Annotated in this window: 55 protein-coding genes, 5 tRNA genes and 1 pseudogene (2 of these 61 running past the window's edge); 28 read left to right on the top strand and 33 right to left on the bottom strand. The window is 52.7% G+C overall.

From position 1 onward, the window contains the following. The 3 genes from QNN86_RS11705 to ascF form a co-directional block, all read right to left on the bottom strand. Nucleotides 1-233, bottom strand: partial view of a SymE family type I addiction module toxin gene (locus QNN86_RS11705; protein ID WP_115257628.1) — the 5' portion only. 7 nt of this gene lie to the left of the window's left edge; 233 of the gene's 240 nt are visible here — the first part of the coding sequence; it begins with the start codon at nucleotides 231-233; its stop codon lies off the left edge, out of view. A gap of 193 nt (nucleotides 234-426) precedes the next feature. After that, nucleotides 427-1,851, bottom strand: a complete 1,425-nt coding sequence (locus tag QNN86_RS11700; RefSeq protein ID WP_414211141.1) for a 6-phospho-beta-glucosidase — start codon at nucleotides 1,849-1,851, stop codon at nucleotides 427-429. A 22-nt stretch (nucleotides 1,852-1,873) separates the two neighbouring features. Next, a complete protein-coding gene (ascF, locus tag QNN86_RS11695; RefSeq protein WP_414211140.1) occupies nucleotides 1,874-3,328 on the bottom strand; it encodes a PTS cellobiose/arbutin/salicin transporter subunit IIBC in 1,455 nt (484 codons plus the stop codon). 263 nt (nucleotides 3,329-3,591) lie between these two features. Between ascF and QNN86_RS11690 the strand changes: the two genes are divergently transcribed. The 3 genes from QNN86_RS11690 to hypF all read left to right on the top strand — a co-directional run bounded on the left by QNN86_RS11690 (nucleotide 3,592) and on the right by hypF (nucleotide 7,671). After that, complete coding sequence (locus QNN86_RS11690; RefSeq protein ID WP_115257631.1) at nucleotides 3,592-4,605, top strand: LacI family DNA-binding transcriptional regulator; 1,014 nt, start codon at nucleotides 3,592-3,594, stop codon at nucleotides 4,603-4,605. A gap of 144 nt (nucleotides 4,606-4,749) precedes the next feature. After that, a complete protein-coding gene (gene hydN, locus QNN86_RS11685) occupies nucleotides 4,750-5,295 on the top strand; it encodes an electron transport protein HydN (protein ID WP_096759340.1) in 546 nt (181 codons plus the stop codon). A gap of 141 nt (nucleotides 5,296-5,436) precedes the next feature. After that, entirely contained in the window at nucleotides 5,437-7,671 is a 2,235-nt protein-coding gene (hypF, locus tag QNN86_RS11680; RefSeq protein ID WP_414211138.1) for a carbamoyltransferase HypF, read from the top strand. A 117-nt stretch (nucleotides 7,672-7,788) separates the two neighbouring features. Here hypF and norW read toward each other — a convergent pair whose 3' ends face one another. Together norW and norV are read right to left on the bottom strand one after the other, a co-directional pair. Beyond that, complete coding sequence (norW, locus tag QNN86_RS11675; RefSeq protein ID WP_096755975.1) at nucleotides 7,789-8,922, bottom strand: NADH:flavorubredoxin reductase NorW; 1,134 nt, start codon at nucleotides 8,920-8,922, stop codon at nucleotides 7,789-7,791. Beyond that, complete coding sequence (gene norV / locus QNN86_RS11670; protein WP_096755976.1) at nucleotides 8,919-10,367, bottom strand: anaerobic nitric oxide reductase flavorubredoxin; 1,449 nt, start codon at nucleotides 10,365-10,367, stop codon at nucleotides 8,919-8,921. The genes norW and norV overlap by 4 nt, the downstream gene beginning before the upstream one ends. A gap of 191 nt (nucleotides 10,368-10,558) precedes the next feature. On the opposite strand from norV, the gene norR reads away from it, so the two are divergent. Continuing rightward, entirely contained in the window at nucleotides 10,559-12,082 is a 1,524-nt protein-coding gene (gene norR / locus QNN86_RS11665; protein ID WP_117343185.1) for a nitric oxide reductase transcriptional regulator NorR, read from the top strand. Here the strand turns inward: norR and gutQ are convergent. The 7 genes from gutQ to srlA all read right to left on the bottom strand — a co-directional run bounded on the left by gutQ (nucleotide 12,079) and on the right by srlA (nucleotide 17,112). After that, a complete protein-coding gene (gene gutQ / locus QNN86_RS11660; RefSeq protein ID WP_096755978.1) occupies nucleotides 12,079-13,044 on the bottom strand; it encodes an arabinose-5-phosphate isomerase GutQ in 966 nt (321 codons plus the stop codon). The genes norR and gutQ overlap by 4 nt on opposite strands. After that, on the bottom strand, nucleotides 13,037-13,810 hold the full coding sequence (gene srlR, locus QNN86_RS11655; RefSeq protein ID WP_414211137.1) for a glucitol operon DNA-binding transcriptional repressor SrlR: 774 nt from the start codon (nucleotides 13,808-13,810) through the stop codon (nucleotides 13,037-13,039). Before srlR ends, gutQ begins: the two co-directional genes overlap by 8 nt. 136 nt (nucleotides 13,811-13,946) lie before the next feature. Next, nucleotides 13,947-14,306, bottom strand: coding sequence for a transcriptional regulator GutM (gene gutM / locus QNN86_RS11650; protein ID WP_115257635.1), 360 nt, complete (start codon nucleotides 14,304-14,306; stop codon nucleotides 13,947-13,949). A 101-nt stretch (nucleotides 14,307-14,407) separates the two neighbouring features. Continuing rightward, nucleotides 14,408-15,187 (bottom strand): sorbitol-6-phosphate dehydrogenase, encoded by a 780-nt coding sequence (gene srlD / locus QNN86_RS11645; protein ID WP_096755981.1) that lies wholly within the window; start codon nucleotides 15,185-15,187, stop codon nucleotides 14,408-14,410. Nucleotides 15,188-15,204: 17 nt separating this feature from the next. Continuing rightward, entirely contained in the window at nucleotides 15,205-15,567 is a 363-nt protein-coding gene (gene srlB / locus QNN86_RS11640) for a PTS glucitol/sorbitol transporter subunit IIA (protein ID WP_096755982.1), read from the bottom strand. Nucleotides 15,568-15,580: 13 nt separating this feature from the next. After that, nucleotides 15,581-16,552 (bottom strand): glucitol/sorbitol-specific PTS transporter subunit IIBC, encoded by a 972-nt coding sequence (locus QNN86_RS11635; protein ID WP_182269287.1) that lies wholly within the window; start codon nucleotides 16,550-16,552, stop codon nucleotides 15,581-15,583. Further along, nucleotides 16,549-17,112 (bottom strand): PTS glucitol/sorbitol transporter subunit IIC, encoded by a 564-nt coding sequence (gene srlA, locus QNN86_RS11630; protein WP_096755984.1) that lies wholly within the window; start codon nucleotides 17,110-17,112, stop codon nucleotides 16,549-16,551. Before srlA ends, QNN86_RS11635 begins: the two co-directional genes overlap by 4 nt. 262 nt (nucleotides 17,113-17,374) lie before the next feature. Between srlA and mltB the strand changes: the two genes are divergently transcribed. The 20 genes and pseudogenes from mltB (at nucleotide 17,375) to QNN86_RS11530 (ending at nucleotide 34,923) form a co-directional block, all read left to right on the top strand. Beyond that, nucleotides 17,375-18,454: a lytic murein transglycosylase B gene (mltB, locus tag QNN86_RS11625; protein ID WP_096755985.1), complete on the top strand. Its 1,080-nt coding sequence runs from the start codon at nucleotides 17,375-17,377 to the stop codon at nucleotides 18,452-18,454. 193 nt (nucleotides 18,455-18,647) lie between these two features. Continuing rightward, nucleotides 18,648-19,145: a nicotinamide-nucleotide amidase gene (gene pncC / locus QNN86_RS11620; RefSeq protein ID WP_414211136.1), complete on the top strand. Its 498-nt coding sequence runs from the start codon at nucleotides 18,648-18,650 to the stop codon at nucleotides 19,143-19,145. A 92-nt stretch (nucleotides 19,146-19,237) separates the two neighbouring features. Beyond that, the gene (recA, locus tag QNN86_RS11615; protein WP_414211135.1) at nucleotides 19,238-20,302 is read left to right on the top strand and encodes a recombinase RecA; all 1,065 of its coding nucleotides are present in this window, start codon (nucleotides 19,238-19,240) and stop codon (nucleotides 20,300-20,302) included. Between the two features lie 69 nt (nucleotides 20,303-20,371). Then, nucleotides 20,372-20,872: a recombination regulator RecX gene (recX, locus tag QNN86_RS11610; protein WP_181617693.1), complete on the top strand. Its 501-nt coding sequence runs from the start codon at nucleotides 20,372-20,374 to the stop codon at nucleotides 20,870-20,872. Nucleotides 20,873-21,000: 128 nt separating this feature from the next. Further along, the gene (gene alaS, locus QNN86_RS11605) at nucleotides 21,001-23,628 is read left to right on the top strand and encodes an alanine--tRNA ligase (RefSeq protein WP_414211134.1); all 2,628 of its coding nucleotides are present in this window, start codon (nucleotides 21,001-21,003) and stop codon (nucleotides 23,626-23,628) included. A 238-nt stretch (nucleotides 23,629-23,866) separates the two neighbouring features. Next, the gene (gene csrA / locus QNN86_RS11600; RefSeq protein WP_000906486.1) at nucleotides 23,867-24,052 is read left to right on the top strand and encodes a carbon storage regulator CsrA; all 186 of its coding nucleotides are present in this window, start codon (nucleotides 23,867-23,869) and stop codon (nucleotides 24,050-24,052) included. A 379-nt stretch (nucleotides 24,053-24,431) separates the two neighbouring features. Then, nucleotides 24,432-24,524, top strand: a tRNA-Ser gene (locus tag QNN86_RS11595). Nucleotides 24,525-24,527: 3 nt separating this feature from the next. Further along, a tRNA-Arg gene (locus QNN86_RS11590) sits at nucleotides 24,528-24,604 on the top strand. 91 nt (nucleotides 24,605-24,695) lie between these two features. Continuing rightward, nucleotides 24,696-24,772, top strand: a tRNA-Arg gene (locus QNN86_RS11585). Nucleotides 24,773-24,813: 41 nt separating this feature from the next. Beyond that, nucleotides 24,814-24,890 (top strand) — tRNA-Arg (locus QNN86_RS11580). 41 nt (nucleotides 24,891-24,931) lie between these two features. Beyond that, nucleotides 24,932-25,008: transfer RNA gene (locus QNN86_RS11575), tRNA-Arg, on the top strand. A gap of 137 nt (nucleotides 25,009-25,145) precedes the next feature. Continuing rightward, nucleotides 25,146-25,712, top strand: a complete 567-nt coding sequence (gene yqaB, locus QNN86_RS11570) for a fructose-1-phosphate/6-phosphogluconate phosphatase (RefSeq protein ID WP_096755991.1) — start codon at nucleotides 25,146-25,148, stop codon at nucleotides 25,710-25,712. Beyond that, nucleotides 25,709-26,137, top strand: coding sequence for a YqaA family protein (locus tag QNN86_RS11565; RefSeq protein ID WP_115257642.1), 429 nt, complete (start codon nucleotides 25,709-25,711; stop codon nucleotides 26,135-26,137). The genes yqaB and QNN86_RS11565 overlap by 4 nt, the downstream gene beginning before the upstream one ends. A 77-nt stretch (nucleotides 26,138-26,214) precedes the next feature. Beyond that, the gene (gene gshA / locus QNN86_RS11560; protein WP_115257643.1) at nucleotides 26,215-27,771 is read left to right on the top strand and encodes a glutamate--cysteine ligase; all 1,557 of its coding nucleotides are present in this window, start codon (nucleotides 26,215-26,217) and stop codon (nucleotides 27,769-27,771) included. 149 nt (nucleotides 27,772-27,920) lie between these two features. Next, on the top strand, nucleotides 27,921-28,436 hold the full coding sequence (gene luxS, locus QNN86_RS11555) for an S-ribosylhomocysteine lyase (RefSeq protein ID WP_135911530.1): 516 nt from the start codon (nucleotides 27,921-27,923) through the stop codon (nucleotides 28,434-28,436). 328 nt (nucleotides 28,437-28,764) lie between these two features. Beyond that, nucleotides 28,765-30,123, top strand: a complete 1,359-nt coding sequence (locus tag QNN86_RS11550; RefSeq protein WP_137399110.1) for a glycoside-pentoside-hexuronide (GPH):cation symporter — start codon at nucleotides 28,765-28,767, stop codon at nucleotides 30,121-30,123. 83 nt (nucleotides 30,124-30,206) lie between these two features. Next, on the top strand, nucleotides 30,207-31,577 hold the full coding sequence (locus tag QNN86_RS11545) for a carbohydrate porin (protein ID WP_181617688.1): 1,371 nt from the start codon (nucleotides 30,207-30,209) through the stop codon (nucleotides 31,575-31,577). Between the two features lie 21 nt (nucleotides 31,578-31,598). Further along, nucleotides 31,599-32,483: pseudogene (locus tag QNN86_RS11540) on the top strand (glycoside hydrolase family 3 protein). A 191-nt stretch (nucleotides 32,484-32,674) separates the two neighbouring features. Beyond that, nucleotides 32,675-33,025, top strand: a complete 351-nt coding sequence (locus tag QNN86_RS11535) for a hypothetical protein (protein ID WP_181617686.1) — start codon at nucleotides 32,675-32,677, stop codon at nucleotides 33,023-33,025. Then, nucleotides 33,022-34,923: a hypothetical protein gene (locus QNN86_RS11530; protein ID WP_414211133.1), complete on the top strand. Its 1,902-nt coding sequence runs from the start codon at nucleotides 33,022-33,024 to the stop codon at nucleotides 34,921-34,923. Before QNN86_RS11535 ends, QNN86_RS11530 begins: the two co-directional genes overlap by 4 nt. A 532-nt stretch (nucleotides 34,924-35,455) precedes the next feature. Here the strand turns inward: QNN86_RS11530 and emrB are convergent. The 14 genes from emrB to QNN86_RS11460 all read right to left on the bottom strand — a co-directional run bounded on the left by emrB (nucleotide 35,456) and on the right by QNN86_RS11460 (nucleotide 49,559). Beyond that, complete coding sequence (gene emrB / locus QNN86_RS11525; protein WP_414211132.1) at nucleotides 35,456-37,000, bottom strand: multidrug efflux MFS transporter permease subunit EmrB; 1,545 nt, start codon at nucleotides 36,998-37,000, stop codon at nucleotides 35,456-35,458. 16 nt (nucleotides 37,001-37,016) lie between these two features. After that, entirely contained in the window at nucleotides 37,017-38,189 is a 1,173-nt protein-coding gene (emrA, locus tag QNN86_RS11520) for a multidrug efflux MFS transporter periplasmic adaptor subunit EmrA (RefSeq protein ID WP_096755997.1), read from the bottom strand. Nucleotides 38,190-38,319: 130 nt separating this feature from the next. After that, on the bottom strand, nucleotides 38,320-38,850 hold the full coding sequence (gene mprA, locus QNN86_RS11515; protein WP_181617684.1) for a transcriptional repressor MprA: 531 nt from the start codon (nucleotides 38,848-38,850) through the stop codon (nucleotides 38,320-38,322). 90 nt (nucleotides 38,851-38,940) lie between these two features. Further along, entirely contained in the window at nucleotides 38,941-39,276 is a 336-nt protein-coding gene (gene ygaH, locus QNN86_RS11510) for an L-valine transporter subunit YgaH (protein WP_096755999.1), read from the bottom strand. After that, entirely contained in the window at nucleotides 39,266-40,003 is a 738-nt protein-coding gene (locus QNN86_RS11505; RefSeq protein ID WP_115257649.1) for an AzlC family ABC transporter permease, read from the bottom strand. The genes ygaH and QNN86_RS11505 overlap by 11 nt, the downstream gene beginning before the upstream one ends. Before the next feature lie 122 nt (nucleotides 40,004-40,125). Then, entirely contained in the window at nucleotides 40,126-41,310 is a 1,185-nt protein-coding gene (locus tag QNN86_RS11500) for an MFS transporter (RefSeq protein WP_181617683.1), read from the bottom strand. Between the two features lie 149 nt (nucleotides 41,311-41,459). After that, nucleotides 41,460-42,455: a glycine betaine/L-proline ABC transporter substrate-binding protein ProX gene (gene proX / locus QNN86_RS11495; RefSeq protein WP_181617682.1), complete on the bottom strand. Its 996-nt coding sequence runs from the start codon at nucleotides 42,453-42,455 to the stop codon at nucleotides 41,460-41,462. Nucleotides 42,456-42,548: 93 nt separating this feature from the next. After that, nucleotides 42,549-43,613, bottom strand: coding sequence for a glycine betaine/L-proline ABC transporter permease ProW (gene proW, locus QNN86_RS11490; RefSeq protein WP_414211131.1), 1,065 nt, complete (start codon nucleotides 43,611-43,613; stop codon nucleotides 42,549-42,551). Next, nucleotides 43,606-44,808 (bottom strand): glycine betaine/L-proline ABC transporter ATP-binding protein ProV, encoded by a 1,203-nt coding sequence (proV, locus tag QNN86_RS11485; protein ID WP_181617680.1) that lies wholly within the window; start codon nucleotides 44,806-44,808, stop codon nucleotides 43,606-43,608. The genes proW and proV overlap by 8 nt, the downstream gene beginning before the upstream one ends. A 354-nt stretch (nucleotides 44,809-45,162) precedes the next feature. After that, nucleotides 45,163-46,122, bottom strand: a complete 960-nt coding sequence (gene nrdF / locus QNN86_RS11480; protein ID WP_181617679.1) for a class 1b ribonucleoside-diphosphate reductase subunit beta — start codon at nucleotides 46,120-46,122, stop codon at nucleotides 45,163-45,165. A 10-nt stretch (nucleotides 46,123-46,132) separates the two neighbouring features. Then, nucleotides 46,133-48,277, bottom strand: coding sequence for a class 1b ribonucleoside-diphosphate reductase subunit alpha (nrdE, locus tag QNN86_RS11475; RefSeq protein WP_414211130.1), 2,145 nt, complete (start codon nucleotides 48,275-48,277; stop codon nucleotides 46,133-46,135). Next, nucleotides 48,250-48,660, bottom strand: coding sequence for a class Ib ribonucleoside-diphosphate reductase assembly flavoprotein NrdI (gene nrdI / locus QNN86_RS11470; RefSeq protein WP_153880098.1), 411 nt, complete (start codon nucleotides 48,658-48,660; stop codon nucleotides 48,250-48,252). The genes nrdE and nrdI overlap by 28 nt, the downstream gene beginning before the upstream one ends. Next, on the bottom strand, nucleotides 48,657-48,902 hold the full coding sequence (gene nrdH / locus QNN86_RS11465) for a glutaredoxin-like protein NrdH (RefSeq protein WP_181517907.1): 246 nt from the start codon (nucleotides 48,900-48,902) through the stop codon (nucleotides 48,657-48,659). Before nrdH ends, nrdI begins: the two co-directional genes overlap by 4 nt. A 225-nt stretch (nucleotides 48,903-49,127) precedes the next feature. Continuing rightward, nucleotides 49,128-49,559, bottom strand: coding sequence for a carboxymuconolactone decarboxylase family protein (locus QNN86_RS11460; RefSeq protein ID WP_117343197.1), 432 nt, complete (start codon nucleotides 49,557-49,559; stop codon nucleotides 49,128-49,130). Nucleotides 49,560-49,649: 90 nt separating this feature from the next. Here QNN86_RS11460 and QNN86_RS11455 point away from each other — a divergent pair, with 90 nt between their 5' ends. Both QNN86_RS11455 and QNN86_RS11450 read left to right on the top strand, forming a co-directional pair. Beyond that, nucleotides 49,650-50,984: a PLP-dependent aminotransferase family protein gene (locus QNN86_RS11455; RefSeq protein WP_414211129.1), complete on the top strand. Its 1,335-nt coding sequence runs from the start codon at nucleotides 49,650-49,652 to the stop codon at nucleotides 50,982-50,984. A gap of 123 nt (nucleotides 50,985-51,107) precedes the next feature. Then, on the top strand, nucleotides 51,108-51,458 hold the full coding sequence (locus tag QNN86_RS11450; protein WP_181617674.1) for a DUF2002 family protein: 351 nt from the start codon (nucleotides 51,108-51,110) through the stop codon (nucleotides 51,456-51,458). A gap of 35 nt (nucleotides 51,459-51,493) precedes the next feature. Here the strand turns inward: QNN86_RS11450 and alaE are convergent, their stop codons facing one another. After that, a complete protein-coding gene (gene alaE / locus QNN86_RS11445) occupies nucleotides 51,494-51,943 on the bottom strand; it encodes an L-alanine exporter AlaE (RefSeq protein ID WP_096756011.1) in 450 nt (149 codons plus the stop codon). 489 nt (nucleotides 51,944-52,432) lie between these two features. On the opposite strand from alaE, the gene stpA reads away from it, so the two are divergent. Then, entirely contained in the window at nucleotides 52,433-52,834 is a 402-nt protein-coding gene (gene stpA / locus QNN86_RS11440; RefSeq protein WP_115257656.1) for a DNA-binding protein StpA, read from the top strand. A gap of 35 nt (nucleotides 52,835-52,869) precedes the next feature. On the opposite strand, the gene QNN86_RS11435 is transcribed toward stpA, so the two are convergent. The 3 genes from QNN86_RS11435 to QNN86_RS11425 all read right to left on the bottom strand — a co-directional run bounded on the left by QNN86_RS11435 (nucleotide 52,870) and on the right by QNN86_RS11425 (nucleotide 53,966). Continuing rightward, nucleotides 52,870-53,049 carry a hypothetical protein gene (locus QNN86_RS11435; protein ID WP_115257657.1) on the bottom strand — a complete coding sequence of 60 codons (180 nt, stop codon included), beginning with the start codon at nucleotides 53,047-53,049 and terminating at the stop codon, nucleotides 52,870-52,872. 80 nt (nucleotides 53,050-53,129) lie between these two features. Continuing rightward, a complete protein-coding gene (locus QNN86_RS11430) occupies nucleotides 53,130-53,657 on the bottom strand; it encodes a rhodanese family protein (RefSeq protein WP_414211128.1) in 528 nt (175 codons plus the stop codon). A 9-nt stretch (nucleotides 53,658-53,666) separates the two neighbouring features. Further along, nucleotides 53,667-53,966 carry an ArsR/SmtB family transcription factor gene (locus QNN86_RS11425; RefSeq protein WP_414211127.1) on the bottom strand — a complete coding sequence of 100 codons (300 nt, stop codon included), beginning with the start codon at nucleotides 53,964-53,966 and terminating at the stop codon, nucleotides 53,667-53,669. Between the two features lie 166 nt (nucleotides 53,967-54,132). On the opposite strand from QNN86_RS11425, the gene QNN86_RS11420 reads away from it, so the two are divergent. Next, entirely contained in the window at nucleotides 54,133-54,291 is a 159-nt protein-coding gene (locus tag QNN86_RS11420) for a YqaE/Pmp3 family membrane protein (RefSeq protein WP_015585265.1), read from the top strand. Here the strand turns inward: QNN86_RS11420 and csiR are convergent. The 3 genes from csiR to gabT form a co-directional block, all read right to left on the bottom strand. Further along, nucleotides 54,288-54,980 carry a DNA-binding transcriptional regulator CsiR gene (gene csiR / locus QNN86_RS11415; RefSeq protein ID WP_414211126.1) on the bottom strand — a complete coding sequence of 231 codons (693 nt, stop codon included), beginning with the start codon at nucleotides 54,978-54,980 and terminating at the stop codon, nucleotides 54,288-54,290. The two genes, QNN86_RS11420 and csiR, sit on opposite strands and share 4 nt — an antisense overlap. A gap of 45 nt (nucleotides 54,981-55,025) precedes the next feature. Then, nucleotides 55,026-56,426, bottom strand: a complete 1,401-nt coding sequence (gabP, locus tag QNN86_RS11410; RefSeq protein ID WP_414211125.1) for a GABA permease — start codon at nucleotides 56,424-56,426, stop codon at nucleotides 55,026-55,028. Nucleotides 56,427-56,570: 144 nt separating this feature from the next. After that, a protein-coding gene (gabT, locus tag QNN86_RS11405) for a 4-aminobutyrate--2-oxoglutarate transaminase (protein WP_414211124.1) crosses the window boundary here: on the bottom strand, nucleotides 56,571-56,922 show its final stretch. 932 nt of this gene lie beyond the right edge of the window; only the last 352 of its 1,284 coding nucleotides appear in the window; its start codon lies beyond the right edge, outside the window; it ends in the stop codon at nucleotides 56,571-56,573.

The raw sequence follows: 56,922 nt of genomic DNA, 5'->3' as shown, positions 1-56,922 counted from the left end.
GTTGCCTGCTCAATAATTAATTTCCCCTGCATCACCGAAACATTCACCTCTGTGCCGGTCGGAAAACCCGCCTGTTCCAGCCAGTCGCCATTCAGCGTTAATGAGGCGTGTCGACTGATACGCAGGGTGAATCCGGTACGGCGATCTTCGTAGCGTCTTCTGACGTAACCCACTTTTAAACGACGCACGGGTTTGGCGATAATCATTGGTGTTTGAACATTATCAGTAGACATGAACGTTTCCTTGTTACGAACGGTGAAAAGTAAAAACTACTGAATAAAATGCCAGTAATAATGCGCGGCAGCAAACCGCAGAATGGAATGACGATCCAGAAAAATGAATGTAAAAAATGAAACGGAAAGGAAGGGGGATGTTTGTGGCGGGTGATCATGCGGGCCGGATAGCAAGCGCCATCCGGCCCGACGATCAGTCCAGATCAGCCCCGTTGCTGGCGATCACTTTTTTGTACCACCAGAATGATTTCTTGCGAGTCCGCGTCAGCGTGCCATTGCCTGCGTCATCGCGGTCGACATAGACAAAACCGTAGCGTTTGCTCATCTCGCCGGTGTAAGCGGAAACCAGATCGATACAGCCCCAGGTGGTGTAACCCATCAGCGGCACGCCGTCTTCAATGGCGTCTGCCATGGCGCGAATATGGTCGCGTAAATAGCGGATGCGATAGTCATCGTTGATCTCACCGTTGGCATCGATTTCATCTTTTGCCCCCAGTCCGTTCTCCACCAGAAACAGCGGTTTCTGGTAGCGGTCATACATCATGTTTATGGTGATGCGCAGACCCAGTGGGTCAATGCCCCAGCCCCATTCGCTGGCTGCAATGTACGGATTGCGCAGCGACTTCACCACGTTGGCGGCGCTGGTGTTGCCGGTGTTCATTTCTGCCGAGGCGCAGCGCGAGGCGTAATAGCTGAAGGAGACAAAATCGACGGTATTTTTCAGGATGTCGTCATCTTCCGGGGCTTTCTCAATCACTACGCCCTTGTCACGAAACACGCGGGCTGAGTAGGCGGGATAAGCACCACGCGCCTGTACATCAATAAAGAACAGGTTTTCACGGTCCTTTTCCAGCGCGGTCCACACATCTTCAGGTTTGCACGAGTAGGGGTAAAAGTTTCCGCCCGCCAGCATGCACCCGACCTGGTTGTGCGGATTGATTTCATGGGCGATTTGGGTTGCCAGTGCGCTGGCAATCAGTTCGTGGTGCGCGGCCTGGTATTTCACCTGATCCTGATTTTCACCCGCTTCAAACACCAGTCCCGCGCCGGAAAAAGGGCTGTGCAGCAGGATGTTGATTTCATTGAACGTCAGCCAGTATTTCACCAGACCATCAAAGGCCTCGAAGCAGGTACGGGCGTAGCGGGTGAAAAACTCCACCATTTTGCGGTTACGCCAGGAGCCATACTCAGTGACCAGGTGCATCGGTACATCAAAGTGGCACAACGTCACCAACGGCTCAATACCGTACTTTTTGCACTCGGCAAACACCGAGCGATAAAAATCAATGCCTTCCTGATTCGGCGTCAGTTCATCCCCGTTCGGATAGAGCCGACTCCAGGCAATGGAGGTACGAAATACCGTGAACCCCATTTCTGCCATCAGGGCAATATCGTCTTTATAGCGATGATAAAAATCGATAGCGTCATGGCTGGGATAAAACTCGTCATCCCGCAGTTGAACGCGCTTTTCCTGACCCAGTTTAACCGGCATTCGATGTGCGCCGTGGGGGATCATATCCACGGTAGTCAGCCCTTTGCCGCCTTCCCGATACGCCCCTTCAGACTGGTTGGCGGCCAGCGCGCCGCCCCATAAAAATCCTTGCGGAAAAACAGACATAATAAACCTCAGTTAGTACCCGTCAGATGCTGGCGCCATTGATATTGCCCGGCTGCGCAGCCTGGTTTTTTCTGGCCTGCGCGGCCGCATCTTCGACGGGAATATCCTCAAAGCCGAGCAGCAGCGTTAAGACAAACGACAGCACTACCGCCAGCGCCATGACGCCAAATACCCAGACAATGGTCATCGGATTGGCCGGGTCGAAAAACTGTACACTGGTGAACAGGCCGGGTGCAGCCATCGAGTGGCTCGCCAGTCCGGCCATTCCGGCGACGGCACCGCAGATAAAGCCGCTGATAAGACTGGCAATCAGCGGACGTTTCAGACGTACCGCCACGCCGTACAGCGCCGGCTCGGAAATCCCTGCCATAATGGCGGAGGCTGCCGCGGCTAGCGCTGTCTGACGCAGTTCCGGGTTTTTGGTTTTCCAGGCGACCGCTAAAGAAGATCCACCCAGCGACAGGTTGGCGCCAATTTCAGACGGCATAACCATGCCTTCTTTACCGGTTTCGGCAATGGTTTGAATAATGGTGGGGGTAAAGACGCGGTGCATGCCGGTCATCACCAGCAGCGGCCACAGTGCGCCCATAATAGCCACCGACAGCCAGCCCAGATAGCCATGAATGGTGTACACCAACGCGGAGATCGCGCTGCCGATCCAGATGCCAATCGGGCCAATTAAGACGATGGCGAGCGGGGCGGCGATCAGCACGATCAGCATCGGTTTCAGGAAGTTTTTGGTTACGGCTGGCGTAATGCGATCCACCCAACGTTCGATGTACGACAGGCACCAGGTCATGACCAGCGCCGGGATCACCGTGTAGGTGTATTTCACCGCCGTGACCGGGATCAGCGCGAACTCAACGTGCTCGCCCTGTGCGGCCTTAGCCATCAGATCAATAAAGCTCGGATGCACCAGCACGCCCGCAATAGCAATAGCCAGCGACATGTTGGTTTTGAATTTAATGGCGGCAGAGGCGGCGACCATCAGCGGCAGGAAGAAGAATGCGCCGTCGCCAATCACTGTCAGGATCGTCAGTGTCGAGGAGCCTTTTTGCAGCACGCCGGTCATTTCGAGGATCATTGCCAGCAGTTTCAGCATCGATCCACCGATAATCGCCGGGATCAGCGGTGACATAGTGCCGATCAGCGCATCAAGGATCCCTGCCCCAATACGCTTGAGCGTCTGTTTGGGTTTGCCTGCGGGTTCGCTGGGCTGCATATCGCCCGGCAGCAGGCTGACGACCTCGCGATACGCCTGGGACACGGTATTACCAATGATCACCTGGCACTGATTGTCGCTACGCACTACGCCGAGTACGCCATTAAGCGTTTTTAACGTGGCGCTGTCGACCTGCGAATCATCTTTGATAACGAAACGTAAACGGGTCATGCAGTGGGTTACTGCGGTGATGTTCTCGACGCCGCCCAGAGCCGTCACAACCGAGCGCGCCAGCGCTGCATAATTTTTAGACATCGGATTTAATCCTGTTTTATCAGTAGGGTAGGTAATGTCTTACCGTTTATTTTCGTCTCATGTTGGTGATGATGAAACATTGATAGGAAACCGGTTCCACAAAATCATGTTTAATTTATGATATTTGTGCAAGATTATATTTTGATCATTTTTTGTATTTGTGACTACGATCACCAGATAACGCGTTCTGCGATTGAGCAGCAAGGACAGCGGTGAAACGGTGCAGTACACTGCGTCACATTGCGTGAAAAGGGATGAGTAAGATGACCACGATGTTGGAAGTGGCGAAGCGTGCTGGCGTGTCGAAAGCTACGGTTTCCCGGGTGCTTTCGGGGAACGGCTACGTGAGCCAGGAGACCAAAGACCGCGTGTTCCAGGCTATTGAAGAGAGTGGCTATCGTCCCAATTTGCTGGCGCGCAGCCTGGCGGCGAAGAGCACGCAGACGCTGGGTCTGGTGGTAACCAACACCCTGTATCACGGCGTTTATTTTAGCGAGTTGCTATTTCACACTGCGCGTATGGCGGAGGATAAAGGACGCCAGCTTCTGCTTGCCGACGGTAAACATAGTGCCGAGGAAGAGCGTCAGGCGATTCAATATCTGCTCGACCTGCGCTGTGATGCTGTCATGATCTATCCGCGTTTTCTCAGTGTGGATGACATCGATGAGATTATCGATGCACACGCCCAGCCCATTATGGTGCTTAACCGACGCCTGCGTAAAAACACCAGCCACTGCGTCTGGTGCGATCAAAAACAGACCAGCTTTAATGCCGTCACGCAGTTGATTCGCGCCGGGCATACCGAGATTGCTTTTATCAGCGGCTCAATGGATTCGCCCACCGGCGTGGAGCGACTTTCCGGTTACAAAGACGCGCTGGCGCAGCACGGCATTCCGTTGAATAATGATTTGATTGTGAAGGGTAAATGGACGCCAGCCTGTGGCGCTGAAGGCGTTAAAACCTTACTTTTACGCAAGGTGAATTTCACCGCGCTGGTGGCCAGCAATGATGATATGGCGATTGGCGCGATGAAGCAGTTGGACGAGCAGGGCATTAATGTTCCCGCGCAGGTGTCGGTGATTGGTTTCGATGATATAGCCCTTGCGCCGTACACCATTCCGGCGCTTGCCAGCGTCAAAATCCCGGTCACGGAGATGGTCCAGGAAACCATAGGACGCCTGATCTTTATGCTGGACGGCGGAGCCTTTACGCCAGCGAAAAACTTTACCGGCGAGCTTATCCCTCGCGCCTCTCTTGCCCCGACACTTTCACGCTGATGCTGTCATTTGTCATCGTCACTAGTGACGATGACAGGCAGTTTTGCAGCGGAGTAAAATAAAAATCCTTTAATAACAGTGTATTAAATTCTGGCACGATTTATGAATGCTTCGGCAGATAATCTGTCATTGCTGGAGAATTTGATGAACCGTTTCATCATTGCAGACGCCAATAAATGCATTGGTTGCCGTACCTGTGAAGTGGCCTGCGTGGTATCCCATCAGGATAACCAGGACTGCGCATCGCTGACCCCTGAAACCTTTTTACCGCGCATTCACGTGATCAAAGGCGTTAACGTCTCTACCGCGACGCTGTGCCGTCAGTGTGAAGATGCGCCGTGTGCCAACGTCTGCCCGAACGGTGCAATTAGCCGCGATAAAGGCTTTGTCCACGTGATGCAGGAACGCTGCATTGGCTGTAAAACCTGCGTAGTCGCTTGTCCTTATGGCGCAATGGAAGTGGTTGTCCGTCCGGTTATTCGTAACAGCGGCGCGGGTCTGAACGTGCGTGCTGAAAAAGCCGAAGCCAACAAATGCGACCTGTGCCACCATCGCGAAGCCGGTCCTGCCTGTATGGAAGTCTGCCCGACGCATGCGCTGATTTATGTCGATCGCAATAAACTGGAGCAGCTGAGCGCGGAAAAACGCCGTCGTGCGGCACTGGACTCCACCGCATCTTTGCTGTTCTGATTGTCCAAAATCCGCGTAAAATACCTGCCTGATGGCGCTTCGCTTATCAGGCCTACAGGGCAATAACACGTAGGCCGGATAAGGCGAAGCCGCCATCCGGCAAAGGGATATTTCAGGGATACACGATCGCGGGAATTCAACATGACACTAAACAACCACTCCGGCGTAGAGCTGCGCATTCGCGGTAAGGTACAGGGCGTTGGGTTCCGACCCTTTGTCTGGCAACTGGCGCAGCGGCTACAGCTGCATGGCGACGTCTGTAACGACGGCGACGGGGTGGTGGTGCGTTTGCTCGAAGACGCAGCGCAATTTATTGCCGAACTGCATCAGCACTGCCCGCCGCTGGCGCGGATTGATAGCGTCGAGAGTGCGCCGTTTGTCTGGCAACAACGACCTGCAGATTTCTCCATCCGCCAAAGCGCTGGCGGAACGATGAATACGCAGATCGTACCGGACGCTGCAACCTGCCCTGAATGTCTTGCTGAAATGAACACCCCCGGTGAACGCCGTTATCGTTACCCTTTTATCAACTGTACCCACTGCGGCCCGCGCTTCACCATTATTCGCGCAATGCCGTATGACCGTCCGTTTACCGTCATGGCTTCATTCCCGTTGTGCCCACAATGCGATGCTGAATATCGCGATCCGTATGATCGTCGTTTTCATGCCCAGCCTGTCGCCTGCCCAGCGTGTGGCCCGCATCTGGCGTGGATAAGCGCAGACGAGCGAGCGGAAAAAGAACCGGCGTTACAGGCGGCGGTTACGCGGTTGAAAGCCGGTGGCATTGTGGCGGTTAAAGGCATTGGTGGATTTCATCTGGTCTGTGATGCGCGCAACGACGCTGCTGTGGCGCTACTCCGTCGGCGTAAACATCGCCCGGCTAAACCGCTGGCGGTAATGCTGCCGGGGGATGACGGACTGCCAGAAGCGGCACGGCGTTTGCTGACTACGCCCGCTGCCCCCATCGTGTTGGTCAATAAACAGTATGTGGTTTCACTGTGCGAAGGGATTGCGCCAGGACTTACCGAGGTCGGCGTCATGCTGCCTGCCAACCCGTTACAGCATTTGCTGTTGCAGGAGATGAAGGGGCCGCTGGTGATGACCTCCGGCAACCTTAGCGGCAGGCCGCCAGCCATTACTAATGCGCAGGCGCTGGACGATTTGCACGACATTGCCGACGGCTTTTTGCTGCATAACCGCGAGATTGTACAGCGCATGGATGACTCCGTGGTGCGAGAAAGCGGGGAGATGTTGCGTCGCTCCCGAGGCTACGTGCCGGATGCCGTGGCGCTGCCGCCAGGTTTTCGCGACGTGCCGCCGATGCTGTGCTTAGGCGCTGATCTGAAAAATACGTTCTGTCTGATCCGGGGGGAACAGGCGGTGATTAGTCAGCATCTGGGCGATCTGAGCGATGACGGCATTCAGCATCAGTGGCGCGATGCGCTGCATCTGATCCAGAATATTTATGATTTTACCCCGCAGCGTATTGTCTGCGACGCGCATCCTGGCTACGTTTCCAGCCAGTGGGCCCGTGAGATGACGTTGCCAATTGAAACGGTGCTGCACCATCATGCGCATGCTGCGGCGTGCCTGGCTGAGCACGGCTGGCCGTTGAACGGTGGCGATGTTATTGCCCTGACGCTGGACGGTATCGGCATGGGCGAAAACGGTGCGCTGTGGGGGGGCGAATGTCTGCGGGTGAATTATCGCGAATGCGAATACCTGGGTGGCTTGCCCGCGGTGGCGCTGGTGGGGGGCGATCTGGCGGCAAAACAGCCGTGGCGCAATCTGCTGGCGCAGTGTCTGCGCTTTGTGCCTGACTGGCAGCGTTATCCGGAAACAGCGTTTGTGCAGCAGCAAAACTGGAGCGTACTGGCTCGTGCCATCGAGCGTGGGATCAACGCGCCGTTGGCATCATCGTGTGGACGCTTGTTTGATGCCGTTGCCGCCGCACTGCAGTGCGCACCACAATCCCTGAGCTATGAAGGCGAGGCCGCCTGTGCGCTGGAGGCGTTAGCGTCACAATGTGCAGGCGTTGAACACCCGGTCACCATACCGCTTAACAACAACCAGTTGGATTTGGCGGTTTTCTGGCAGCAGTGGCTGAACTGGCAGGCGACTCCCCCTGAACGCGCCTGGGCTTTCCACGATGCGCTGGCGAGTGGGTTTGCCACGCTGATGCGCCAACAGGCACAGTTACGCGGTATTACGACGCTGGTATTTAGCGGGGGCGTGATGCATAACCGTTTGCTGTCAGCCCGTCTGGCGTTTTATCTGCATGACTTTACGTTACTGTTCCCGCAGCGTTTACCGGCTGGGGATGGAGGATTGTCGCTGGGGCAGGGCGTGATTGCCGCGGCGCGGGCATTGCCGTAGAAATAAAAAAAGCCCCGGGACTGGCGGGGCAAGAAAAGCAAGTCGGGGCATACCGACAAGTGGCAACGCACATCCGTGTGCGTGAGGTTAATAAAACAAGCAATGGCACAACATTGTTTACACGGGCAGTGTTTTCAGCAGCGCGAAGGCCTCCTTCATACGATCTTCGCTCACCACGAAGGCACACAGTTGGCCTTCGCTGTTCATTCCTCTGGCGACCATACCTTCTGCTTCAGCCGCAATATGCCAGTTCAGATCGCGACGCTGGGTTTCCCCTGCCAGGTGTAATGGCAGCTCCGGCGTTTTGATTTTTACCAGCATGGCTGGCAGCTTCAGCGGGGCATTGCCGCCGAGCAGGTTTTTCGCCAGATACATCGCGCTGAGCTGAATCGGCTGCAGGAACGGCAGGACCTGACCATTAATTTCTGCGCAGTCACCGAGGGCGTAAATATCCGGGTGGCTGGTTTGCAGATAGCTGTCAACGCAAACGCCGCGATTGATGGTTAACCCGGCGCGACGCGCCAGCGCGGTTTCTGCACGCAGACCGGTTGCGGCAATCACCGCATCAACGTCTACACTGCGGTTACGATCGAGCGTGGCGCGAATACCGGTGCTGGTTTTCTCCAGACTCTGCAACTGTGATTTCAGCAGCAGGTGTACGCCCATATCGGTCAGACGATGCTGTAAACGGCTGCTGACTTCTGGCGGCATTAACGAGGCCAGAATGCTGGCGGCGTTATCGATAAGCGTCACCGCTTTACCGGCACGGCAGAAATCCATCGCCAGCTCGCTGCCAATCAAACCACCGCCAACTATCAGGACGCGCTGCGCGTCGCGCAGTTGCGTTTCACAGGCACGATACTCCTGCTGGCTGTTCAGTGTGAGCATTAACTCACGTCCGGTCACCGGCGGTACAAAGGCAGATGCCCCTGTAGCCAGCACCAGCTTGTCATACTGCCACTGCTTGTCCTGGCTTTTCACTACGTGAGCATCGGCATCGATGTCGGTCACCCAGGTGTGCGGGAACAGGCGCAAATTAAACTGTTCGGCAAACTCCCCCGCCGACTGGCGGGTGAGGTCGTCGGCACGCTGTGCCTGGCTGATAACATGGCTGAGATCGGGCTTGTTGTACTCATCGATGCTGTCAGCGGCAATCAGGGTCAGCGGGACAGTCGCATCCTGCTTACGGATATTTTTGACTAACTGGCGGGCGGCGAAGCCCGAACCAATAATGACAATTCCGCGGCTCATTTTGCCTCCGTAGCCAGTACGTCGAAGACGTCTTTGCCTAATGAACATTCCGGGCACAGGAAGTTTTCCGGCACGTCGCTCCACGGTGTACCCGGTGCGACATCCTGCAGCGGCTCGCCTTTCTCTGGATCGTAGATCCACTGGCAAACGCTGCACTGCATGCAAGGTCCAAGGTCAGCGGCCGCGGCGGCGGCACAGGCGCACTCTTCCTCTTTGGTTGCGGCTTTGACGCTGGTTTCCGGCAGTGGAGCGAGCGCCCACTGACGTGCAATTTCACGACCGTGCTGACGGCACAGTTCCAGCGCATCCAGATCCGGGCGCCATTTGGCTTTCAGGCTCAGGGACATTTCAAAACCGGCATCCTGCAGACGCGTGGACAGACGGTCTACCGCACCGCCGCTCCAGCCGTGTGAGCCGAAGGCGCTGGCGCGTTTATTGCGAAAACGCAGGCCGGTCATCTCTTCGACCAGACCGGCGATCTTCGGCATCATCACGTTGTTCATCGTGGAGGTGCCGACCAGCACGCCTTTAGAGCGGAAGACGTTCGTCAGGACTTCGTTTTTATCGCTGCGGGCGACGTTAAAGATTTTCACTGCCACATTCGGGTCAACTTCGTTGATGCCCTGGGCAATGGCGTCGGCCATCATACGGGTGTTGTTGGACATGGTGTCGTAGAAAATGGTGATGCGGTCTTCCTGATAATCCGCCGCCCATTTCAGGTACATCTCAACGATCTGCGTTGGGTTGTCGCGCCATACCACACCGTGAGAGGTGGCAATCATGTCAACCGGCAGATTGAAGCCGAGGATTTCAGTGATTTTTGGCGTAACCAGGCGGCTGAACGGTGTCAGGATGTTGGCGTAGTAGCGCTGGCACTGTTCGAACAGTTCAGTCTGATCTACTTCGTCGTTGAACAGACGTTCGTCACAGTAGTGCTGACCAAAAGCATCGTTACTGAACAGCACGGCATCACCGGTCATGTAAGTCATCATGCTGTCCGGCCAGTGCAGCATCGGGGTTTCAACGAAGATCAGCTGTTTGCCGTTACCGATATCCAGTGAGTCACCGGTTTTTACCACGTTGAAGTTCCATTCCGGGTGATGGTGGTGGCCGGTGATGGAGTCAATAGCGTTAGCGGTGCAGTAAATCGGCGTGTCCGGGATGCAGGACATCAGCTCGGTCAGCGCACCGGCGTGGTCTTCTTCTGCATGGTTAATGATGATGTAGTCAATATCTGCCAGGTCAATTTCATTGCGCAGATTCTGCACGAATTCACGGCTAAACTTGTGGTCTACTGTATCGATCAGGACATTTTTTTCTTCACGGATAAGATAGCTGTTGTAGCTGCTACCGCGCAGCGTTTTGTATTCGGTCCCGTGGAAATCACGAACTTCCCAGTCACGTTGGCCAACCCAATGAATGTTATTTTTAACCAGAATAGACATAGCAACCTCAGTAATTAATTTAGCGTGTTTCTAAAAAAGATGTTTTGCTTATTGCAGGTTGCGTGCCAACTTTTTATTTAATTGATTTATAACAGTTTAATGTTTTACCTCTCTAAATTAGCTGTCAAAATGACTATGCTTTTTGTTGTCAATATGACAATATGCATTGTCAAAATGACAATGAGGTAGCCATGAGTTTTTCCGTTGATGTGCTGGCGGGTATCGCCATTGAATTACAAAGCGGTATTGGGCATCAGGATCGTTTTCAACGCCTGATCACGACGCTGCGTCAGGTGCTGGAGTGTGATGCGTCGGCGCTGCTGCGCTATGAATCACGACAGTTTATTCCGCTGGCGATCGACGGGCTGGCGCAGGATGTTCTCGGCAGACGTTTTACGCTGGAGGGGCATCCGCGTCTGGAAGCGATTGCCCGCGCCGGGGACGTGGTGCGTTTTCCAGCCGACAGCGATTTGCCCGATCCGTACGATGGGCTGATCCCCGGCCAGGAAAGCCTGAAGGTCCATGCCTGCATTGGGCTGCCGCTGTTTGCCGGACAAAATTTGATTGGCGCGCTGACGCTGGATGGTATGGAGCCAGATCAGTTCGATGTCTTCAGCGATGAAGAGCTTAGGTTGATTGCCGCACTGGCGGCGGGGGCGCTGAGCAATGCGCTGCTGATTGAACAGCTGGAAAGCCAGAATATGCTGCCGGGTTCGTCCACCGCTTTCGAACAGGTGACGGAAACGCAGATGATTGGCCTGTCGCCTAATATGATGCAGCTGAAAAAAGAGATTGAGATTGTAGCAGGCTCCGATCTTAACGTCTTAATCAGCGGCGAAACGGGAACCGGGAAAGAGCTGGTGGCGAAAGCAATTCATGAAGGCTCGCCGCGTGCGGTGAATCCGCTGGTGTATCTTAACTGTGCCGCGTTGCCAGAAAGCGTCGCGGAAAGCGAACTGTTTGGCCATGTGAAAGGCGCCTTTACCGGGGCCATCAGCAACCGTAGCGGCAAGTTTGAAATGGCGGACAACGGCACGCTGTTCCTGGACGAGATTGGCGAACTGTCACTGGCGTTGCAGGCCAAGCTGCTGCGCGTGTTGCAGTACGGTGATATTCAGCGAGTGGGTGACGATCGCAGCCTGCGGGTGGATGTTCGCGTGCTGGCAGCCACCAACCGTGATTTACGCGAAGAGGTGCTGGCCGGGAATTTCCGCGCCGACCTGTTCCACCGTCTGAGCGTCTTTCCCCTTTCGGTGCCGCCGCTGCGTGAGCGCGGTGAAGATGTGGTTTTGCTGGCGGGTTATTTTTGCGAACAGTGCCGGCTGCGGCTGGGACTTTCCCGTGTGGTGCTAAGCCCTGGTGCGCGTCGCCATCTGCTGAGCTACGGTTGGCCGGGTAACGTGCGTGAGCTGGAACATGCTATTCATCGTGCGGTGGTGCTGGCCAGGGCAACAAGGGCAGGGGATGAAGTGGTGCTGGAGCCGCAGCACTTTGCCTTACAGGAAGAGGCGCATACGCCGCAGGCTGAAGCCGACGTCATGGCGGAGATCCCGCTGAATCACAATCTGCGCGAAGCCACGGAGTCTTTTCAGCGGGAGATGATCCGCCGGGCGCTGGCGCAGAATAACCATAGCTGGGCGGCAAGCGCGCGGGCGCTGGAAACCGACGTCGCCAACCTGCATCGGCTGGCGAAGCGTCTGGGACTGAAGGATTAGAGAATGCCCGCCTGATAAAAATCCTGCAGGTTAATTGCGCCGGTGAGTTTGCCGTTTTCATCCACCACCGGTGCGGCAGTGATTTTGCGCTTCATCAGAACCTCTTTGGCGTCAATCGCGCGGCTTTGTGCCTGCAGCGTGACGCCATTCGGGGTCATCGCTTCGCGTACTTCCGTGCTGAGTGCGCCGCCACCAACCAGCCAGCGACGCAGGTCACCGTCGGTAAAGACACCTTTCACCAGAGACTGCTCGTCGCAGACCGCCACCAGACCCAGACCGGTGCGGCTCAGTTCCAGCATGGCGTCCATAACGCTGGTAGTAAGCGTCACCTGCGGTACGGCGTCGTCGCGGCGCATCAGGTGGTGCACCTTGTTTAACAGACGAGCACCCAGCGCACCGGCCGGATGAGAGCGCGCAAAATCCTCTTCGTTAAAACCGCGCGCTTGCATGACGGCAATTGCCAGCGCATCGCCCATCATCAGTGTGTTGACGGTGCTGGAGGTGGGTGCCAGACGCATCGGACAGGCTTCACGTTCAACCGAAATATCCAGTACGGCTTTGGCGGCCAGACCTAATGGCGAGGTGGGTTTTCCGGTCATCGCCAGCAGCGCGACGGATTTGTCTTCCAGACGCGGAATGATGAGATCCAGCTCTTTCGCGCCGCCAGAGTAGGAGATGAAGAGCATCACATCGCGGCTTTCAATCATGCCTAAGTCGCCGTGCAATGCTTCCGCTGGATGCACGAAGAACGCCGGGGTGCCGGTGCTGGCGAGGGTCGCGGCGATTTTTTTGCCAATATGGCCAGACTTACCAATGCCAGAGACAATCACTTTGCCTTCGCAGTGGATGATAGTATTGGCGGCACGAACAAAGTCATCGCCGAGGCGTTCTGGCAGTCGGCTGGCTTCCTGGAGTTCCAGCATTAACGTCTGACGGCCCGCGTTCAGTAGTGCATCACTCATTGGTTTCTCCGGTTATGATCACTTCTATCCCTTTTGCTTCCAGCGCCTGACGAAATGCAGGGTCGATGCCCGCATCGGTAATCAGCTTGTCGACGCTTTCCAGACTGCATACCACATTGGGGCTTTTGCGCCCGAATTTCGACGAGTCCGCCATCAGAATCACTTCGCGAGCGGCATTGCACATCGCCTTGCTGACGGTATAGACCTCATTAAAGGTGGTCACACCGGCATTCAGATCGATGCCGTCGGTTCCCATGAAGAGTTTATCAAAGCTGAACTGCTCGAAGGCATTTTCTGCCAGTTGCCCGTGAAATGACGCCGATTTTTTGCGAAAGGTGCCGCCGGGCATCAGGATAGTTTGCTCGTTGTCCAGTTCCGAAAGGGCGTTAACAATGTGCAGGCTGTTGGTCATCACGGTGATGTTACTAAAGCGGGTGAGCATTGGCACCATCTGCAAAACGGTGCTGCCTGCGTCGAGAATGATTGAGTCGCCGTCGTGAATAAAGCGCACGGCGGCTTCGGCAATTTGCTCTTTTTTATGCGTGTTGATTAGCGTTTTGTGATCGATGGGTGGGTCAGATTCGTCTTTGTTTAATACTACGCCGCCATAGGTGCGAATGACGGTGCCGGCATTTTCCAGAATGACCAGGTCTTTGCGAATGGTTGTGCCGGTTGTATCAAAGTTGTGGGCCAGTTCTTCAACCGAGCATTTTCCCTGCTTTTGCAGATACTCCAGTATGGCAGCCTGACGCTGACGAGGTTTCATAGGCGTGATTACCCTGACTTATGTATATGCCCGTTATACTTCAAGCTGCATGTGCGTTGGCCTTCTGCAACTCGAATTATTTAGGCTATAGGTTGCAAAATGATAATTTCGCAAGCTAATAGCATTCACAACGAAATTATCCATGTTTCAGTTTAAGCGCCAATGATAGTGCATTCTGGGAGAGAGGATCATGGGGAAAGATCACATCAGGCTGTAATTCATCAAGATGTTTGCCCATTATCGGGGCAATTTTGCCTGGTCTGGCGAATACGGTAAGACCTTTCATAAATAACGTATCAGTTACCCGCTGTTGCTCATCCAGAGCGATAGCAACCACGACGCGCGGTTTAAAACGTCCTCCGGAACGTCCGACGCCGACCCGACCCTGCTGACAAAGCTTGTCGAACGCGCGATTAAAGCGGGAAATTTGCCAGCCGCCCAGCGCTAGCTGTAGGCACCAGGCAATGGCGGCAACGGTAATCAGTGCGGAAACCATGTTATTGCTCCTTGATTATATGCCGGGTGGCGCTACGCTTACCCGGCCTACAGGGATGGCGTAGGCCGGATAAGGTGAAACCGCCATCCGGCAATTCAACATTAGAACATCACCTGACCGCCGGTAACGTTAATCGATTGTCCGGTGCAGTAAGATGCTTTCGGGCTGGCGTAGAACAGCAGCATGTTCAGCACGTCCTGATAATCGCAGCCGCGCTTGAGTGGGACCTTATCCACGTAGTACTGCTCCACTTCATCCGGTTTGAGGCCAAGCTTGGTGGCATACTGCGGCAACAACGACTGGAACATCGGTGATTTCAGCAGATTGCCGAGCATCAATGAATGCACGGTAATCCCATATTCCGCGAGATCCAGCGCCAGCGACTGGGTTAAGCCCACGCCGCCAAATTTTGCCGCACTGTAACCTGAGTTGTGCTTGCTGCCCACTTTGCCGGATTTTGAGTTGATCTGGATAATGCGCCCCTGCACGCCGTCGCGGATCATCAGACGTGAGAACTCACGGGCACAGAGGAAGTAACCGACCAGATTCACCTGCAGCGAGCGGTCGAAATCCCCGAGCTGAAAATCGCTGATAAACGCCGCTTTTGCGATCCCCGCACTGTAAACCAGTAGATCGGCGCGACCGAATATCTCATCGACACCACGTGATAGCGCCAGCACGCTTTGTTCGCTGGTGGCGTCGGCACCAAATCCGTAAGCGGTCCCCTCACCGAACTCGGCATTAATTTCCTGCGCCACGTTTGCGGCTTTATCGCTTTGAATATCGACCACCGCCACGCGGTATCCCTCTGTCGCAAGCCCACGGCAAAGGAATGCCCCCAGGGTCTGGCCTCCACCAATGACAACGGCAACTTGATTCATTTTTCTCTCCTTTACGCTTAAGCAACAAACTTCAAAATACAGCCCGGCGCGATGGCGTCCGGTACCGGCCCCGCAACGTGTACGGTGCCAGGGAATTCCGCCTCGCTCTGTCCGTCGAAGCGCAGGGTGATATGCCCCAGTTCACGCAAGTTCATTTCTGCCACGCTACCCACGGCGGTGACCGGGTAGCGATGCTGACCCAGCTCAAACTGAATACCCGCCTGCAGAACGCCGTTTAGCTCGCCGTGGCAGTGGATGAAGCAAAACTCTTCGATATCCGCAGGTGCGCCTTCACGAAAGGTAATCAGCATTTGGTCACAGAGTGCATCCGGGGCGCTCTGGCCAATGCGGGTGATGGTGGTTTGATAGATCACGGTCATCTTTGAGAGCCTCTTATTGATAAATAAAGCCGGAAACAAACCAGGCGATGAGAACGGTAGGCGCGCCGGTCAGGAAGCGGCTTACCAGTACGGACGGCACGCCGACGCGCACGGTGTCCTGACGGGCTTCTGCCAGTGATAACCCCACAGGGATGAAGTCGCAGGCGGCCTGGGCGTTGATCGCGAACAGTGCAGGCAGAGCCAGATGTGGAGGAATATTGCCCAGACCAATCTGCACGCCAATCAACACGCCAATAACCTGGGCGATCACTGCACCTGGGCCGAGGAACGGCGACAGCAGCGGGAAGGAACAGATTAATGCCAGCGTCACGAGCCCCAGCGGATGGCTGGCCAGCGGCGCCAGGCCGTGGGCGATCCAGTCACCCAGGCCGGAGGCCATGATGATGCCGATCAGCGCCGAGACGAAGGCCATAAACGGCAGAATGGTTTTCAGCACGGTATCAATCGTGTCGCGCCCGGACTGGAACAGTACCGCCACGGCGGAACCCATGCCCATGCCGACTTTCGCCAGCAGGCCATCACTCTGTTCAGTAATCTTTTTACTGGTGTCGTAGTCACGACCCGCCGTGGTGCTTGCTGGTGGTGGCGTCGTGGTGGCTTCACCGACAGCGGTAATGTTGTCTTCTTTAACGCCGGAGACATAAATATCTTCGGTAATGTACTGCGCCAGCGGGCCGGACTTTCCGGTGGCGTGAATGTTGATTGTCGGAATCCGGCGTTTCGGGTAAATACCACAGCGTAGCGTGCCGCCGCAGTCAATGATGGCTGCGCCGATTTCGTCTTCTGCGGGCTCACCTTCTTTAAAGCCATCAATAGCCTGCCATCCGGTTAATTGCGCCAGCTTATCGACAATCGCCGGGCGTGTTCCCGCGGTGATATAGACAATTTTCTTGCCGGGTGTTGCATCCAGTTCAAGCGGGCCACCCCAGCCACCGATACCTTTTTCAATACGAATACGCGTCATGATGTTGCTCCCGCCAGATGGACTTTCTGCTCGAGTTGAATGCCCATTTTCTTTTCGAAGATGGAGGTGGTGAGGTCGGTCACCCAACCACGGAAGAAGTTAGTCACCAGCCCGACCAGCAGATAGCTCACCGCGAGCGGACCGAGCGGCAGGCCAAGCGTGGTCAGGCCGCTGGCGATCCCCAGATAGACAAACAGTTCGCCAGGGTTGATGTGTGGGAATAATCCGTTCATTGAGTGGCAGCTATAGGAGGCCGCCGCGTAGTAGCTGGGTTTGTACTTCTCGGGCATAAACCGGCCCAGACTCAACGTCATCGGGTTACAAAAAACAAAGGTGCCGATGCACGGCAGCAGCAGATAGCGAGACAGCGGATTTCCGGCACAGCGCTGAGCAAAACGTTCAATTCGCTGCTGACCAATAAAGTTAATGAGCGCGTTCATGATGACCAGCAGGCTAATTAACAGCGGAAGGATCCCGGTGACCATGCTGGTGAACACTTCTCCGCCTTTCTGGAACAGCCCGATGAACCACTCTGCGCCCAGGGTGATGGTGTCGATCATTATTCTCTCCTGTAGGGGGTTGGGGACTTGCTATAACGTGGTTTATTTTAATCATAGTGAAAGGTTTTAAAGTGTTATTTTGATCGCAAAATGAAAGATAAATATTTTAATGTGAAAGTTATTGCGTGAAAGATCGCAAATAGAGTGGTAAACGGTGAAAGGTGAGGTAAATTCTGCGAAGGAGCGCGACTACCGCTTCCTTGTACGGCGGTTGATGCTTTACCATACTTCTCTCTGGCTGAATCTGTTTAATGGATGTCTCATGTTCAAGCGTCGTTATGTAGCATTACTTCCCCTTTGTGTGTTGCTTGCTGCCTGTAGCAGCAAACCAAAACCTTCAGAGACTCAAACGACAACGGGTACGCCTTCTGGCGGCTTCCTGCTTGAGCCGCAACACAACGTCATGCTGTCGGGCGGCGACTTTGCTAATAATCCGAATGCGCAGCAGTTCATCGATAAAATGGTGAGCAAGCACGGTTTTGACCGCCAGCAGTTGCAGGAGATCCTGTCGCAGGCCAAGCGTCTGGACTATGTTCTGCGCCTGATGGATCGTCAGGCCCCGACGACGCAGCCGCCAGCCGGGCCTAACGGCGCATGGCTGCGCTATCGTAAGCAGTTCATCACGCCAGATAACGTACAAAACGGCGTGGCGTTCTGGAACCAGCATGAAGATGCGCTGAAGCGCGCATGGCAGGTCTACGGCGTACCGCCGGAAATTATTGTCGGCATTATCGGTGTCGAAACCCGTTGGGGCCGCGTGATGGGTAAAACGCGAATTCTGGATGCGCTGGCGACGCTGTCGTTTAACTATCCGCGTCGGGCGGAATACTTCTCCGGTGAGCTGGAAACCTTCCTGCTGATGGCGCGGGATGAAAGCGATGACCCGCTGGACCTGAAAGGCTCTTTCGCCGGAGCAATGGGCTACGGACAGTTCATGCCGTCCTCTTACAAAGAATATGCGGTTGATTTCAATGGCGATGGGCACATCAACCTGTGGGATCCGGAGGATGCCATCGGCAGCGTGGCAAATTACTTTAAAGGTCACGGTTGGGTGAAAGGCGATACGGTGGCGGTGCCGGCAAACGGCCAGGCGCCAGGGCTGGCAAACGGATTTAAAACCCAGTACAGCATTTCTCAGCTTGCGGCTGCAGGTCTGACGCCACAGCAGTCGCTGGGTAACCATCAGCAGGCCAGCCTGCTGCGTCTGGATATTGGCACCGGTTATCAGTACTGGTACGGGCTGCCGAACTTCTACACCATTACCCGCTATAACCACAGCACGCATTACGCGATGGCCGTCTGGCAATTAGGTCAGGCTGTAGCGCTGGCGCGCGTACAGTAATCCTACGCTACCGGCCTACTCGAGGTGTCCTCCTGTAGGCCGGATAAGAGGCGTTAGTATCGCCATCCGGCAGATCTTCTTGACGCGACGGATCTATTTCCGGAATCCCCCTCGTAAATTACTCTCCTCATCCCCACATTTGTTTTGAAAGTGCTATCTTGTCCGGCATATTTTTTAACTGACAGAGGCTGAAATGACCGACAGTGAACTGATGCAGTTAAGTGAACAGGTAGGGCTGGCATTGAAATCGCGCGGCGCGACGATGACCACCGCAGAGTCCTGTACCGGCGGTTGGGTAGCGAAAGCCATTACGGATATCGCGGGCAGTTCCGCCTGGTTTGAGCGCGGATTTGTGACCTACAGCAACGAAGCCAAGTCGCAGATGATTGGTGTGCGAGAAGCGACGCTGGCACAGCATGGCGCGGTGAGTGAGCCGGTGGTTGTTGAAATGGCCATTGGTGCGCTAAAAGCGGCCCGCGCTGATTTCGCCGTTTCTATAAGCGGAATTGCCGGGCCGGATGGCGGTAGCGAAGACAAGCCGGTTGGGACCGTCTGGTTTGCCTTTGCCAGCGTAAGCGGCGAGGGGATCACGCGCCGGGAATGCTTCAGCGGCGACCGCGATGCGGTGCGTAGACAGGCGACCGCCTATGCGTTACAGACCCTGTGGCAACAATTTCTACAAAATACTTGATACTGTATGAGCATACAGTATAATTGCGTCAACAGAACATCATCTTTCACGATTCTTGGTTCAACCCGAGAGTGGCATGACAGGAGTAATTAATGGCTATCGACGAAAACAAACAGAAAGCGTTGGCGGCAGCGCTGGGCCAGATCGAAAAGCAATTCGGTAAAGGCTCCATCATGCGCCTGGGTGAAGACCGTTCCATGGACGTGGAAACCATCTCCACCGGTTCGCTTTCTCTGGATATCGCATTGGGTGCGGGCGGTTTGCCGATGGGGCGTATCGTCGAAATCTACGGGCCAGAATCCTCCGGTAAAACAACCCTGACGCTGCAGGTGATTGCTGCCGCACAGCGCGAAGGTAAAACCTGTGCGTTTATCGATGCAGAACACGCGCTTGACCCTGTTTATGCCCGTAAGCTTGGCGTTGATATCGACAACCTGCTGTGTTCTCAGCCGGACACCGGTGAACAGGCGCTGGAAATCTGTGATGCGCTGGCGCGTTCCGGTGCTGTAGACGTTATCGTTGTTGACTCCGTTGCCGCGCTGACGCCGAAGGCGGAAATCGAAGGCGAGATCGGTGACTCTCACATGGGCCTCGCGGCACGTATGATGAGCCAGGCGATGCGTAAACTGGCGGGTAACCTGAAACAGTCCAATACGCTGCTGATTTTCATCAACCAGATCCGTATGAAAATTGGCGTCATGTTCGGTAACCCGGAAACCACGACCGGTGGTAACGCACTGAAATTCTACGCCTCTGTTCGTCTGGACATCCGTCGTATTGGCGCGGTGAAAGAGGGCGATAACGTGGTCGGTAGTGAAACCCGCGTTAAGGTTGTGAAAAACAAAATTGCTGCACCGTTTAAACAGGCAGAATTCCAGATCCTCTACGGTGAAGGTATCAACTTCTACGGCGAACTGGTTGATCTGGGCGTGAAAGAGAAGCTGATTGAAAAAGCCGGCGCATGGTACAGCTACAACGGTGAGAAAATTGGTCAGGGTAAAGCGAACGCAACCAACTGGCTGAAAGAAAACCCGACTACCGCAAAAGAAATTGAGAAAAAAGTTCGCGAGTTACTGCTCAATAACCAGGACTCAACGCCGGATTTCTCCGTCGATGACAGCGGGCAAGACGTAAAAGAAACGAACGAAGATTTCTGATAATCTAGTTTTATCGTATAAAAAGGGCTGCATATGATGCGGCCCTTTTTCCATTTCTGAGGGTGCACTATGACAGATTCAACGTCTCGCCGATCCGCGTATTCCCGTCTGCTTGACCGCGCCGTGCGCATACTTGCCATGCGCGATCACAGCGAGCAGGAACTGCGACGCAAACTGGCGGCTCCGGTTATGGGAAAAAATGGACCGGAAGAAATTGATGCTACGCCAGAAGATTACGACAAGGTTATTGCTTGGTGTATCGAAAGCCGCTACCTGGATGACGACCGTTTCGTTCAGCAATTTATCGCCAGCCGTAGCCGTAAAGGCTATGGGCCTGCACGTGTGCGCCAGGAGCTGGGGCAGAAAGGTATTTCCCGCGAAGCCATCGAACGCGCGATGCGTGAATGTGAAATTGACTGGGCGCAGTTGGCGCGAGATCAAGCTATCAGAAAATACGGTGAGCCCTTGCCGGTGGATTTTTCAGAAAAGGTTAAGGTCCAGCGTTTTTTGCTCTATCGCGGCTATCTGATGGAAGATATTCAGGCAGTATGGCGAAATTTTGACGATTGAGCGCATACGGGATTTTACTTCCCCGCAAAGAAAACTTATCTTATTCCCACTTTTCGATTGCCAGCGGCGCGGTTTACGTGCCTATGCTGGTGATGACATTTCGTTAGCTTGATTTCTTCAGGATAATTATGAGCAAGAGCACCGCTGAGATCCGTCAGGCGTTTCTCGATTTTTTCCACAGTAAAGGACATCAGGTAGTTGCCAGCAGCTCCCTGGTTCCAAACAATGACCCTACTTTGTTGTTTACCAACGCCGGGATGAACCAGTTCAAGGATGTTTTCCTTGGTCTCGACAAGCGTAATTATTCCCGCGCAACCACTTCGCAGCGTTGCGTACGTGCGGGCGGTAAACACAACGATCTGGAAAACGTCGGCTACACTGCACGTCACCATACTTTCTTCGAAATGCTGGGTAACTTCAGCTTCGGCGATTACTTCAAACACGACGCCATTCAGTTCGCATGGGAACTGCTGACCGGTGAAAACTGGTTTGCCCTGCCGAAAGAGCGTCTGTGGGTAACCGTTTACGAAACTGACGATGAAGCCTTTGAAATCTGGGAGAAAGAAGTCGGTATCCCGCGCGAACGTATCATCCGTATTGGTGATAACAAAGGTGCGGCCTATGCCTCCGACAACTTCTGGCAGATGGGTGACACCGGTCCTTGCGGTCCGTGCACCGAAATTTTCTATGACCACGGCGACCACATTTGGGGTGGCCCTCCGGGAAGCGCAGAAGAAGATGGCGATCGCTACATTGAGATCTGGAACATCGTCTTCATGCAGTTTAACCGTCAGGCTGACGGTACCATGGAACCGCTGCCGAAGCCGTCCGTAGATACCGGTATGGGTCTGGAGCGTATTGCAGCCGTGCTGCAACACGTTAACTCCAACTACGATATTGACCTGTTCCGCGCGCTGATTGAATCCGTGGCGGAAGTGACCGGTGCTACCGATCTGAGCAACAAATCGCTGCGCGTGATTGCCGACCATATCCGTTCCTGTGCATTCCTGATTGCCGATGGCGTTGTGCCGTCGAATGAAAACCGTGGCTATGTGCTGCGTCGTATCATTCGTCGCGCGGTGCGTCATGGCAACATGCTGGGTGCGAAAGACACCTTCTTCTACAAGCTGGTGGGGCCGCTGGTCGAGGTGATGGGTTCTGCGGGTGAAGAACTGAAGCGTCAGCAGGCACTGGTTGAGCAGGTTCTGAAAACTGAAGAAGAGCAGTTTGCCCGCACGCTGGAGCGTGGTCTGGCTCTGCTGGATGAAGAACTGGCAAAACTGTCCGGCGATACGCTGGATGGCGAAACCGCCTTCCGCCTGTACGATACCTACGGCTTCCCGGTTGACCTGACGGCAGACGTTTGCCGTGAGCGCAACATCAAGGTTGACGAAGCGGGCTTTGAAGCCGCAATGGAAGAACAGCGTCGTCGCGCGCGTGAAGCCAGCGGTTTTGGTGCCGACTACAATGCGATGATTCGCGTTGACGGTGCCTCTGAATTTAAAGGCTATGAGCATCTGGAGCTGAACGGTAAGGTCACCGCGCTGTTTGTAGATGGTAAAGCGGTAGATGCAATTAACGCAGGCCAGGAAGCCGTTGTCGTTCTTGACCAGACCCCGTTCTATGCGGAATCCGGTGGTCAGGTTGGCGATAAAGGTGAACTGAAAGGTGCGGGCTTTGCGTTTGCGGTTAGCGATACGCAAAAATATGGCCAGGCAATTGGTCACCTCGGCAAACTGTCTGCGGGTTCTCTGAACGTGGGCGATGCCGTGCAGGCTGACGTCGATGAAGCGCGTCGTGCGCGTATTCGTTTGAACCACTCCGCAACGCACCTGATGCATGCGGCGCTGCGCCAGGTTCTGGGCACGCACGTGGCACAGAAAGGCTCGCTGGTTAACGATAAAATTCTGCGTTTCGACTTCTCTCATACCGAAGCGATGAAACCGGCTGAAATTCGTGCGGTTGAAGATCTGGTGAATGCGCAAATTCGTCGCAACCTGCCGATTGAAACCAACATCATGGATCTCGACGCGGCGAAAGCCAAAGGCGCAATGGCGCTGTTTGGCGAGAAATATGATGACCACGTGCGCGTGCTGAGCATGGGGGATTTCTCTACCGAACTGTGTGGTGGCACTCACGCCAGCCGTACCGGTGATATCGGCCTGTTCCGCATCATCTCTGAGTCCGGTACTGCCGCGGGCGTGCGTCGTATCGAAGCCGTAACCGGTGAAGGTGCTATCAATACCGTGCATGCTGAGAGCGACCGCTTAAGCGAGATAGCGCATCTGCTGAAAGGCGATAGCCAGAATATCGGTGACAAAGTACGTTCCGTACTGGAGCGTACGCGTCAGCTCGAGAAAGAATTGCAGCAATTGAAGGAACAGGCTGCCGCGCAGGAGAGTGCAAATCTTTCCAGTAAAGCGGTTGATATCAACGGCGTGAAGCTGCTGGTCAGCGAATTGACCGACGTTGAACCTAAAATGCTGCGTACCATGGTTGATGATCTGAAAAATCAGCTGGGGTCTACCGTTATCGTACTGGCAACGGTAGTTGAAGGTAAGGTTTCTCTGATTGCGGGCGTGTCTAAGGATGTGACTGACCGTGTGAAAGCAGGGGAACTGATTGGCATGGTCGCTCAGCAGGTAGGCGGTAAGGGTGGTGGACGTCCGGACATGGCGCAAGCCGGTGGTACGGATGCCGCAGCTCTGCCTGCAGCGTTAGCCAGTGTGAAAGGCTGGGTCAGCGCAAAACTGTAATAATTATAAGCGTAATTCGACGCTGCGGAGGTCAATCCGCAGCGTCTGCATCAACGCTATCGACAACGATAAAGTCAGGTTGAAGTTGTGTATATCGGCTAAACTTAGGTTTAACAGAATGTGATGCCGTGACTGCTTACACTTAGGTGTTTGTCATCGCTTACTTTTTGGCGTTATATGATGGATAATGCCGGGATACAGAGAGACCCGACTCTTTTAATCTTTCAAGGAGCAAAGAATGCTGATTCTGACTCGTCGAGTTGGTGAAACCCTCATGATTGGCGATGAGGTCACCGTGACAGTTTTAGGGGTGAAGGGCAACCAGGTACGCATCGGCGTAAACGCCCCGAAAGAAGTTTCTGTCCATCGGGAAGAGATCTACCAGCGTATCCAGGCTGAAAAATCCCAGCAGTCCAGTTACTAAGGTTTTCGCGTCTCACCTTTCTGGTGAGGCGCAACCTGATTTAGCGCCTCTCTTTTCCTGTTTCTGTTACTTTTCCTTTTCGCTTTACCTCCTGACACCCATCTTGTTCTTCTGATTTCACGCTGTTTTCACTGCTGCACTGCACTTTTTGCCTTTTCCTCAATTTTTCTGTTTGCCCGCCCCCCCGAGAAAACGCCAATTTATCTGTTGATAAAACACTCTTTTTGCCGTTTTTGCAGACTAATTGCGCGTGAAATGTGCAAACGATAAAAGCACTGGAAAAATTGTTTGACTTATAAGTACCAGAAAGTAATATGTGCGCCACGCAGCGACGATGAGCAGAAACAAGTTCTTCGAAGCACTCGCAAGAGGCGTTGTTGGTGAGGTGGCCGAGAGGCTGAAGGCGCTCCCCTGCTAAGGGAGTATGCGGTCAAAAGCTGCATCCGGGGTTCGAATCCCCGCCTCACCGCCATTTGCATCCGTAGCTCAGCTGGATAGAGTACTCGGCTACGAACCGAGCGGTCGGAGGTTCGAATCCTCCCGGATGCACCATATTTTCTGTTTCTTCAGCAATGAAAGAATGGATAATCGATACGGCCTTAGCAGCGGTATCAAAAATCTGCACTAAAGTAGTTTCCCTGATGCATCCGTAGCTCAGCTGGATAGAGTACTCGGCTACGAACCGAGCGGTCGGAGGTTCGAATCCTCCCGGATGCACCATATTCTCCGCAGTATTAATTGTAAATCAATAGTTCCCTGATGCATCCGTAGCTCAGCTGGATAGAGTACTCGGCTACGAACCGAGCGGTCGGAGGTTCGAATCCTCCCGGATGCACCATCTTCTCCGAAGTATTAGTTGTAAATCAATAGTTCCCTGATGCATCCGTAGCTCAGCTGGATAGAGTACTCGGCTACGAACCGAGCGGTCGGAGGTTCGAATCCTCCCGGATGCACCATCTTCTCCGAAATAATCCCCAGCACCATCTCTCTTTTTCTGAATCAAACTTCTAAAACAATCCTCAATTCGCTGTCAGCGACAAAATCAATCAATTACGATAAAGTAACGTCTGGTCATTCGGCTTGTGAGAAGACGATGTACGAACGTTATGCGGGTTTGATTTTTGATATGGATGGCACCATTCTCGATACCGAGCCAACGCACCGTAAAGCGTGGCATGAGGTGTTAGGGCGTCATGGGCTCCGTTTTGACGAGCAGGCCATGGTCGCACTCAACGGTTCCCCAACGTGGCGTATTGCACAGTCGGTCATTGAACTGAATCATGCCGATCTCGATCCCCATGCGCTGGCGCGTGAAAAAACCGACAGCGTTAAAAGCATGCTGTTGGATAGCGTTCAGCCATTGCCGCTTATTGATGTTGTTAAAGCCTGGCATGGTCGTCGGCCTATGTCGGTCGGTACCGGGAGCGAAAGTGCCATTGCAGAGGCGCTGCTCGCGCATTTAGGGCTACGTCACTATTTTGATGCCGTCGTCGCAGCTGACCACGTACAACGCCATAAACCCGCACCTGACACGTTTTTACTGTGTGCCGAGCGTATGGGCGTTGTCCCGACTCAATGCGTGGTATTTGAAGACGCTGACTTCGGCCTGCAGGCTGCACGTGCGGCCGGTATGGATGCCGTGGATGTCCGGTTATTGTGAGTGATGGACTGTCACTCCTGTCACTGTTTGCCAGCAGTTTCCTCAGCGCCACGCTGTTACCTGGAAATTCTGAAGTTGTTTTAGTGGCTCTGCTGGTTTCCGGGGTGAGTCATCCCTGGGTCTTAGTCTTAACAGCAACAATGGGTAATAGCCTTGGAGGGTTAACTAACGTTATCCTTGGGCGTTTCTTCCCGTTACGTAAAACGTCACGATGGCAAGAGAAAGCGATGGGGTGGCTGCAGCGCTATGGCGCTGTCACACTATTATTAAGCTGGATGCCGGTTGTGGGGGATTTGCTGTGCCTGCTAGCGGGATGGATGCGCATCTCGTGGGGGCCAGTACTCTTTTTTTTATGCCTTGGCAAAGCGTTGCGTTATGTTGTGGTCGCAGCGGTTACGACGCAGGGCATTATGTGGTGGCACTAATTGTGTTGTGGAAATGCCTGTAGGGTAACCAATACTATGATGCTAATTAAAACGATTTTGACAGGCGGGAGGTCAATTTGATCCCGGACGTATCACAGGCACTGGCCTGGCTGGAAAAAAATCCTCAGGCGTTACAGGGGATTCAACGTGGTCTGGAGCGCGAAACGCTGCGTGTTAATGCTGATGGCTCATTAGCGACGACAGGCCACCCGGATGTGTTAGGCTCCGCGCTGACGCATAAATGGATAACAACGGATTTTGCCGAAGCGCTGCTGGAGTTTATTACTCCTCCGGGCGACGATATCCAGAAAATGCTCACGTTTATGCGTGATCTGCATCGTTATACCGCCAGAAATCTGGGCGACGAGCGTATGTGGCCACTGAGCATGCCTTGCTATATCGCTGAAGGTCAGGATATTGAATTGGCGCAGTACGGTACCTCGAATATTGGCCGTCTGAAAACGCTCTACCGTGAAGGTCTCAAAAACCGTTACGGCGCTCTGATGCAAACGATTTCCGGCGTTCACTATAATTTCTCGCTGCCGATGGCATTCTGGCAGGCGAAATGCGGCGTAACGGACGATGAAGACGCCAAAGAGAAAGTGTCTGCTGGCTACTTCCGCCTGATCCGCAACTATTATCGTTTTGGTTGGGTGATCCCGTACCTGTTTGGCGCATCTCCGGCGATTTGTTCTTCTTTCCTGCAAGGAAAGCCGACAACTCTACCGTTTGAAAAAACGGACTGTGGTATGTATTACCTGCCGTACGCGACATCGCTGCGCCTGAGCGATTTGGGTTATACCAATAAGTCGCAAAGCAATCTCGGTATTACGTTTAACGATTTGCATGAGTATGTGGCAGGATTAAAACGCGCGATTAAAACCCCTTCCGAGGAGTACGCGGCGATCGGTCTGGAGAAAGACGGTAAACGTCTGCAAATTAACAGCAACGTACTGCAGATTGAAAATGAACTGTATGCGCCTATTCGCCCGAAACGGGTAACCCGTAGCGGTGAATCGCCGTCAGATGCGCTGCTACGCGGCGGTATTGAATACATTGAAGTGCGTTCGCTGGATATCAACCCCTTCTCGCCGATTGGCGTGGATGAGCAGCAGGTACGTTTCCTCGATCTGTTTATGGTGTGGTGTGTCCTGGCGGATGCTCCGGAAATGAGCAGCGATGAGTTGCTGTGTACGCGCACCAACTGGAACCGTGTGATTCTGGAAGGACGTAAGCCGGGCCTGACGCTAGGTATTGGCTGTGAGACCGCCCAGTTCCCGCTGCCGAAAGTGGGCAAAGATTTGTTCCGTGACCTGAAGCGCGTGGCGCAAACGCTGGACAGCATCCATGGAGGAGAGGAGTATCAAAAAGTCTGTGACGAACTGGTTGCCTGCTTTGATAATCCTGAGCTGACGTTCTCCGCGCGGATCCTGCGGTCAATGATTGATACGGGCATTGGCGGCACGGGCAAAGCGTTGGGCGAGGCTTATCGCAATCTGCTGCGTGAAGAGCCGTTAGAGATCGTGCAGGAAGAGGCGTTTATTGCTGAAACTGCGGCTTCAAAGCGTCGTCAGCAGGAGATTGAAGCGGCGGATACTGAGCCGTTTGCCGCGTGGCTGGAAACGCACGCTTGATACAAAAGAAAAAGGCCACTCGGGAGTGGCCAAAATTTCATCTCTGAAACCAGGGATGATGATAACAAATGCGCGTCTTTCATATACTCAGACTCGCCCCGGAACAAAGAGTTCAGATTATTTTTAAAAATTTTATCGGAGGTGGCTAAATGCCGTTGTTAGATAGTTTTACTGTCGATCACACCCGGATGGAAGCTCCCGCAGTCCGGGTTGCAAAAACGATGAACACCCCGCATGGCGACGCCATCACCGTGTTTGATCTGCGTTTCTGCATTCCGAACAAAGAAGTGATGCCTGAAAAAGGGATCCACACGTTGGAACACCTGTTTGCCGGGTTTATGCGTAACCACCTTAACGGTAATGGCGTTGAGATTATCGATATCTCTCCAATGGGCTGCCGTACTGGCTTCTACATGAGCCTGATTGGTACGCCGGACGAGCAGCGTGTGGCTGACGCCTGGAAAGCGGCGATGGCCGACGTGCTGAAAGTGCAGGATCAAAATCAGATCCCGGAACTGAACGTCTACCAGTGTGGAACGTATCAAATGCATTCGCTGAGCGAAGCGCAGGAAATTGCCCGTCATATTCTGGAACATGACGTACGCGTTAACAGTAATGAAGAGCTGGCGTTGCCGAAAGAAAAATTGCAGGAACTGCATATTTAGTCTGATTTATTACGTTTTCCTGTTATTCGAAAACCCCGGCCTGCAACCGGGGTTTTTTATTATCATTTATCCTTAGCCATAAAATATTTATATTACATTTGTTTGGTGAATATTATTTGTGTTAATAACTAACAAGTTCGCAACGAATAAAACGTGAGCGAAGAAACAAAAATAAGGGCCAATAAGTAAACCTACCTCGCTGCGATCACATAAAGAAAAAAACATAAACAGTTAACAGAAAAACATAATGGATTAGGCCAGATAAGATGTTTTAAAAATACCCTACGACAGAAACCGGTTACATTTTTGTATTGGCAAAGGAGTTTGTATGTCTACAGGGGACAAGATATCGATCAGGGAAAAGGTGGGGTACAGTCTGGGTGACGCGGCCAGCCACATCGTTTTTGACTCTTCGGTAGCAATTCTTGCGTATTTTTATACTGATATTTATGGTTTACCGCCTGCGGTAATGGGAACGATGTTTTTACTGGTCCGCTTGCTGGATGCGATTACCGATCCCATTATGGGGGCGATTGCCGATGCAACCTCCACGCGCTGGGGACGTTTTCGCCCATGGCTACTGGCGATTTGTGTACCCTTTGCCGTCAGCTGTGTGCTGGTTTATTCCATTCCTGATTTTTCCGACAGTGGAAAAGTGGTCTATGCGGTGGCGGCATATATCTTTATGACGCTGATGTATACGGCCATTAATATTCCTTACTGCTCACTGGGTGCTGCGCTGACGTCCGACCCGCGTGAAAACCTGTCCTTGCAGTCATGGCGTTTTGCGATTACGCCAATCGGCGGTGCGCTGGGAACAGCGTTAATTTTACCGCTGGCAGATTATCTCTATCCTGGTGATAGAGCGACGGGGATTCAGGTTTCAATGGCTATCTTCGGCGTCATTGGTTGTCTGATGTTTATCATCTGCTTTTTAACCACCAAAGAACGTGTGCAGCCGATCAAAGAGGAAAACCTCAATATTACCCGTGATGTAAAAATTTTATTCAAGAATGAACAGTGGCGAATTTTATCTGTTTATAACTTTATGATGCTGGTTGCGGTGGTGCTGCGCGGTGGAGCGGTGGTTTACTACGTTAACACTGTGCTGAACAAAGGTGCTGATATTATTACCGTCTTTATGCTGGCTAGCATGTTTGCTTCAATGCTGGGGTCGATACTTGCTAAACCCTTTGGTACCCGGTTCTGTAAAATTAAACTCTCTTTTTGGGTTAACTTACTCACAGCCGTATTTGGTGTGCTGTGCTTCTTTGTGCCGGTTCAGTATTGGATAGTTGTGCTTGCGGTTCATATTATTATTTCCATTATTCAGGGCGGTAATGGTGCTCTGCAATGGTCGATGATTACTGATGCGAATAATTACGGTGAATGGAAAACGCACCGTCGAATTACCGGAATGAACGTCGCAGCAAATATTTTTGTCATCAAATTGGGTGTTGCCGTTGGTGGTGCTATTTTGGGCTGGGTGCTGGCCGCATTTGATTATGCCTCAGGTAGTGCTGTGCAGTCCGCGTCTGCCGTACAGGGCGTTACGTTATTATTTACCATTATTCCTGCAATATTTTATATTCTGACGGCATTCTCTATTAAATTCTATGGATTAACAGAAGCAAGAATGAATGGCATTGTCACCGACCTTAAAAGCGGTAAGTTTGCGCATTCCTGATAATAACCAAAATATTGTAATAGCAGGAGGATGAGATGTTTACGACATCTCATCTGGTATACATCAAACTTTAGGGATGAATAATGAAAGCGAAATATTTGGCGCTGATGATCGGTGCTTGCTTATCTCAAAACCTGTGGGCTGCAAATAATAGTACCATTGAGCAACGTCTTGCTGAACTGGAGCAGCGTGTTATTCGCGCAGAACAGCGGGCAACTGACGCCGAGTCGCAGGTTCAGTCGCTACAGCAACAACAGGTAGCGGCAGCACCTACGGTGAAAGTTGAATCAGCCGAACCCGTCGCAGCAGGCGCTAACCCACCAAAACTGACGTTATCCGGATTCAGCGATATTAAATTCTACGGTGATGTGGAGTTTAATATGGATGCTGCCAGTCGTTCCGGTAGCCTGACATCAATGCGCACCTCCGCCAACAAAGACTGGGCGCCGGGAACCAATGAGCGCTGGGATATCAACGGACGTTTGCTGCTGGGATTTGATGGCTACCAGCGGCTGAACAACGGTAACTTTGCCGGTTTCTCGGTCCAGCCGCTGGCTGATCTGACCGGCAAAATGAATCTCGATGATGCGGTCTTCTTCTTTGGGCGTGAGAACGACTGGAAAATTAAGGTCGGGCGCTTTGAAGCCTATGATATGTTCCCGCTGAATCAGGATACCTTTGTTGAGTATTCGGGGAATACGGCGAATGACCTCTACAGTGACGGCTACGGCTACATCTATATGATGAAAGAGGGGCGTGGACGTAGCGACAGTGGCGGTAACTTCCTGCTGAGTAAAACCATCGATAACTGGTATTTTGAAGTGAATACGTTGCTGGAAAATGGCAGTACGTTGTTCTCCGAGAAGCAGTATCACGGTATGGATTTAACCAGCGATAAAAATGTGGCCTATGTTCGACCGGTTATCGCCTGGCAAAATGGCCGCCTCTCCACGGCGCTGGCGATGGAAAGTAACGTCGTGAATAACGCCTATGGTTATTACGATAACGGCAAGTGGATCGATCAGTCAGATCGTACGGGCTATGGTTTTACCATGACCTGGAACGGACAAAAAACCGATCCTGAAGAGGGGGCTGTCATTAACCTCAACACGGCGTATATGGATGCGACCGATGAAACCGACTTTACTGCCGGGGTGAATGCGTTATGGCACCGCTTTGAACTGGGTTACATCTATGCCCATAACAAAATTGAAGCGTTCAATGCGACCAATATTGATGCCGTGTGTGATGATGACTGCTGGATCACCGATCCAGGCAATTATGATATTCACACTATTCATGCCTCATATTTATTTCCCAACGTGATGGATATGAAAAACTTTAATATCTATCTCGGTGCCTATGCCTCATGGGTCGAGGCCGATCCACATAACGGTGACAGCAGTGAAGATGCGCGTTACGGCGGACGTCTGAGATTCAAATATTACTTCTGATAATCACAGGGCTCATCATTGATGGGCCCTGTTTTATTTCAATGCAGAATAAGGCAATGGACACAGGATTTTTCAACTATGCATCAGAATCTTATGGGTAAACCGCTTGACGGGTTTAGTGAGTTTGCCACGATTGTTGCGGCACAAGGGGCGGTATTACTCAAAAATGATAACGCAGCACTGCCCCTGCGCCCTGAGGATACTATTGCGCTGTTTGGGCGAACGCAGATTGATTATTACTGTAGCGGTACCGGGTCGGGTGGCGCCGTTAATATCGTCGAGAAGTGCAACTTCCTGGAGGCTATGCGTACGCGTTGTGCTGCAAGGTTAAACCCCGTGCTGGCGCAGAAATATGAGCAATGGGTCGGTGAAAATCCGTTTGATAACGGTGGCGGTGGTTGGGCACAAGAGCCCTGGTTTCAACAAGAGATGCCGCTGCAGGAAGACGAGGTGGCGCTGGCGAAGTCAATATCGCAAAAGGCCGTTGTGGTTATTGGTCGAACCGCTGGAGAAGATAAAGACAATGCCGATGTTGCCGGCGGATATCGACTGACCCCGAACGAATTTTCTCTGCTGGCCTGCGTCTGTCGTCACTTTAACGATGTGATAGTCGTACTCAACATTTCTTTCATTATCGACATGTCCTAGCTTGAGGCCCCGGAATTACGCGGGCGAATTGGGGCGATACTTTGCGCCTGGCACGGTGGTGCGTTTGGTGCACAGGCCGTCGCCGCGTTATTGTGCGGCGAGGTCACGCCTTGCGGAAAACTGACCGACAGCATTGCGTACTCACTGGAGGATTCCCGCCATGCGTCTGGCGGGAGTACCTACTTTTTTCATTCATATTATTTATATATTTTATTTTTTATGTGTTTTGTATTTATAATATTCCTCGTGATTATTTAATTTATTAATTTATTTGATGATTATGTTCTCTTTTATTATTCATTATTATTTTATTTGTGTTTGTATTTTTATTTTTTTTGCTAGGCATGATCTTGTTTTTGGTTTTTTGTAATGATACCTTTCTTGAGTCTTTTTAGATGGCGGATTTTACTTTTATTCAATATGATCAGGGATGTTAATATATGGAATGCGTGAATATTTTGAAGGTTATCATTTGTGCATGTTTTATAATGTCAGGTTGTGCAAAAAAAAACATTCCTGATGTTGTAAAAAACCCACCTCAAGGACAGGTGAGTTGTTATCAAAGTATAACTACATTGAAAGTGTTAGATAAAAAATCTTTTGATGTGTATAAAAAACAGTTTGATAAAATTAATGAATTATATGTTGTTTACAATAAACAAAAGTCGCAGTTGGATAGTGAATCTGCGGAAATTATTAAACTCGAAGTTAATAATAAGTTAATGGTAGTTTGCTCTCGCGTGCGCAATGCCGTATTTAACGTAATGAACCAACAAGCGAGTGAATTGGACAAACTATGAGAAAAATATCGCTGATTGCAGCTTCATGTTTCCTCATGTTACTGCCTGATACTGTTTTTTCAGAAGATTTCCTTTCCAAAGAAAACTCTATGCTTTTAGAAAGGTTATCTGAGGATAAGGTTATCAGTAATAGTGGTATTCCCAATAACGTAGTTATTGCAGAACCGACTACACAGATACGCTCGAACGACCTGCAGGGAAAAATTACAGCTCTGGAGAGAGCTAATCGTCTCCGAGAGGCGCAGTATCGTATCGCCCTCGAAAAAAATAAGGAGTTAAAGAGGAAGCTTGAGGCATCCTTTGCTGAAGGTATCAATTCACAAGACAAAAAAACAACCAATAAATCCATTGCTGTTAATGTTAACAGTGAGTTAACTAACCAATCAATGGTATTGAATAAAAAGATTGCTGGTCTTGAAAAAAAACTAGCGGATGTGACTAACCAGAAAGAGAAACTAGAGCAACAGACTGCAAAGTTGACTGTTTTAGAAAAAGAAAAGTATGATTTATCAAAACAATTAGCGATATTATCGGCGAGTTCAAAAGAGTCACCTAAACAAAAAAATCTATTGGAACAGCAGACCCAAAAGCTTAGCTATTTGGAAACAGAAAAAGCGAAGCTGTTAAAACAGAAAGTAAGTTCAGAGCAAAAAATAGCTCAATTGGCATTGCTAGAAAAAGACAAAATTGCACTAGAGAAAGATAAAGCTGATCTGGTTAAGCAGATAGTGGAACTGAATAAATCCGGCAGCGCTGATGTGTTGAAACAAAAAGCAGCGCTGGGGCAACAGACGGCTCAGCTGGCGGCACTGGAGAAAGACAAGGGTGTGCTGGCGAAGCAGATAGCGGATCTGAATAAATCCGGCAGCGCTGATGCGGCGAAACTGGAGAAACAGACGGCTCAGCTGGCGGCACTGGAGAAAGACAAGGGTGTGCTGGCGAAGCAGATAGCAGACCTGAATAAATTCAGTAGTGCAGAGGCGGCGAAGCAGAAAGCCGCACTGGAAAAACAGTCGGCTCAGTTGACAGAGCTGGAGAAAGACAAAGCTAAAGCAACAGCAAAATCTAAATTACTTGCGCAACAGATTTTGAAGCTTGTCAACGTAATAGAAGATACGGGAAAAGTAAAAAAGTATCTGGAATCTCAGAACGTTAGTCTGATCGCTCAGAATAGTGAGCAAAAATCAAATATGGTTAAAATGGCCGAGTCATTGCGAAATTCTGAGAATCTGTCAAAGTTAGTTGCGGAGGAAAGAAGGAAAAATATTGAACTTAATACTTTGATTTCTAAATTGAATGTTTCAATAGGCGAAAAATCATCGCGAATTGGCGTGCTTGAGCAAGAGTTGTCTAAAAATGCTCAAAAAAATATTGAGCTTGAAGCATCAATACGACAGATGAATTTGAGTACCGTAAAGGCAGCTAACGTGCCTGAGAATGCCGCACATGGTGGTAATGCGGTTGCCCCGAAACCGTTATTGCAACAGCAACAAAATTCGCAAACGATAATAACATCGCTTTCTGTTAAAGAGCAGTCAGAGGAACTGATGCGTTCAATTAAGGTGAAAAAAGGGGCTATTCAGCAATCCGATGGGGTTGTTTATGTTGTGGAAAGCAAAGGCGCAAAGCGGAAAGCGAAGCAAAAAGATAATATACAGTTTGTAATGAAAGAAGAGGTTAGTACGGGCATAGTTTTATCAAATAATGTTAATATTAATAGCAAAGTTGATAAGTTACCTGAATTACTTAGTAAGGCCGTTACTCTTGTAGGCACTAAGGGGCGCGTGAAAATATATATACCGCCTGATTTAGCTTATGGTGGTAAGGGTATTCCCAATGTTGCACCTTCAGGTATTGTTTCAATATTAACGGTAGATGTTACTGGCTTGAAACCATAAGCATATTTTTCTTGCTGCCTTTTATATGTGCGCTGGGCATGGCGCGTAGCGCCGTGACAGGCGCTGTTCTTTGGCTGTGGTGGTCAAAGAACGACTAAGAGGTGTAAGTCCTCGACACATCTGGTGAGGGAAGTGTTAGCCGAAGGCAAGGGTGTCTACCGTGAGGAGGATCTTAAGGAAGCCGGAAGCAAAATGCTGGCCTGACGAACAGGAAGCGGTTAAGGCGGCGCAGTGGGGTGAGGTGGCATATATCACCAAAGCCCGATACTCACACAGAACGCTGTGACGTAGAGCCGACAGGTATAAGCAGGAAAGTCGCGCGAATTACCCCGGGAGATCTGCCACTCTGCCATCGTGTTACCAGTCTCGTGAGAGGCCGGGATGGGCTTAATATCACTGGTGGAAAAGCAGCGGCAGTTCCAGCGTTAACATGAACCGCCGAATGTGAAACCGCACGTACGGTGGTGTGAGAGGACGGCGGGAGTGATCCCGCCTCCTACTCGATTATAAACTCTAATTGATTATTAACGTATTAGTGCGCCCCACCGCCACCGCCACCGCCACCCGCGCCGAATGGCGGTTTGGCGAACCACACCAGGCTGAGCAGTAGGATGAATATCCCCGCCGACATCCAGAAGATTTCGTTGGCGGAAATTATCAGCCCCTGGTTGGTAATTTGCTGTGCCAGCCAGCCGGAGGCCTGCTGCTGGGTCATCCCAAGATCCTGCAACTGGCTATACATCGCCTGTGCATTAGGGTTGTAGGGGTTTACTGACTCCGTCAACTGCGCGTGATGCAGCGACTCACGGCTAGTCCACATGGTGGTGGTAATCGATGTGCCGATAGAGCCTGCCAGCGTTCGCGTAAAGTTAGACAAGCTTGACGCCGCCGCCAGACGCTCAGGCGGCAAGCCAGACAGCGTGATGGTGGTCAGTGGCATAAAGAAGCAGGCCACGGCGAACCCCTGAATAAACTGCGGCCAGGCCGACGCGCCAAAATCCATACCGGGCTCGAACGTCCACGCGCGCCAGTAGAAACAGACGGCATACATAATAAAACTAAACGTGACCAGCCGACGCATATCCAGCTTGTGGGCGAAGCGGCCGATAATCGGCGACAGGATCACCGGGATTATCCCCACTGGCGCGGAGGCCAGACCCGCCCAGGTCGCGGTGTATCCGTAGACCTCCTGCAACAGCTGCGGCAGCAGGACGATAGCGCCGAAGTAGAGCATATAGGCCAGGCTGATACACAGGCAGCCGATGGTAAAGTTTCGCGACTTAAACAGCGAAAGATCGACAATCGGGTTATCGTCGGTAAGCTCCCAGACAATCAGGAAGCTGATGGCCACCACGGCGACGACCGTCAGGATAATAATCTCCTGCGAGGCGAACCAGTCCAGCTCTTTACCGCGATCGAGCATAATCTGCAAACTGCCGATACCGACAACTAACAGCGCCAGACCAATGGCATCAATGCGTCGCTGTTCGGTACGGGTTTCCCGGCCGCGCAGGGTTTGCAGCGTCATCAACACCACCACCGCCCCGATCGGCACGTTAATGAAGAATATCCAGCCCCAGTGATAGTTGTCGCTGATATAGCCCCCGAGAATCGGGCCACAAATCGGGGCGACAATCACCGTCATTGACCACAGCGCGAGGGCGATAGACCGTTTGGCGGGCGGATAGTTATTCAGTAACAGGCTTTGTGAAAGCGGAATTAATGGACCGGCGACAATCCCCTGAATCACGCGGAAGAAAATCAGCATGGTCAGGCTGTTGGACATCCCACACACCCAGGACGCAATGACAAAGCCGATGGTGGACCACATGAACAGCTTTACTTCGCCAAAGCGTTTGGCCAGCCAGCCGGTGATCGGAATGGAGATAGCATTCGCCACCCCGAAAGAGGTGATCACCCAGGTCCCCTGGCTCAATGAAGAGCCGAGGTTCCCGGCAATAGTGGGGATCGCCACGTTAGCAATGGTGGAGTCCAGCACCTGCATGAATGTCGCCAGTGACAACGCGATCGTCATAATGACGAGCTGCGCGCCTTCCAGCGGTTTTTGCTGTTGCATCACACGCACCTTTGAATTAGCCCGCGTTGGCCCGCACGATCTCTTCGATCATTTTATTGACCGGAGCAAGGTTGATTTCTCGAGCATTACTTTCTGCAACCGGTGTAGTACGCACCTGGCTTGCCAGAATCTGTCCGTCACGATTTTGGGTATCGACCGTTACCAGCGTAGACAGGCCAATACGTAGTGGATGTTGCGCTAACTGCTGGGCATCCAGTTCAATACGCACGGGCAGACGCTGGACGACTTTGATCCAGTTACCGGTTGCGTTCTGTGCTGGCAGCAGCGAGAAGGCGCTACCGGTCCCCATATCGAGGCCGACAACCTTACCGGTGTATTTCACGTCATCGCCGTAAATATCACTGATCACCGTTGCCGGTTGGCCGATGCGCATATGCGCAAGCTGGGTTTCTTTGAAGTTGGCGTCCACCCACAGGTTGGTGGCAGGGACAACGGCCATCAGCGGTGTGGTTGGGCTAATCTGCGCGCCAGGCTGCACGGCACGACGGGACACGTAGCCGGTCATCGGGCTAACAATTTTGGTACGTTCCAGCGCCAGCCAGGCATTACGCACTTCGGTGGCCGCTTGTTGCACGGCAGGCTGGTCTTCCAGCTTACTGCCGAGGATCATCGCCTGGTTGGCATTGTATTGCTGTATTGCGACATCAAGCTGAGCCTGCGCGCTGGCAACGGCATCACGCGCATGTTGCAGCTCTTCGCGACCAATAAGGTTAGCATTTCCCAACGGGACGCGGCGATTAAAGTCGCTTTGTGCCTGCGCTAGGGCGGTTTTCTGCACCTCAATGCTGGCCTGAAGCTGCTTGCTGTTGATCATCAACTGGTGCGTCTGGCGCACGCTGGAGGCCAGCGCCGTTTTGGCTTTTTCAAGCGCCTGCTTAGCGTCCGTCTGGTCGAGGGTCACCAGCACGTCGCCTTGTTTGACATAGTCAGTGTTATCAGCCCAGACTTTTGTCACGCTGCCTGATACCTGCGCCATGATTTGAACCTGGTTCCCTGCCACGTACGCATCGTCTGTCTCTTCGACATGACGCAGTACTAAAAACCAATAAATCCCATATGCCACGGCAATGATAATAAAGAGCAAGGTCAGAAGCAGCAGCATACTTTTACGTTTACCATTCTTCTTGACCGGTTGCTGCGGGGTTTGAGTCTCCGCATTTGCGCTCATGTTGTTCTCCACGATCTTATTTTTTTTCACATCGGCTGAGCCGACCTGTTTATCAGAAAGGCCAGCAGGGTGACCTGCTGGCCTGTCGGTTTTTCATTTATCAATCTGGATTTTTGAGCGTGTCGGCGCGTTAACGCAGCGCGTCGAGTACCGTGCCATCCTGCTCCATCTGATCAAGACGGGTCAGAAGCTTGCGGGTGATGTGCTCAAGCTGATCTTTTTCTGTGATGCTAAGAGATGACCAGAGCTGATGCAGACAGTTATGCTGAGGCGGTAATACCTCTTGCAAGAATGCATGGCCTTTCTCGGTCAACTGTAGATGCAGGCAGCGGCGATCGTTATCGCTTTCGCGACGCTCGATCCAGCCACGTTTTTCTAACTCATCCGCGATACGCGTGGCGTTAGTCCGCGACGAACCCAGTGCGCAACTTAGTTCAGAAGGCTGAATACTGTGGTTTTCCTGAGACTCCAGCGTAATCAACGCCATAAACAACGTCTCGTTAATCCCTTGAGCTTTCAGCATTTTATTGCGGTTTTCCAGCAGCTTGCCCTGCATGTGCATGCAAAGACGAGTCAGAAGAACTTCCTGGTAAGGGAATTCTTCGTAGCGGCTGGCGCGAAATTTTAGCATTTGTTCAATGGGCGTAAACGAACTATCCATTTGGGTATAACCTCATTAATTTCAGCCGATATAGTAACGACAGTGACAAATAAAGTAAATGTATTATTTATTTAAAATGATTATTTTTACCTATAAAACAACCCACATTTTCCAGGCTAATCCGTAGCCCAGAGCACTCAGCAATGTCGGAATGATGATGCTGCGGGTCTTAAAATAGCTTGCGCCCAGTACAACAAACCCCACCAACGTTGGCACAAACCGACGAGCGTCGTGCATAACTTCAGGTGCGGTAGACACCACCAGTAGGGCGCAAATTGATGCTATGCCAATGGTGTCGAGTAAAATGCCGGTTGCGCCGCGTTTTGTCGGGCGGACATTTCCCACCCCCAGACGCAGCGGTAAATAACGAAAGCAGTAGTTGACGCCGCCAACCAGCAGGCCAAGCAGCAGAACCTCATAACTCATCAGGCGCCCCCTGCCAGAATGACTGGATAAGCGCCGTCAGACATCCGCAAACAATGCCCGCGAGTATGGCGGCAGGAATAGAAAAAAACGTCACGCCCGCCAGTGCTCCGCCGAGTGCCGCGGTCACACACAGCGACTGTTTACGCTGAAATGACGCGAGCAGAAAACTCATAAACAGCGCCGGGAGCATAAAACCCAGCGCCGCTTCGACCGCCGGAAAATCCTTCAGTAAGCCACTGCCGGAGAATGCGCCAATAATCGTACCGAATACCCAGGAAATCCAGGCACATAGTGCGATCCCCATCATCCAGTTCTCACTCCAGCGACGATTGTCCCGCACCAGCTTCGCCGTTGCGGCGGCAAACACCTCATCAGTGAGGCCAAAGGCCCACACTGCGCTTTTAGGTTTACTGAGTCGTTGGGCGATGCGGCTGCGCAGGGAAGGGCCATACAACACATGGCGTACGTCCATGGCCATCACGGTGAGCGCGGCGACCCATAGCGAACTGCCCGCGGCAAGCATGGTAGTGATGACGAACTGGCTGGCACCGGCATAGATAATGCAGGAGAAAAAGACGCTTTCGACGGGCGTAAAGCCCAGACGAGTGGCATTGAGACCAAATGCAAAGGCGACCGGAATATAGCTGATGACGATCGGCAGACTGTCTTTGAATCCTTCCGTTAAGGTTGCCGGGCTGGGGTCTGACTGGGGAACAGGGCTTTCCATAGGATTATAGGCTTCATTACCGAAATTTAAATAACCTGGCTCAATGAGTTATAACCTTAGCAGACTGATGAGCTCCTTAACACCCTGAGGAGCTCAATCAGCGGCAAACACGCGCGATACGCTTAATTTACGGCTTCCTGGCGGTGAAAACCTCGCCACCAGACCAGCAGGTTGAGTACGGCAACGGTCGACCCTGCCAGACAAACGCCAGCCCAGCCGGCATGCTGCCAGGCCGAGGCTGAAATCAGTGAACCTGCCGCCCCGCCAATAAAATAGCTGGTCATATAGCCGGCGGTCAGTCGGTTACGCGCATCCGGATGAATGCGGTAGATAACCGTCTGGTTGGTGATATGCACGCCCTGAACGGTGAGATCCAGTACCAGAATGCCAATTATTAGCATTGGTACTGACGTATGGCCCAACCAGATTGCCAGCCAGGAGAGCAGCAGTAACAGCAGGCCCAACGTGGTGGTGAGATGAGATTTGCCCTTATCGGCCAACCCTCCCGCCGGACGAGCGCCTAACGCGCCTGCAGCACCGGCCAGGCCAAACAAACCAATCATGCCTTCAGAATAGTTAAACGGCGGTGCCGCCAGCAAAAATGCCATTGATGTCCAGAGAATACTAAAGTTTGCAAACGTAAGGCAGCCCAGCATCGCGCGGGTACGCAGCAGTTTATCGTGGATAAACAGGCTGAAGACCGAGCCTAACAACTGCGGATAGTTGAGGTGGGTTTCCGATTTCATCTTCGGCAGGCCGCGCCATAGCGCGATAGCCATCAGCGCCATCAGCACCGAGGCGACCCAAAAAACCGTGCGCCAGCCGCCGAGATTCGCCAGCAGCCCGGCCACGGTACGGGCCAGTAAAATCCCCAACAGCAGACCGCTCATAATGGTGCCGACAACTTTGCCGCGTGTCTCCGGCGTGGCGAGCGTGGCCGCCAGCGGAACTAAAATTTGCGCGACGACGGAGAACAGCCCGGTTAGCGCAGTGCCGAGGATCAGCATGCCCAGCGACTGGCTGCTGGCGGTAATCAACATGCCGCCAGCGGCGAGTAACGTCATGGACACGATAAGCCCCCGACGCTCAAACATATCGCCAAGCGGCACCAGAAACAGCAGGCCCGCGGCGTAGCCGAGCTGCGCCGCGGTGACGATAAAGCCTGCGGTACTGGCAGATAATGAAAAGTTGCGCGCGATGGTATCGAGCAGCGGCTGGGCGTAATAGTTACTGGCGACGGCGAGACCCGTGGCGATGGACATGAGCAGGATCAGCGAAGGGCTAAGTCCGTGAGTGGTTTTCGTCATTGTTTTCAACTGAATAATGGGTTCAGAAAACAATCATAACGGAAGTGACTACATGTTGCTGATTTGTTAGGTGATGGATTGTGCGGTGAGGGAAGGGCGTGTAGGCCGGATAAGGCGCATCGCGCCGCCATCCGGCATTTGAGGCGCGTTTACTTCTGTGCAGCTAACGCGTCTTTTACCCAGCCGTCGAACTGCTGCTGGTGGGCTTTGATCCAACCGTCAACGTGGCCCTGCACGTCGGCTTCGGAAGCTTTGCCCTCATGCATCATCGCGTTCTGCGCGTTGATGTCTGCCAGCGGCAGCTTGATGATGGCAAACAGCTTTGCCGCGGCCGGGTTTTTCTCGGCCCATGCTTTGTTGGCGACGATATGCATGGTGTTGACCGGGAAGCCGTAGTTCGCGCCGTTTGGCAGCTTGGTGTCAATGTCTTTCTGCTCACCCGGCAGGGAAGAGAACGGCACCTGCAGCCAGACCACGTCTTTGCCCGGCTTCATCACGTCGCTGACCCAGTATGGTGTCCAGGTGTAGTACAGGATCGGTTTGCCTTCTTTAAAGCGCGTGATGGTGTCAGCCATCATCGCCGCGTAGTTACCGTGGCTGACCTCGACCGTTTTTTGCAGATCGAAGGCTTTGTTCTGGTGGTTGATGACCGCTTCGCAGCCCCAGCCCGGTGAACAGCCCATCATGTCGGCTTTACCGTCGCCGTTGGTATCAAAGATTTTGGCAATCTTTGGATCTTTCAACTGGGCGATATTGGTGATTTTGTACTGCTCAGCGGTTTTTTTGTCGATCAGATACCCCTGCGCAGCTCCTGTCACGAATACCCCCTCGCGATAAAACTTTTTGTCTCCGCCCGCCGCGGCGTACATGTCGTCATGCAGCGGCTGCCAGTTCACGGCGGTAAAAGTTGCATCGCCAGAGGCAATGGAGGTGTAGCCGACATTGTAGTCAACTTCGCTCGTTTTGTTGACGGTATAACCCAGTTTTTCCAGCGCGCGGGCGACCAGCTGTGTCTGGAAGGATTCTTCAGAGATCGTGCTCTGGATAGGTTGTACGGTGATGCCTTTGCCCGGCAGGTCGGCAGCGAAAGCGCTGGTGGAGACAAGGGTGGCAAACGCTGTGGCAAAAAGTACGATATGTCGCATCGTTGTTCCTTATTACACTTCATCCTGAACGATTTTGTGTAAGCTAATGAATGGTAGGCCCGGTAGACTATGCGCCACCGGGCAACAGGTGAATTACTTAATGAAAGGGCGGGTGATAATCCCAACAGGACCGGTGGTGTACCAGCGACGGTTGCCCCGGCTGCGCGAGTCGCGACCGACAGCCTGCGTCAGGCGGTCCAGAATGATGGCGAGGATCACAATCCCCACCCCACCGACGGTAGCCAGCCCCATATCGAGACGTCCGATACCGCGCAGCACCATCTGACCCAGCCCGCCGACGGCGATCATTGAGGCAATGACGACCATGGAAAGCGCCAGCATCAGCGTCTGGTTAACCCCTGCCATAATGGTGGGCATCGCCAGCGGTAGCTGGACTTTGAACAGCATCTGACGCGGGCTGGCACCAAAGGAGCGTGAGGCTTCAATCAGATCGGCCGGCACCTGGTTAATCCCCAGAATGGTCAGACGCACAATCGGGGGCAGGGCGAAAATAATCGTCACCACGACGCCCGGCACGTTACCAATGCCGAATAACATCACAATCGGCACCAGATAGACGAACGCTGGCGTGGTTTGCATGGCATCAAGCAGAGGACGAACAATCTTCGCCGCACGCGGACTGCGCGCCAGCCAGATCCCCATTGGTAAACCGATTAGCACGCAGAACAGCAGTGCGGTCAGCACCAGAGCCAGAGTGATCATCGCCTGCGACCAGGCACCGATGGCGCCAATGGCAATCAGTGAGATCAGCGTAGCAACGCCCATTCCGACGCCGGAAATTTGCCAGGCGATTAACGCGAAAAGAATAATCGCCACCGGCGCAGGCATCCCCAGCAGCAGTTGCTGAAAACCGTTGAGAATGTAATCCACCGGGACACGGATACCCTGGAAGACGGGACGAAAATGGGTCACTACCCAGTCGATCCCTTCGGTGACCCAGCTATCGAGCGGGATCAGCGTCTTATGGAACGGATCCATAATATTGAAATGCTCAGGCGCGGGTGCGGGTGCACTGGTCAGCCAGTCTGCGCTGCCGCCGTCGGCAGGGGCGCTTGATGCGCTACCCCAGGCATCAGCGGATTGTGCGGCGCTATCGGCCGCCGGTGTGGTGTCCCACGGATTTGTTTGATCAGCCATTGTTTGCCCCCTCGCGATCTAAAGCCTGTAGCAGCATGCGTTTGGAAATAATGCCCACATACTGATGTTCCTCATCGACAACCGGCACCGCGCACGGTGCTTGCCCGACATGAGAAAGCAGCTCGCTCAGCGGCGTTTTTGCCTCCACGGCTAACGGTTCGTCAATCAGTGCAGCTTCAATACCCTGCGCCTGACGTAAGGCGGCTTTTAATGAGTCGATAGAGACCACGCCAACAAACTTATTTCCGCGTTCAATCACATAACCAAATTCGCGATCTTTATCCTGCAATAACTGCAGTGCTGAACGCGGGCCAATCCCCGGTGTTTTACGAATTAAGCCTTCAGGACTCCGGCGGGAAATATCTTTTGCGCTAAATACCTGGCTAATATCAACGCCACGGAAGAAGGTGCGCACATAATCATTGGCCGGGTTATTCAGGATTTCATCCGGGGTACCGACCTGCACCACTTCACCATTTTGCATAATGGCGATACGGTCGCCAATGCGCATGGCTTCATCGAGATCGTGGGAAATAAAGACTACGGTTCGCTGATGCTTCGCCTGCAGTTTTACCAACTCATCCTGCATCTCGGTACGAATTAAAGGATCGAGCGCAGAGAAGGCTTCATCCATTAATAAGATGTCAGGATTAATGGCTAATGCGCGGGCGAGACCGACACGCTGGCGCATACCACCGGAGAGTTCATCCGGGTATCCGTGAGCGTAATTCTCAAGTCCGACCTGGCGGAGCGCATCCAGCGCTTTTTCACGACGTTCATCCGCAGCAATACCGGCTAACTCCATACCGAAGGCCGTATTGTCGAGTACCGTCATGTGCGGCATCAGGGCAAAGGACTGGAATACCATCGCAATCTTTTTTCTGCGCACCTCGCGAAGCTCGGCATCGGATATCCTGGCGATATCCACGCCGTCAATCAGTACCTGCCCGCGGGTGGGTTCAATCAGGCGATTGAGAAGGCGTACCATTGTGGATTTACCCGAACCGGATAATCCCATGATGACAAATATCTCGCCTTCTTCAATGGCCAGACTGGCGTCTTTAACGCCAAGCGATAGCCCTGTTTTATCCAGAATCTGCTCTTTTGAAAATCCTTTTTCAATATATTTGAAGGCTCTCTGGGGATGCTCGCCAAATATCTTATAGAGATTTTTAACTTCTAATTTAATTGCCATGCAATAGAATGATTCCTGTTATTTGTTTATATCGATATAGTACCTGGTGAAAATAGTAGTCTTTTTCTACCCTAACATACTGAGAATCTGAGACAACCCTGAATTTGGTTGTGGCATGAATATTGCCAAAGGCCAGATGGCGAGATTTCCCGTGATATAAGGGCTGAGCGTGGATGAGACTTCTTTGATATTTTTTGTAAATGGCAGTAAAAAGTCGCCTGAATTGTTGAAACTCAGGCGAATAATGCGGCTAATATTGAGTGTAGATCACACAATGATATTTGTGTGATAAAAATGTGATCCCGTTAAAATATTAACGCGGAAAATGTAGGGTATTTTCCGCGAAAATGAGATCTAGAAATTCCAGTCGTCGTCTTCAGTTTCGACGGCTTTTCCCATCACGTATGATGAGCCTGAACCGGAGAAAAAATCATGATTTTCGTCGGCGTTGGGCGACAACGCGGCGAGGATAGCCGGGTTGACATCCGCCATTTCCGCCGGGAACAGGGCTTCATAACCCAGGTTCATCAAGGCTTTATTGGCGTTGTAACACAGGAACGCTTTCACCTCGTCAACCCAGCCCGTTTCAGCATACAACGCTTCCGTGTAGTGAACTTCGTTATCGTACAAATCCATCAGCAGATCGAGGGCAAAATTCTTCAGTTCCTCGCGAGCAGGCAGTGAAATATGTTCCAGCCCCTTTTGATACTTATAGCCAATGTAATAACCGTGAACCGCTTCATCACGAATAATCAGGCGGATAAGATCGGCGGTATTTGTCAGCTTGCCGCGGCTGGAGAAATACATCGGCAGCCAGAAGCCTGAATAGAACAGGAATGATTCCAGAAACACGCTGGCAATTTTTTTCTTCAGAGGTTCATCGCTGGCGTAATGCTGCAAAATAATCTGCGCTTTGCGCTGTAGCGGTGCATTCTCTTCACTCCAGGCGTAGGCTGCATCTACATCTTTGGTCTGACAAAGCGTGGAGAAAATAGAGCTGTAGGAACGGGCATGCACCGCTTCCATAAAGCTGATATTCGACAGCACCGCTTCTTCATGTGGGGTGAGTGAGTCCGCCATCAGCGCGGGCGCGCCGGCAATATTCTGAATGGTGTCGAGCAGCGTCAGTCCGGTAAAGACGCGGATGGTGAGTTGCTGCTCGGCGATATTCAGCGTTTGCCAGGCGGGAATATCATTCGATAGCGGGACTTTTTCCGGTAACCAGAAATTACTGGTCAGCCGGTTCCACACCTCAAGATCTTTATCATCCTCAATCTTGTTCCAGTTGATGGCGCTCACGCGCTTTAGGTTCATCCAGCTCTCCTTACAGCGCGCATGACACGCAGCCTTCAATTTCAGTGCCTTCCAGCGCCAGCTGGCGCAGTCGGATGTAGTACAACGTTTTGATGCCTTTTTTCCACGCGTAGATTTGCGCTTTGTTGATATCGCGAGTGGTGGCGGTATCCGGGAAGAACAGCGTCAGCGACAAGCCCTGATCGACGTGTTTTGTCGCTTCGGCGTAGGTATCGATGATTTTTTGCGGGCCAATCTCGTAGGCATCCTGATACAGAGCCAGATTTTCGTTGGTCATAAACGGGGCCGGGTAATACACGCGCCCGGTTTTACCCTCTTTACGAATCTCCACTTTAGACACAATCGGATGAATACTTGAGGTGGCGTGGTTGATGTAGGAGATGGAGCCGGTTGGCGGCACCGCCTGTAAATTCTGGTTATAAATACCGTAGCGCATCACATCCTCACGCAGTTGTGACCACATTTCACGCGTCGGCAGCGTCACGCCGCTCGCGGCAAACAGTGCACGGACTTTCTCAGTTTTTGGCTGCCAGTCGCCGGTTAAATAGCGATCAAAATACGCGCCGCTGGCGTAGCGTGACTGGCTGAATCCGGCAAAGGTCTGGCCGCGTTCTTTGGCCAGCAACATGGAAGTATGCAGGGCATGCCAGGTGACGGTGTAGAAATAGAGATTGGTGAAATCCAGCCCTTCCGCTGAACCATAGGCAATGCCTTCGCGTGCCAGGTAACCATGCAGATTCATCTGTCCCAGCCCAATCGCGTGCGACGCGCTGTTCCCGGCTTCAATCGACGGAACGCTGCGGATGTGGCTCATGTCGGAGACGGCGGTTAAGCCGCGAACCGCCGCTGCAACGGTGCGTCCAAAGTCCGGTGAATCCATGGTGTGGGCAATGTTCAGCGAGCCGAGATTGCAGGAGATGTCGCGCCCGGTCTGCGCGTAGTCGAGGTTGTCATCGTAGGTTGAGGCGCTGTTGACCTGTAAAATCTCTGCGCACAGGTTGCTCATATTGATGCGACCGGCAATTGGGTTGGTACGGTTCACCGTGTCTTCAAACATGATGTAGGGGTAGCCGGACTCAAACTGGATTTCTGCCAACCGCTGGAAGAAGTCACGGGCGTTAATGTACTGCTTGCGCACGCGTGCGTCGGCGAGTAACTCGTCATAGCGTTCGCTGACGGCGATGTCGCTAAATGGTTTGCCGTAAATACGCTCCACGTCATACGGAGAGAACAGTGCCATCTGCGCATTCTCTTTTGCCAGACGGAAGGTGACATCCGGGATCACCACGCCCAGTGACAGCGTTTTAATGCGGATCTTTTCATCGGCGTTTTCGCGCTTGGTATCGAGAAAGCGCAGAATATCCGGGTGGTGCGCGTGCAGATACACTGCCCCCGCGCCCTGACGCGCGCCGAGCTGGTTGGCATACGAAAACGCATCCTCCAGCATCTTCATTACCGGGATCACCCCGGAAGACTGGTTTTCAATACGCTTAATCGGCGCACCGGCTTCACGCAGATTCGACAGCAGAAACGCCACGCCGCCGCCGCGTTTGGAAAGCTGCAGCGCCGAATTTACCGCCCGACCAATGGACTCCATATTGTCTTCTATGCGTAACAGGAAGCAGGAGACCAGCTCGCCGCGCTGGGCCTTGCCGCAATTGAGGAAGGTTGGCGTGGCGGGCTGAAAGCGCCCGGCGAGCATTTCATCGACGAGCTGGAGGGCGAACTTTTCATCCCCCTGCGCCAGCGTTAGCGCAACCATCGTCACGCGATCGGCAAAATCTTCGAGGTAGCGCTTACCGTCAAAGGTTTTCAGCGTATAGCTGGTGTAGTACTTCCATGCGCCGAGAAAGGTCTGGAAGCGAAACCCGCTGGCGTGGGCGTGGGCAAACAGCTTCACCACGAAAGCGCGATCGTAACGGGTTAAAACGCTTTCGTCGTAATAGCCTTCACTCACCAGCGTATCCAGACGCGCGTCCTGGCTGGCAAACACCACCGAGTTGGGCTGCACGTGATTTGTCATAAACGCGTCCACCGCCTGATGGTCTTTCTCAAACTGAATACGCCCGGCGTTATCGTACAGATTCAGCATGGCGTTAAGTGCGTGATAATCCAGCGTGGGCTGAACTACGCGTTCTGCGGTTGTTGTTGCCAAAATTCGCTCACTCCTTTTCGCACGTTGTCGATGTCGCCTGGCGTCCCCATCAGCTCAAAGCGATAGAGCCACGGCACGGCGCATTTTTGTGAAATTACGTCACCCGCGCGGCCGTAGGCGTCGCCGAAATTACGATTGCCGGCGGCGATGACGCCGCGGATTAACGCCCGATTGTGGGGATCGTTTAAAAAGCGGATCACCTGTCGCGGGACCGCGCCTGCCGTACCGCCGCCGCCGTAAGACGGCACGACTAAAATGTAAGGTTCGTCTACCTGGATCCGCTCGCGTTCGTTAAGCGGAATTCGCACGGCGGGCAGCCCCAGGCGCTGCATAAAGCGATGGGTATTTTCAGAGCTGCTGGAGAAGTAGACGAGGGGGCTCATGTGTTGGCCACGTTGGGCTGCGGACGCAGACGATTGATCATGTCCGGGCGAAATCCTGACCAGCGGGTTTCCCCTGCTACCACCACCGGTAATTGGCGAAACCCCTGCTCGCGCAGGGTTTCTGCCAGCTCGGGGGCCAGATCGACATTGATCATCTCGACGTCAAGCCCACGACCTTCCATCGCCCGTTTCGTGGCGTGGCACTGAATACAGTTATTGCGAGTGTAAATAATAATACGCATGATTCGTATTTCCATTTATGGGTGTAAAAGCGGCGCTATAATGGCGTCGGGTTGTGTGTGTCGTGATGTAATCAATACTAGATGTAGTTTATAAAAGATTCAACCATACAAGATATGGGATTTTAGAGTGGTGAGGGGCCGGGGGATGAGTGTGGCGGAGGGCGGGGTATGTAACATTACGGGTTGCCGGATAAGGTGTTTCCGCCGCCATCCGGCACCACAGAATTACATGCGCATGCCTACTGCCAGACGGTTAAAGCAGTTCATCAGGCTAATGGCGAACGTCAGATCGCTTATCTCTTTGGCGCTAAAATGGTTCAGCAGCGGCAAATAAACGTCGTCTTCGGCGTGCGTCGAGGCGATGTGGGTAACGGATTCGGCCCATGCCAGCGCTGCGCGTTCCTGATCACTGAAATGGTGGCTGACGCGCCATCCTGCCAGCGCATCCAGTTTGGCCTGTTCTACGCCAGACTTACGCAGGGCTTTACTGTGCATTTCCAGACAAAACGCGCAGCCGTTGATTTGCGAGACCCGCAGGTAAATCAACTCCGTCAGTGTAGGCTCCAACGCGCAGTTTTCCAGCGCTTTGCTGGCCTGAACCAGAGCGTTATAGATTTCAGGGCTAAGTTCATAATAGGGCTGGCGTAACATCGTCATGGTATTTCTCCTCGTTTGGATGACCCGCAATGTATCACTATAATGGTCTGCTAAAGAGAGCCATATTGTTATCAAAAAAGCAGACCATAAATGCCACGCTACCAGCAAATCGCCCGTCAGTTAAAAACCGCTATTGAGAAAGGGGAACTTAAGCCTGGCACACGCTTGCCGTCCAGCCGCACCTGGTCCCAGGAACTGGGCGTTTCACGCTCGACGGTGGAAAACGCCTACGCAGATCTGGTGGCGCAAGGCTGGCTGGAACGACGCGGGCAGGCCGGAACGTTTGTCAGTCAGCAACTGCGACTGGACACTTCGCCCGTCGCACCAACGGTCTTTGCCGGAGAAAACCCTACACCGCAACTTTTTCAGATGGGATTACCGGCGCTCGATCTCTTTCCCCGCGAAGTCTGGGCGCGGGTGATGGGGCGGCGTTTACGCACGCAGACACGTTCCGATCTCGCCTTGGGTGATGTCAGCGGCGAACTGTTGCTACGCCAGGCGATCGTTGATTATCTGCGCGTATCCCGCAGTATTGAGTGCCTGCCAGAGCAGATTTTTATCACTTCGGGCTATGCAGCCTCCATGACCTTAATTTTGCGGGCGCTGGCAAATCCCGGCGCAGGGATGTGGGTAGAAGATCCGGGTTTTCCACTGATCCGCCCCGTTATAACGCAGGAACAGGTTGAACTGCTGCCCGTCCCGGTCGATAGCGAGGGGCTGGATGTGAGCGCCGGGATCCGCGACTACCCACAAGCGCGTTTCGCCCTCCTCACGCCAGCCCATCAAAGCCCGTTGGGCGTAGCACTTTCGCTTGCCCGTCGACACCAACTGCTGGAGTGGGCCGCCAGCGCTCGGGCATGGATTATTGAAGATGATTACGACAGCGAGTTTCGCTACCACGGAAAACCGCTGCCGCCGCTAAAAAGCCTGGATGCGCCGCAGCGGGTGATTTATGCCGGTACCTTCAGCAAATCATTATTTCCGGCTTTACGTACAGCCTGGCTGGTGGTGCCGGTGACGGAGGTCGCGCGCTTTCGTCGCCAGGCGGCACTTGCGGCTTGTACCGTGCCGCTGTTATGGCAGCAAACGCTGGCGGATTTTATTCGTGATGGCCATTTCTGGCGGCACCTGAAAAAAATGCGCCAGCACTATGCCCAGCGGCGTCAGTGGATGGAAAGTGCGCTGACAGAACACGGCTTTACCGTCATACCACAGGAAGGGGGTATCCAGCTGGTGATGTCGGTGAGCGGCGAAGATACGGCGCTGGTACGCAAAGCGAATCAGGCTGGCCTGGCGGTTCAGGCGTTAAGCCAGTGGCGAATAACCTCAACGGGAGAGGGGGGCATATTATTGTCATTTACCAATATTCCATCGTTGGAAATGTCCCGACAGGCCGCCCGTCAACTTCGGTTGGCAATAACCTGATTCAGCGCCATGCTTAAGAAAGTCGCCTCACTCTCTTCATGCGTTTATGGACTTTTCTGAAAGCGTTGCTAATGCTGAATCAGGTAAGGTAAGCCCGCAGTAAAAGATAACGAGGAAAAATATATGTATTTAAGACCCGATGAGGTGGCGCGCGTACTTGAGAAAGTGGGCTTTACCGTGGATGTAGTGACGCAGAAAGCGTACGGTTATCGCCGTGGCGAAAATTATGTGTACGTTAATCGTGAAGCGCGTATGGGGCGAACCGCGTTAGTTATCCATCCCACGTTAAAAGAACGAAGCTCTTCGCTGGCGGACCCGTCGACGGATATTAAAACCTGCGATCACTATCAGCAGTTCCCACTTTATTTAGCCGGAGAAACCCATGAACATTATGGTATTCCCCACGGCTTTAGTTCGCGTATTGCGCTGGAACGTTATTTAAATGGGTTGTTTGGCGACGTGAATTCAAACTAAAGACGCGACTGGCGGGGCCAGTCGCGAAGAGACATTCAGGCTTTCGCCTGATGATAGCTGCTGACTTTAAACAGGCGGCGGCAATAATCAAGGAAGTAGCCGTACACCGCTCCCATCAGCATTGAAACCACGATGTTGGAACTGACGGCCGCCGTGATCTGGTGCCAGTCTGCGCCAACCGTGAGCAAAATGACCACATATACCGGTGACTGGAAGGTCACGTATGCCAGTACATCCGCCAGATTTTTTGCCCATCCCGCCGGCGTAGCTTTACGCGCCGCACGCATGAACAGATCGCGGTACATACCGTAAGGCCAGGCGATCAGAATGTTGACAGGAATAGCCACCAGTCGGGAAGAGAGCGACTGTTCAAAGGTCATTCCCGAGAGGAATACTTCAATCAACATGTTCACGACAGAACAGTAAACAACCATCGCGAACGTGTCTGCTACAGCATGACGCAAGCGTGACTGCGGAGAGAACATGTTAATGCTCCTTGTAAGAAGAGGTAAAAAGGTATTGTATACCTTGTTGCTAGTGATTTGTTTTGTTGCTTTCGCGTTTCAATAGGATATATGCCTGCATAATAACTATCAACTAGCTTAAAATTTTTATTTATTGTCTTTTTGTCGATAAAATGCTCTGTAATGGTTCGTTTTTTGTTCGTTTTGGCATTTTCGTTGTCATGTTGATTAAATGTCTTTTAAATCATTATGTTATGTTGATTTGTTTTTCTGGTTTTTATACGCTCCTTTCTCAGTGTTTTCGAACATCACAGCAACATATTTATTTCTATTGTCGGGTTATTATAAAATAGTGAGGGTAGCTGCCCCGGCGATAGCGTGATAAATATTAAGCTGGCGTGTTGGCTTAATAGTTTGTGAGCAACAGGGGCTGGAAATAGAATAATCAATCGAATACAATTTTTTCCGTAATACCATTTTTGCTTTATGCGTTAAAGAGGTTTTATTAATATGAGTTCAATGTTAAAAAACTTAAATAATATCCGCTCGCTGCGTGCAATGGCTCGTGAATTTCCGGTCGATGTACTGGAAGATATGCTGGAAAAATTCAGGGTGGTCACCAAAGAACGACGTGACGAGGAAGAACAGTTACAGCGCCAGCGTGCAGAACAGCAGGAAAAAATTAATACGCTGCTGGCGCTGATGAAAGCAGATGGGATTGAGCCAGAAGAGTTGCTAAGCATGACGACGGTGACGTCGCGAGCAGTTAAAAAACGTCAGCCGCGCCCGGCAAAATATCGTTTTACCGATCTCAATGGTGAAGTGAAAACCTGGACTGGACAAGGCCGCACGCCAAAACCTATTGCGCAGGCGCTGGCTGCTGGTAAATCACTCGATGATTTTTTGATCTAATTAGCAAGGCGGTGAGAGTGTCTCACCGCTTATTTTCAGCAAACGCCAAAATCGCCGTCTTCGCTATATCGGGTGACATCTGCTGCTTTCAGGGTGAATTTTTCACCGCTTTCATTACTGGCCTGCACGGCCACAATCTGCTCGTCATTCACTTCAACAACTTTCAATTTTGGTCCGCCCATACGCGGTTGAACCAGATCGCCGGGTTTAAACATACTGTCCTCCGTTCTTGATGGCAAAACCCACCATAGATCAGGGCCATCGGCGGGTACAGCGCTGTTTCACTGATTACCGCTTAATGAGTACGCCGATTCCAGGGCATTTTATCCAGCAGCCGCGCCATGCCGCAGAAGCCGGTAACGCCTGCCAGGATAAACCCCGCGCCAACAAAGCCGCTGAGCAGAAAGAAGGCGCTGCCAACGGCGTAACCGAGAACCACGCCGAGTAAGATAAGACTGCCTGCGGCAATCTGCACCTGGCGCATCAGCGGTAACGGCTGTGATTTATCTTCTACGACCGGCAAACCTGCTGCCTTCCAGCCGTCGATTCCCCCCTCAAGTAGCCAGCACTGGGCTGGTGCAGCAATTGCACTCAGTTTTGTGGCCGCATTTTGTGTGCGCTTACCCGACTGGCAGTGAAAAATAATGCGATCAGCGCGTAAGTTATCCGGCAATAACCCCTGGTCGAGCGCGGACAACGGTGCCAGATGCGCCTGCGGAATATGTTCGCGCAGATACTCATCGGCATCACGAATATCAATCAGTTTGGCTCCTTGCGCTAACAGCGTCTGCGCCTCGCGCGGGGAAATCGTCCCAATGGTCATGTTGGCTCCTTACGGGCAATACAGTGTTTTTAATGTGGCGATGAGGGAATTCACCGCCGCATTTTTGATGAAGTAGAGAATGCGCTGAGCATCACGTTGGCGGTCTATTAATCCTTCTTCGCGCATGCGCGCCAGATGCTGAGAGGTGGCCGATGGACTAAGACCCGTAACGCGGGCTAACTCTCCCGCGCTGGTTCCCGGCGATCCGCACAGCATGCACAAAATGAGCAGCCGCTTCGGGTTGCTCATCGCTTTCAGCAAGCTGGCGGCCTGCTCAGCGCTGGCCTGGAGTTGTTCGAGTTCAGTCATATTTATTTTAGTAATTGCTAAATTAAGCACATTCTAAAATAAAGAGGTAACGTACGCCAGCGTCAAGAGCGTAAAGGAGGGTAAAACAGCAGGGCGAGGCGGGGGGAGTTGGCTACACTTACTCTGTTTAGAGAGTAACTCTCTTTTTTGCTTGCATGGAGTGTGTATGGGTTTCTGGAGAATTGTTTTAACGATCATTTTACCTCCGCTTGGCGTGCTGCTGGGCAAAGGTTTTGGCTGGGCGTTTATCCTCAATATTGTGCTGACGCTGCTGGGCTATATCCCGGGTCTGATCCACGCTTTCTGGGTCCAAACCCGCGACTAGGCTTTTTCTGCCAGCAGTTTGCCGGACATTGCCTGCTGAATAATCGGAATCGGCGTCAGCAGGTGCTGGCGCATTAATTCACTGGCGCGTACGGCATCGCGCGCCAGAATTGCGTCGGTCAGCGTCTGATGCTGATCGTGTTTATCTTCCAGCATTTCCACTGACAGCACCGTTTTACGCAGCCAGATAAACCGGTAGCGCGCCGCCAGAGAGAACAGCCGTTCACGCATTTGCAGCAGATACTGCGACCCACAGCCGGCAACAATCGCCGTATGAAACGCCTGATGGCGCTGATCCCATTCATCCAGCATCTCTTCGCTGGCATCAACGGCTTCCAGTTTGCTGAGCATATGTGCGCGCGCCAGAATTTCCGCTTCCCAGGCGTCGTCGCCGCGTTCGATAGCCAGACTGACCAGCATGGCTTCCATATTGGCGCGGGCGTCAAAAATATCCAGCAGCTCCTGCTCAGACATTGACGCCACACGATACCCTTTCTGATTGACCACCGTGACCAGTCGCTCCGCCACCAGCTGCGAAAGCGCCTCGCGAAGCGGCCCTACGCCGAGTTCATAGCGTGACGTCAGCAGACTCATTCGCAATTTTTCATCGGGCTGAAACACCCCGCGGATAATGTCGTTCTTGAGCCAGCGGTATCCATCAATGGCCGTCGGTTGGGAAATGGCGGTCATGGTCTTACTCCTGAAAAGGTGTCCCGGCCTGCGCCGGGAACAGGTTTAGCGCGTACTGTGCAACGGTGCTTTTTGCCACGATAGCAGTTTTTTCCAGCGCGCCATAATCGGCACGGTGCAAATGATCGCGATGGCGAGCAGCCCGGTTGAGATGACTTCCAGCTGTTGTGCCGGACGAAACAGCATCGCGACCAGTACAAAGCCAATAAAACCGATCACCAGCCACGTCAGCCACGGATAGAGCCACATTTTCATCTTGATATCTGCACCTTCCGCCAGCAGGATTTTGCGCATCCGCAGTTGGGAAACAGCAATGACCAGATAGACCAGCAGCGCGATGGCACCAGAGCTGTCGATGAGAAATTTAAACACTTTTGCCGGTGCGTAATAATTCACGATCACGGTGAGAAACGCCGCCCCAGTGGAGAGCAGCACGGCGACATAAGGCGTTTTGCTGCGGTTGGTTTTCCCCATAAAGGCCGGGGCATCGCCGCGACGGCTCAGGGAATACAGCATACGGGAGGAGGTATACAGCGCCGAGTTCAGACAGCTGGTAACCGACAGCAGGATAACGCAATCCATAATCAGTTTGGCGTGGGGAATATGCAGTAACTCCAGTACCGAGCGGTAAGAACCCACCTCTTTCAGCCCCGGCATGTTCCATGGGATCAGCGCCACTACCACAAAAATGGAACACAGATAGAAAATGGAGATACGCCAGATGACCGAGTTCGTGGCACGCACGATGTGTTTATCCGGCGTGTCGGATTCGGCGGCAGCAATGGTGACAATTTCCGCGCCCATAAAAGAGAACATAGTGATCAGCATCGCGCTCAGCACTGCGCCAAAACCATTGGGCATAAAACCGCCCTGATCCCATAGCCTTGATACTCCGCTGACCTCGGCGTAGGGATAAAATCCGCTAATCGCCGCCGCCCCGAGGGCAATAAATGCCAGGATGGCAATCACTTTGCACAGTGCCAGCCAGAACTCAAACTCACCGTAATTTTTGACGCTCAGCAAATTACTGCCGGTTAACGCCAGCGTGATAACCAGGGAAAATAACCAGATGGGCACGCCCGGGATCCAGGAGTGCAGAATGATGGCGGCAATGTTGGCTTCCAGTGGAATAACCAGCACCCAGAACCACCAGTACAGCCAGCCAATGGTATACCCAGCCCACGGGCCGATGGCCTTATCGGCATAGGTGGAAAACGATCCGGTATCCGGCGTGGCGACGGCCATTTCGGCCAGCATGCGCATAATCATCACCACCAGTAACCCGGCGAACAGATAGGCCAGTAGCACCGCGGGACCGGCTTCCGCAATCGCCACGCTTGAACCGACAAACAGGCTGGCGCCGATAACCCCGGCAATAGACAACATGGTGACGTGGCGTGATTTCAGCCCGCCCCCTAAATCATGTGATTGTGACACTTGCCCCATCTTTTAACCTCGTTATTGTTATTGACGTCGCTTCCTGCACCTTACCCGTAGGCCCGGTAAGCGGAGCGCCACCGGGCATCACAATATTGCCGGAGGCGGCGCATGCGCTTTATCCGGCCTACAATCCCCGCTCAGATACGGGGTTTAGCCTTGCTTCGCCTCGGCAAAACACTCGGCGATAATGTCCAGCCCCTGGCGGATTTGCCCGTCTTCAATGGTCAGTGGAACGAGGATGCGCAGCACGTTGTAGTACGGTCCGCAGGAGAGCAGGATCAGCCCTTTATCACGGGCGCGGGCGACAATTTCGGCGGTCAATTTCGCATTAGGCTTATGGCGATCGCCGTCTTCAAACAGTTCAATCGCAATCATCGCCCCCAGGCCACGTACGTCACCAATCTCACGGTGGGTTTCGGCAATCGCCAGCAGGCCGTTGCGCAGGGTGTTGCCGAGGTCATTGGCTTTTTGCAGCAGATTTTCCTGCTCGAAGATGTTCAAC

Source organism: Citrobacter sp. C348 (assembly GCF_047467975.1).
Taxonomy (GTDB): domain Bacteria; phylum Pseudomonadota; class Gammaproteobacteria; order Enterobacterales; family Enterobacteriaceae; genus Citrobacter; species Citrobacter gillenii.
Note: the sequence above shows the minus strand (reverse complement) of the source record. Positions and strands in the feature narration are given on the sequence as shown.

Coding starts and splice junctions, on each gene's coding strand:
- QNN86_RS11700 (WP_414211141.1), bottom strand. CDS start 1,851: ATGTCTGTTTTTCCGCAAGGATTTTTATGGGGCGGCGCGCTGGCCGCC.
- ascF (WP_414211140.1), bottom strand. CDS start 3,328: ATGTCTAAAAATTATGCAGCGCTGGCGCGCTCGGTTGTGACGGCTCTG.
- QNN86_RS11690 (WP_115257631.1), top strand. CDS start 3,592: ATGACCACGATGTTGGAAGTGGCGAAGCGTGCTGGCGTGTCGAAAGCT.
- hydN (WP_096759340.1), top strand. CDS start 4,750: ATGAACCGTTTCATCATTGCAGACGCCAATAAATGCATTGGTTGCCGT.
- hypF (WP_414211138.1), top strand. CDS start 5,437: ATGACACTAAACAACCACTCCGGCGTAGAGCTGCGCATTCGCGGTAAG.
- norW (WP_096755975.1), bottom strand. CDS start 8,922: ATGAGCCGCGGAATTGTCATTATTGGTTCGGGCTTCGCCGCCCGCCAG.
- norV (WP_096755976.1), bottom strand. CDS start 10,367: ATGTCTATTCTGGTTAAAAATAACATTCATTGGGTTGGCCAACGTGAC.
- norR (WP_117343185.1), top strand. CDS start 10,559: ATGAGTTTTTCCGTTGATGTGCTGGCGGGTATCGCCATTGAATTACAA.
- gutQ (WP_096755978.1), bottom strand. CDS start 13,044: ATGAGTGATGCACTACTGAACGCGGGCCGTCAGACGTTAATGCTGGAA.
- srlR (WP_414211137.1), bottom strand. CDS start 13,810: ATGAAACCTCGTCAGCGTCAGGCTGCCATACTGGAGTATCTGCAAAAG.
- gutM (WP_115257635.1), bottom strand. CDS start 14,306: ATGGTTTCCGCACTGATTACCGTTGCCGCCATTGCCTGGTGCCTACAG.
- srlD (WP_096755981.1), bottom strand. CDS start 15,187: ATGAATCAAGTTGCCGTTGTCATTGGTGGAGGCCAGACCCTGGGGGCA.
- srlB (WP_096755982.1), bottom strand. CDS start 15,567: ATGACCGTGATCTATCAAACCACCATCACCCGCATTGGCCAGAGCGCC.
- QNN86_RS11635 (WP_182269287.1), bottom strand. CDS start 16,552: ATGACGCGTATTCGTATTGAAAAAGGTATCGGTGGCTGGGGTGGCCCG.
- srlA (WP_096755984.1), bottom strand. CDS start 17,112: ATGATCGACACCATCACCCTGGGCGCAGAGTGGTTCATCGGGCTGTTC.
- mltB (WP_096755985.1), top strand. CDS start 17,375: ATGTTCAAGCGTCGTTATGTAGCATTACTTCCCCTTTGTGTGTTGCTT.
- pncC (WP_414211136.1), top strand. CDS start 18,648: ATGACCGACAGTGAACTGATGCAGTTAAGTGAACAGGTAGGGCTGGCA.
- recA (WP_414211135.1), top strand. CDS start 19,238: ATGGCTATCGACGAAAACAAACAGAAAGCGTTGGCGGCAGCGCTGGGC.
- recX (WP_181617693.1), top strand. CDS start 20,372: ATGACAGATTCAACGTCTCGCCGATCCGCGTATTCCCGTCTGCTTGAC.
- alaS (WP_414211134.1), top strand. CDS start 21,001: ATGAGCAAGAGCACCGCTGAGATCCGTCAGGCGTTTCTCGATTTTTTC.
- csrA (WP_000906486.1), top strand. CDS start 23,867: ATGCTGATTCTGACTCGTCGAGTTGGTGAAACCCTCATGATTGGCGAT.
- yqaB (WP_096755991.1), top strand. CDS start 25,146: ATGTACGAACGTTATGCGGGTTTGATTTTTGATATGGATGGCACCATT.
- luxS (WP_135911530.1), top strand. CDS start 27,921: ATGCCGTTGTTAGATAGTTTTACTGTCGATCACACCCGGATGGAAGCT.
- QNN86_RS11550 (WP_137399110.1), top strand. CDS start 28,765: ATGTCTACAGGGGACAAGATATCGATCAGGGAAAAGGTGGGGTACAGT.
- QNN86_RS11545 (WP_181617688.1), top strand. CDS start 30,207: ATGAAAGCGAAATATTTGGCGCTGATGATCGGTGCTTGCTTATCTCAA.
- QNN86_RS11530 (WP_414211133.1), top strand. CDS start 33,022: ATGAGAAAAATATCGCTGATTGCAGCTTCATGTTTCCTCATGTTACTG.
- emrB (WP_414211132.1), bottom strand. CDS start 37,000: ATGCAACAGCAAAAACCGCTGGAAGGCGCGCAGCTCGTCATTATGACG.
- emrA (WP_096755997.1), bottom strand. CDS start 38,189: ATGAGCGCAAATGCGGAGACTCAAACCCCGCAGCAACCGGTCAAGAAG.
- mprA (WP_181617684.1), bottom strand. CDS start 38,850: ATGGATAGTTCGTTTACGCCCATTGAACAAATGCTAAAATTTCGCGCC.
- ygaH (WP_096755999.1), bottom strand. CDS start 39,276: ATGAGTTATGAGGTTCTGCTGCTTGGCCTGCTGGTTGGCGGCGTCAAC.
- QNN86_RS11505 (WP_115257649.1), bottom strand. CDS start 40,003: ATGGAAAGCCCTGTTCCCCAGTCAGACCCCAGCCCGGCAACCTTAACG.
- QNN86_RS11500 (WP_181617683.1), bottom strand. CDS start 41,310: ATGACGAAAACCACTCACGGACTTAGCCCTTCGCTGATCCTGCTCATG.
- proX (WP_181617682.1), bottom strand. CDS start 42,455: ATGCGACATATCGTACTTTTTGCCACAGCGTTTGCCACCCTTGTCTCC.
- proW (WP_414211131.1), bottom strand. CDS start 43,613: ATGGCTGATCAAACAAATCCGTGGGACACCACACCGGCGGCCGATAGC.
- proV (WP_181617680.1), bottom strand. CDS start 44,808: ATGGCAATTAAATTAGAAGTTAAAAATCTCTATAAGATATTTGGCGAG.
- nrdF (WP_181617679.1), bottom strand. CDS start 46,122: ATGAACCTAAAGCGCGTGAGCGCCATCAACTGGAACAAGATTGAGGAT.
- nrdI (WP_153880098.1), bottom strand. CDS start 48,660: ATGAGCCCCCTCGTCTACTTCTCCAGCAGCTCTGAAAATACCCATCGC.
- nrdH (WP_181517907.1), bottom strand. CDS start 48,902: ATGCGTATTATTATTTACACTCGCAATAACTGTATTCAGTGCCACGCC.
- QNN86_RS11460 (WP_117343197.1), bottom strand. CDS start 49,559: ATGACGATGTTACGCCAGCCCTATTATGAACTTAGCCCTGAAATCTAT.
- QNN86_RS11455 (WP_414211129.1), top strand. CDS start 49,650: ATGCCACGCTACCAGCAAATCGCCCGTCAGTTAAAAACCGCTATTGAG.
- QNN86_RS11450 (WP_181617674.1), top strand. CDS start 51,108: ATGTATTTAAGACCCGATGAGGTGGCGCGCGTACTTGAGAAAGTGGGC.
- alaE (WP_096756011.1), bottom strand. CDS start 51,943: ATGTTCTCTCCGCAGTCACGCTTGCGTCATGCTGTAGCAGACACGTTC.
- stpA (WP_115257656.1), top strand. CDS start 52,433: ATGAGTTCAATGTTAAAAAACTTAAATAATATCCGCTCGCTGCGTGCA.
- QNN86_RS11435 (WP_115257657.1), bottom strand. CDS start 53,049: ATGTTTAAACCCGGCGATCTGGTTCAACCGCGTATGGGCGGACCAAAA.
- QNN86_RS11430 (WP_414211128.1), bottom strand. CDS start 53,657: ATGACCATTGGGACGATTTCCCCGCGCGAGGCGCAGACGCTGTTAGCG.
- QNN86_RS11425 (WP_414211127.1), bottom strand. CDS start 53,966: ATGACTGAACTCGAACAACTCCAGGCCAGCGCTGAGCAGGCCGCCAGC.
- QNN86_RS11420 (WP_015585265.1), top strand. CDS start 54,133: ATGGGTTTCTGGAGAATTGTTTTAACGATCATTTTACCTCCGCTTGGC.
- csiR (WP_414211126.1), bottom strand. CDS start 54,980: ATGACCGCCATTTCCCAACCGACGGCCATTGATGGATACCGCTGGCTC.
- gabP (WP_414211125.1), bottom strand. CDS start 56,426: ATGGGGCAAGTGTCACAATCACATGATTTAGGGGGCGGGCTGAAATCA.